The sequence below is a fragment of the Gulosibacter sp. GYB002 genome, from assembly GCF_036577665.1.
Classification (GTDB): Bacteria; Actinomycetota; Actinomycetes; order Actinomycetales; family Microbacteriaceae; genus Gulosibacter; species Gulosibacter hominis.
Window position 1 is genome coordinate 57,672 of record NZ_JARBDD010000013.1, and the last position, 57,365, is coordinate 115,036.

Annotated in this window: 56 protein-coding genes and 1 pseudogene (1 of these 57 only partly in view); 14 read left to right on the top strand and 43 right to left on the bottom strand. The window is 61.3% G+C overall.

What is annotated here, in order from left to right; all coding sequences use genetic code 11:
- Positions 1-218: 218 nt before the first annotated feature.
- Both PV375_RS07370 and PV375_RS07375 read right to left on the bottom strand, forming a co-directional pair.
- Complete coding sequence (locus PV375_RS07370; RefSeq protein ID WP_332106764.1) at positions 219-632, bottom strand: hypothetical protein; 414 nt, start codon at positions 630-632, stop codon at positions 219-221.
- Positions 632-1,846 carry a YcaO-like family protein gene (locus tag PV375_RS07375; protein ID WP_332106765.1) on the bottom strand — a complete coding sequence of 405 codons (1,215 nt, stop codon included), beginning with the start codon at positions 1,844-1,846 and terminating at the stop codon, positions 632-634. Before PV375_RS07375 ends, PV375_RS07370 begins: the two co-directional genes overlap by 1 nt.
- Positions 1,847-2,130: 284 nt before the next feature.
- On the opposite strand from PV375_RS07375, the gene PV375_RS07380 reads away from it, so the two are divergent.
- Complete coding sequence (locus tag PV375_RS07380) at positions 2,131-3,411, top strand: MFS transporter (RefSeq protein WP_332106766.1); 1,281 nt, start codon at positions 2,131-2,133, stop codon at positions 3,409-3,411.
- A 47-nt stretch (positions 3,412-3,458) separates the two neighbouring features.
- Here the strand turns inward: PV375_RS07380 and PV375_RS07385 are convergent, their stop codons facing one another.
- A complete protein-coding gene (locus PV375_RS07385; RefSeq protein ID WP_230972840.1) occupies positions 3,459-3,857 on the bottom strand; it encodes a hypothetical protein in 399 nt (132 codons plus the stop codon).
- Between the two features lie 125 nt (positions 3,858-3,982).
- Between PV375_RS07385 and PV375_RS07390 the strand changes: the two genes are divergently transcribed.
- Complete coding sequence (locus PV375_RS07390) at positions 3,983-4,645, top strand: SatD family protein (protein ID WP_332106767.1); 663 nt, start codon at positions 3,983-3,985, stop codon at positions 4,643-4,645.
- A 5-nt stretch (positions 4,646-4,650) separates the two neighbouring features.
- On the opposite strand, the gene PV375_RS07395 is transcribed toward PV375_RS07390, so the two are convergent.
- The 4 genes from PV375_RS07395 to PV375_RS07410 form a co-directional block, all read right to left on the bottom strand.
- Positions 4,651-5,940, bottom strand: coding sequence for a dihydrolipoamide acetyltransferase family protein (locus tag PV375_RS07395; protein ID WP_332106768.1), 1,290 nt, complete (start codon positions 5,938-5,940; stop codon positions 4,651-4,653).
- Between the two features lie 16 nt (positions 5,941-5,956).
- Positions 5,957-6,940: an alpha-ketoacid dehydrogenase subunit beta gene (locus tag PV375_RS07400; protein ID WP_332106769.1), complete on the bottom strand. Its 984-nt coding sequence runs from the start codon at positions 6,938-6,940 to the stop codon at positions 5,957-5,959.
- Positions 6,937-8,070, bottom strand: a complete 1,134-nt coding sequence (locus PV375_RS07405) for a thiamine pyrophosphate-dependent dehydrogenase E1 component subunit alpha (RefSeq protein ID WP_230972841.1) — start codon at positions 8,068-8,070, stop codon at positions 6,937-6,939. Before PV375_RS07405 ends, PV375_RS07400 begins: the two co-directional genes overlap by 4 nt.
- Before the next feature lie 130 nt (positions 8,071-8,200).
- A complete protein-coding gene (locus tag PV375_RS07410; RefSeq protein ID WP_332106770.1) occupies positions 8,201-9,304 on the bottom strand; it encodes a histidinol-phosphate transaminase in 1,104 nt (367 codons plus the stop codon).
- A gap of 65 nt (positions 9,305-9,369) precedes the next feature.
- On the opposite strand from PV375_RS07410, the gene PV375_RS07415 reads away from it, so the two are divergent.
- A complete protein-coding gene (locus tag PV375_RS07415; RefSeq protein ID WP_332106771.1) occupies positions 9,370-9,765 on the top strand; it encodes a phage holin family protein in 396 nt (131 codons plus the stop codon).
- A 1-nt stretch (position 9,766) separates the two neighbouring features.
- Here PV375_RS07415 and PV375_RS07420 read toward each other — a convergent pair whose 3' ends face one another.
- Together PV375_RS07420 and PV375_RS07425 are read right to left on the bottom strand one after the other, a co-directional pair.
- On the bottom strand, positions 9,767-11,224 hold the full coding sequence (locus PV375_RS07420; RefSeq protein ID WP_332106772.1) for a hypothetical protein: 1,458 nt from the start codon (positions 11,222-11,224) through the stop codon (positions 9,767-9,769).
- Complete coding sequence (locus tag PV375_RS07425; protein WP_201613732.1) at positions 11,221-11,526, bottom strand: hypothetical protein; 306 nt, start codon at positions 11,524-11,526, stop codon at positions 11,221-11,223. Before PV375_RS07425 ends, PV375_RS07420 begins: the two co-directional genes overlap by 4 nt.
- A 147-nt stretch (positions 11,527-11,673) precedes the next feature.
- Between PV375_RS07425 and PV375_RS07430 the strand changes: the two genes are divergently transcribed.
- Positions 11,674-12,201, top strand: a complete 528-nt coding sequence (locus PV375_RS07430; RefSeq protein WP_332106773.1) for a low molecular weight protein-tyrosine-phosphatase — start codon at positions 11,674-11,676, stop codon at positions 12,199-12,201.
- A gap of 10 nt (positions 12,202-12,211) precedes the next feature.
- Positions 12,212-13,594: an adenylosuccinate lyase gene (gene purB / locus PV375_RS07435; protein ID WP_332106774.1), complete on the top strand. Its 1,383-nt coding sequence runs from the start codon at positions 12,212-12,214 to the stop codon at positions 13,592-13,594.
- An 88-nt stretch (positions 13,595-13,682) separates the two neighbouring features.
- Here the strand turns inward: purB and PV375_RS07440 are convergent, their stop codons facing one another.
- The 6 genes from PV375_RS07440 to serA form a co-directional block, all read right to left on the bottom strand.
- Positions 13,683-14,045 carry a hypothetical protein gene (locus PV375_RS07440; protein ID WP_201521043.1) on the bottom strand — a complete coding sequence of 121 codons (363 nt, stop codon included), beginning with the start codon at positions 14,043-14,045 and terminating at the stop codon, positions 13,683-13,685.
- Complete coding sequence (locus PV375_RS07445; protein ID WP_201518074.1) at positions 14,042-14,722, bottom strand: HdeD family acid-resistance protein; 681 nt, start codon at positions 14,720-14,722, stop codon at positions 14,042-14,044. Before PV375_RS07445 ends, PV375_RS07440 begins: the two co-directional genes overlap by 4 nt.
- Positions 14,723-14,870: 148 nt before the next feature.
- Complete coding sequence (locus tag PV375_RS07450) at positions 14,871-15,941, bottom strand: hypothetical protein (RefSeq protein ID WP_332106775.1); 1,071 nt, start codon at positions 15,939-15,941, stop codon at positions 14,871-14,873.
- A 143-nt stretch (positions 15,942-16,084) separates the two neighbouring features.
- A complete protein-coding gene (locus PV375_RS07455; protein ID WP_442903940.1) occupies positions 16,085-17,353 on the bottom strand; it encodes a ferrochelatase in 1,269 nt (422 codons plus the stop codon).
- Positions 17,354-18,061: a hydrogen peroxide-dependent heme synthase gene (hemQ, locus tag PV375_RS07460; protein WP_332106776.1), complete on the bottom strand. Its 708-nt coding sequence runs from the start codon at positions 18,059-18,061 to the stop codon at positions 17,354-17,356.
- Between the two features lie 52 nt (positions 18,062-18,113).
- Positions 18,114-19,325 (bottom strand): phosphoglycerate dehydrogenase, encoded by a 1,212-nt coding sequence (gene serA / locus PV375_RS07465; RefSeq protein WP_332106777.1) that lies wholly within the window; start codon positions 19,323-19,325, stop codon positions 18,114-18,116.
- A 139-nt stretch (positions 19,326-19,464) separates the two neighbouring features.
- Between serA and PV375_RS07470 the strand changes: the two genes are divergently transcribed.
- Positions 19,465-20,457, top strand: a complete 993-nt coding sequence (locus PV375_RS07470; protein ID WP_332106778.1) for an acyltransferase family protein — start codon at positions 19,465-19,467, stop codon at positions 20,455-20,457.
- On the opposite strand, the gene PV375_RS07475 is transcribed toward PV375_RS07470, so the two are convergent.
- The 5 genes from PV375_RS07475 to nrdI all read right to left on the bottom strand — a co-directional run bounded on the left by PV375_RS07475 (position 20,432) and on the right by nrdI (position 24,146).
- Entirely contained in the window at positions 20,432-20,755 is a 324-nt protein-coding gene (locus PV375_RS07475; protein ID WP_332106779.1) for a branched-chain amino acid transporter permease, read from the bottom strand. The two genes, PV375_RS07470 and PV375_RS07475, sit on opposite strands and share 26 nt — an antisense overlap.
- Positions 20,752-21,450: an AzlC family ABC transporter permease gene (locus PV375_RS07480; protein WP_332106780.1), complete on the bottom strand. Its 699-nt coding sequence runs from the start codon at positions 21,448-21,450 to the stop codon at positions 20,752-20,754. The genes PV375_RS07475 and PV375_RS07480 overlap by 4 nt, the downstream gene beginning before the upstream one ends.
- Positions 21,451-21,590: 140 nt before the next feature.
- On the bottom strand, positions 21,591-22,163 hold the full coding sequence (locus tag PV375_RS07485) for an NADPH-dependent FMN reductase (protein ID WP_201521035.1): 573 nt from the start codon (positions 22,161-22,163) through the stop codon (positions 21,591-21,593).
- Between the two features lie 403 nt (positions 22,164-22,566).
- On the bottom strand, positions 22,567-23,595 hold the full coding sequence (gene nrdF / locus PV375_RS07490) for a class 1b ribonucleoside-diphosphate reductase subunit beta (RefSeq protein ID WP_201521034.1): 1,029 nt from the start codon (positions 23,593-23,595) through the stop codon (positions 22,567-22,569).
- Positions 23,592-24,146, bottom strand: coding sequence for a class Ib ribonucleoside-diphosphate reductase assembly flavoprotein NrdI (nrdI, locus tag PV375_RS07495; RefSeq protein ID WP_201518084.1), 555 nt, complete (start codon positions 24,144-24,146; stop codon positions 23,592-23,594). Before nrdI ends, nrdF begins: the two co-directional genes overlap by 4 nt.
- 229 nt (positions 24,147-24,375) lie before the next feature.
- On the opposite strand from nrdI, the gene PV375_RS07500 reads away from it, so the two are divergent.
- The 3 genes and pseudogenes from PV375_RS07500 to PV375_RS07510 all read left to right on the top strand — a co-directional run bounded on the left by PV375_RS07500 (position 24,376) and on the right by PV375_RS07510 (position 28,049).
- A complete protein-coding gene (locus PV375_RS07500) occupies positions 24,376-26,253 on the top strand; it encodes a phosphoenolpyruvate carboxykinase (GTP) (protein WP_332106781.1) in 1,878 nt (625 codons plus the stop codon).
- 260 nt (positions 26,254-26,513) lie between these two features.
- Positions 26,514-27,703, top strand: a pseudogene (locus PV375_RS07505) (IS3 family transposase); the annotation flags it as partial.
- 40 nt (positions 27,704-27,743) lie between these two features.
- Positions 27,744-28,049: a DUF4870 domain-containing protein gene (locus tag PV375_RS07510; protein ID WP_332106782.1), complete on the top strand. Its 306-nt coding sequence runs from the start codon at positions 27,744-27,746 to the stop codon at positions 28,047-28,049.
- Between the two features lie 27 nt (positions 28,050-28,076).
- On the opposite strand, the gene hemW is transcribed toward PV375_RS07510, so the two are convergent.
- The 6 genes from hemW to PV375_RS07540 all read right to left on the bottom strand — a co-directional run bounded on the left by hemW (position 28,077) and on the right by PV375_RS07540 (position 33,249).
- The gene (hemW, locus tag PV375_RS07515) at positions 28,077-29,285 is read right to left on the bottom strand and encodes a radical SAM family heme chaperone HemW (RefSeq protein WP_332106783.1); all 1,209 of its coding nucleotides are present in this window, start codon (positions 29,283-29,285) and stop codon (positions 28,077-28,079) included.
- Positions 29,275-30,012, bottom strand: coding sequence for an FAD-dependent thymidylate synthase (thyX, locus tag PV375_RS07520; protein ID WP_201517085.1), 738 nt, complete (start codon positions 30,010-30,012; stop codon positions 29,275-29,277). The genes hemW and thyX overlap by 11 nt, the downstream gene beginning before the upstream one ends.
- A gap of 9 nt (positions 30,013-30,021) precedes the next feature.
- Positions 30,022-30,489 carry a hypothetical protein gene (locus PV375_RS07525; RefSeq protein ID WP_332106784.1) on the bottom strand — a complete coding sequence of 156 codons (468 nt, stop codon included), beginning with the start codon at positions 30,487-30,489 and terminating at the stop codon, positions 30,022-30,024.
- Complete coding sequence (gene dapB / locus PV375_RS07530; RefSeq protein ID WP_332106785.1) at positions 30,486-31,235, bottom strand: 4-hydroxy-tetrahydrodipicolinate reductase; 750 nt, start codon at positions 31,233-31,235, stop codon at positions 30,486-30,488. The genes PV375_RS07525 and dapB overlap by 4 nt, the downstream gene beginning before the upstream one ends.
- 77 nt (positions 31,236-31,312) lie before the next feature.
- The gene (locus tag PV375_RS07535) at positions 31,313-31,912 is read right to left on the bottom strand and encodes a histidine phosphatase family protein (protein ID WP_332106786.1); all 600 of its coding nucleotides are present in this window, start codon (positions 31,910-31,912) and stop codon (positions 31,313-31,315) included.
- Positions 31,909-33,249, bottom strand: coding sequence for a M16 family metallopeptidase (locus tag PV375_RS07540; protein WP_332106787.1), 1,341 nt, complete (start codon positions 33,247-33,249; stop codon positions 31,909-31,911). The genes PV375_RS07535 and PV375_RS07540 overlap by 4 nt, the downstream gene beginning before the upstream one ends.
- Positions 33,250-33,375: 126 nt before the next feature.
- On the opposite strand from PV375_RS07540, the gene PV375_RS07545 reads away from it, so the two are divergent.
- A complete protein-coding gene (locus PV375_RS07545) occupies positions 33,376-33,906 on the top strand; it encodes a YbhB/YbcL family Raf kinase inhibitor-like protein (RefSeq protein WP_332106788.1) in 531 nt (176 codons plus the stop codon).
- A gap of 94 nt (positions 33,907-34,000) precedes the next feature.
- Here PV375_RS07545 and PV375_RS07550 read toward each other — a convergent pair whose 3' ends face one another.
- From PV375_RS07550 to PV375_RS07575, 6 genes are all read right to left on the bottom strand, one after another.
- Complete coding sequence (locus PV375_RS07550; RefSeq protein WP_201517089.1) at positions 34,001-36,262, bottom strand: polyribonucleotide nucleotidyltransferase; 2,262 nt, start codon at positions 36,260-36,262, stop codon at positions 34,001-34,003.
- A 236-nt stretch (positions 36,263-36,498) separates the two neighbouring features.
- On the bottom strand, positions 36,499-37,662 hold the full coding sequence (metB, locus tag PV375_RS07555) for a cystathionine gamma-synthase (protein WP_332106789.1): 1,164 nt from the start codon (positions 37,660-37,662) through the stop codon (positions 36,499-36,501).
- A 167-nt stretch (positions 37,663-37,829) separates the two neighbouring features.
- Positions 37,830-38,879, bottom strand: a complete 1,050-nt coding sequence (gene ppk2, locus PV375_RS07560; RefSeq protein ID WP_442903941.1) for a polyphosphate kinase 2 — start codon at positions 38,877-38,879, stop codon at positions 37,830-37,832.
- Positions 38,880-38,995: 116 nt separating this feature from the next.
- On the bottom strand, positions 38,996-39,265 hold the full coding sequence (rpsO, locus tag PV375_RS07565) for a 30S ribosomal protein S15 (RefSeq protein WP_332106790.1): 270 nt from the start codon (positions 39,263-39,265) through the stop codon (positions 38,996-38,998).
- A gap of 200 nt (positions 39,266-39,465) precedes the next feature.
- Positions 39,466-39,831, bottom strand: coding sequence for an FKBP-type peptidyl-prolyl cis-trans isomerase (locus PV375_RS07570; protein ID WP_201521983.1), 366 nt, complete (start codon positions 39,829-39,831; stop codon positions 39,466-39,468).
- The gene (locus PV375_RS07575) at positions 39,824-41,059 is read right to left on the bottom strand and encodes a PrsW family intramembrane metalloprotease (RefSeq protein ID WP_332106791.1); all 1,236 of its coding nucleotides are present in this window, start codon (positions 41,057-41,059) and stop codon (positions 39,824-39,826) included. The genes PV375_RS07570 and PV375_RS07575 overlap by 8 nt, the downstream gene beginning before the upstream one ends.
- 168 nt (positions 41,060-41,227) lie before the next feature.
- Between PV375_RS07575 and PV375_RS07580 the strand changes: the two genes are divergently transcribed.
- Complete coding sequence (locus tag PV375_RS07580; RefSeq protein WP_332106792.1) at positions 41,228-41,680, top strand: hypothetical protein; 453 nt, start codon at positions 41,228-41,230, stop codon at positions 41,678-41,680.
- Positions 41,681-41,782: 102 nt separating this feature from the next.
- Here PV375_RS07580 and PV375_RS07585 read toward each other — a convergent pair whose 3' ends face one another.
- Entirely contained in the window at positions 41,783-43,294 is a 1,512-nt protein-coding gene (locus PV375_RS07585) for an aspartate ammonia-lyase (protein WP_332106793.1), read from the bottom strand.
- 144 nt (positions 43,295-43,438) lie between these two features.
- Positions 43,439-45,589: a DEAD/DEAH box helicase gene (locus PV375_RS07590; protein WP_332106794.1), complete on the bottom strand. Its 2,151-nt coding sequence runs from the start codon at positions 45,587-45,589 to the stop codon at positions 43,439-43,441.
- A 185-nt stretch (positions 45,590-45,774) separates the two neighbouring features.
- Between PV375_RS07590 and PV375_RS07595 the strand changes: the two genes are divergently transcribed.
- Positions 45,775-46,449, top strand: coding sequence for a maleylpyruvate isomerase family mycothiol-dependent enzyme (locus PV375_RS07595; RefSeq protein WP_332106795.1), 675 nt, complete (start codon positions 45,775-45,777; stop codon positions 46,447-46,449).
- Between the two features lie 57 nt (positions 46,450-46,506).
- Here PV375_RS07595 and PV375_RS07600 read toward each other — a convergent pair whose 3' ends face one another.
- From PV375_RS07600 to truB, 4 genes are read right to left on the bottom strand one after another with little or no spacing between them, the layout of a single operon-like run.
- The gene (locus PV375_RS07600) at positions 46,507-47,484 is read right to left on the bottom strand and encodes a bifunctional riboflavin kinase/FAD synthetase (RefSeq protein ID WP_332106796.1); all 978 of its coding nucleotides are present in this window, start codon (positions 47,482-47,484) and stop codon (positions 46,507-46,509) included.
- Positions 47,481-47,939: a hypothetical protein gene (locus tag PV375_RS07605; protein ID WP_332106797.1), complete on the bottom strand. Its 459-nt coding sequence runs from the start codon at positions 47,937-47,939 to the stop codon at positions 47,481-47,483. The genes PV375_RS07600 and PV375_RS07605 overlap by 4 nt, the downstream gene beginning before the upstream one ends.
- Positions 47,940-47,951: 12 nt before the next feature.
- On the bottom strand, positions 47,952-48,329 hold the full coding sequence (locus tag PV375_RS07610; RefSeq protein WP_201517098.1) for a hypothetical protein: 378 nt from the start codon (positions 48,327-48,329) through the stop codon (positions 47,952-47,954).
- Positions 48,326-49,357: a tRNA pseudouridine(55) synthase TruB gene (gene truB / locus PV375_RS07615; protein ID WP_332106798.1), complete on the bottom strand. Its 1,032-nt coding sequence runs from the start codon at positions 49,355-49,357 to the stop codon at positions 48,326-48,328. Before truB ends, PV375_RS07610 begins: the two co-directional genes overlap by 4 nt.
- Before the next feature lie 78 nt (positions 49,358-49,435).
- Here truB and PV375_RS07620 point away from each other — a divergent pair, with 78 nt between their 5' ends.
- Positions 49,436-50,518 (top strand): ketopantoate reductase family protein, encoded by a 1,083-nt coding sequence (locus PV375_RS07620; protein ID WP_332106799.1) that lies wholly within the window; start codon positions 49,436-49,438, stop codon positions 50,516-50,518.
- Positions 50,515-51,462, top strand: coding sequence for an A/G-specific adenine glycosylase (locus tag PV375_RS07625; RefSeq protein ID WP_332106800.1), 948 nt, complete (start codon positions 50,515-50,517; stop codon positions 51,460-51,462). Before PV375_RS07620 ends, PV375_RS07625 begins: the two co-directional genes overlap by 4 nt.
- Positions 51,463-51,555: 93 nt before the next feature.
- Here PV375_RS07625 and rbfA read toward each other — a convergent pair whose 3' ends face one another.
- The 5 genes from rbfA to PV375_RS07650 all read right to left on the bottom strand — a co-directional run.
- Positions 51,556-51,987 (bottom strand): 30S ribosome-binding factor RbfA, encoded by a 432-nt coding sequence (gene rbfA, locus PV375_RS07630; RefSeq protein WP_332106801.1) that lies wholly within the window; start codon positions 51,985-51,987, stop codon positions 51,556-51,558.
- Entirely contained in the window at positions 51,980-54,877 is a 2,898-nt protein-coding gene (gene infB, locus PV375_RS07635) for a translation initiation factor IF-2 (protein ID WP_332106802.1), read from the bottom strand. Before infB ends, rbfA begins: the two co-directional genes overlap by 8 nt.
- 75 nt (positions 54,878-54,952) lie before the next feature.
- Positions 54,953-55,255, bottom strand: coding sequence for a YlxR family protein (locus tag PV375_RS07640; protein WP_332106803.1), 303 nt, complete (start codon positions 55,253-55,255; stop codon positions 54,953-54,955).
- A gap of 50 nt (positions 55,256-55,305) precedes the next feature.
- The gene (gene nusA / locus PV375_RS07645) at positions 55,306-56,310 is read right to left on the bottom strand and encodes a transcription termination factor NusA (protein WP_332106804.1); all 1,005 of its coding nucleotides are present in this window, start codon (positions 56,308-56,310) and stop codon (positions 55,306-55,308) included.
- A gap of 40 nt (positions 56,311-56,350) precedes the next feature.
- Positions 56,351-57,365 carry the 3' portion of a proline--tRNA ligase gene (locus tag PV375_RS07650; protein WP_332106805.1) on the bottom strand. The gene runs 770 nt beyond the window's last position, so only the last 1,015 of its 1,785 coding nucleotides appear in the window; its start codon lies off the right edge, out of view; its stop codon occupies positions 56,351-56,353.

A 57,365-nucleotide genomic window follows, 5' to 3' on the forward strand; every position in this document is an offset into this window, starting at 1 on the left:
CTCAGGTGACTCCGGGACACTAACTCGCTTAAAAGAGCGGAAGATTCGGAATGATTTACTGTGAGCGGCCTCGTGGAGAAGGCACTCCGCCAAGGCTATGACCTGCTTCCGTCGTTCTTTGTTGTGGGAAATCAATGACGAACTAAGTACTACTGCTCCGCCGATGTTATCGAAGGTGGCACTATTAACCATTTCGGTTTGCATGTCATAGACCCGGGTCACAAAAGGCTTTGTCGAGTCCCAAATATCAGGAATAGCCCGGACGAGAACCTGCCTGCATCGCGAATGAAGTCTTGAAACTGACGGGATGGCACTTGAACACCGACATTCTGATCGAGTTCTACGATTAGCGCGTCCTTGAGTTCCTCCTTCAAGAGCGAGTCGGCCGAGTGACTGCGATCAAACCACCTACAAGTTTCCCCTGGATGTCCTGGAACATGCGCAGTCAGCAGTCCTGGGGCCGGTTCGGGAATGATCCCTGTCCGGCACGCTTCCCAGACGTAGTTGTCGAGTAATGGGTGCACGGCGTAGCGCACCGCTTCCTCATTCGCCCCCGCCGCAATGAAAAGATGTGCCGCTTTGTCAGCAATCAGGTCTGCCTCACCAAAGGGACCGCTAGCAAGAATAGACATTACTCGATTTCCTTTGCAGTGAGTATTTTTACTAGGCCAGGATTCGCGAGCCTTCCAGTCGGAACTATTGGCCTACCGAATACCAGTTCAGCGAAGCGTTCTAGTTGAGGCGTTAATACCTGAATCACTACCACACTCGACGTTTCGAATATCACTCGGCGAAGGCAGTCAATTCCGTTCTCCTGAAGCTGTCTTGAAGGATCCTGAGGGCGGCCGGCTTCCTGTAATGCCAGATCCATTATGTGGACTCGCCCTGCGCCCTGAGGACGCATAGGTATCGCCAAACGGCGCAGCACTGGATATCTGTCCAGGTTGCTTAGAGATACTCCGCCTTCATCCAGGAAGGTGATGCCCTTCTGATCAGCGACAAGCTCTTGGTGTGATTCAGTTAATGCCCGCAAAAGCGCTACCATCGGGTTTGAGCTACAACCAATGCCAGTCAATATTGAGCCAGAGGGTGCGCGCAACCAGACATAGATTACAGTCGAAGCAATTGAAGGCAACTTAACAATCGCAATATCACTGGCGCCAGAATTCTTTAAAATCCGGATAACATTAGTTGCGGGAGCAAACCCTTCAACTGAAATATCAATTGGGGCGCATGAACTTATAACAGGTGAGAGCATGAACGCCGAGAGGGCATCATGCTCGATTAGCTCATTCAATGCATGAATTTGTGCGTCTGCAACCGTGTGCCCTGCTGCATACCCCTTGGTCGTGCAAGTGCGATCCAAGTACAACAAATCGAAATCCTGGTCTAAAATCTGATATCCAAAGTCCGCAGCCACCGCAGGATAAAGAACCCGCTCCCCCGTGGTCACGTTCTCAAATTCGACTGTTGGTTGAGGTCGAGTTCGTCGCTTTGACGCGGCAAATCTATAGCGAAGGTCACTCTCTTCAAGTTGAGAAGAGTTGAGGGTACGCGAGACAACAGGTGAGGTTTGATTGGGAAGAGAATATGTCGCCGCACCATGCTCAAACGCCTCGAACAACCCGCTTGCCCAAGCTTGAATCCCCAGTCCTTTACCCGTGGACTGTGATACCTTCGTTTCTTCAAACCACAGTGAGGTAGGGACCACGTGGCTCTTGAACAGTGCCTCGTTCGCCGGAGGTGGCGGCTGCACGACGCGTAGTCCAAGTCGGTTCGCTTCACGTCGCGCTGCATTCCAGGCGACATTTGCGCTGATGAATCGGTCGCCGTCGAGGAATTCCATGGAAACCAAGCGAGGCGCGGTAAGGTCCGCGCCTCGAGTTTGGTTCACTTGTCTGATGCCTCTGCCGCAAAAGCGAAGAACTCGTCCTCCGCGGTTTTTGCCTGTTCTGGCGCAGCTGAATTAAGTTTTCCGCTATTAGTCTTTCCTTTTCCTACTGGTCCGCCCCTCTTATCAGATGTTGTATTTAATGCCGACGGTCCTACCGTCGCAATGAGACTACGGTTTGGTCCTGTGCAGGCCCTAAGGGGAGCGCGCTTAGATCCTCCGTCCGTTAATGTGTCCCTGTGAGTTCTTCGTCCATTCCCGCACGCACGCTGACGCATGCTCGCCGCTGGATGACCGCAGGACTTGTTGTCTCCATCTTGGGTACACGACTGATCGAAGGCGGCTCAGATGGTCTCGTCGCTCTAGGCCTTCTTCCAGTCGTGTGGGTAGCTGTCTTGACCACCGCCGGTGAGTTGATCTCATTCGCGTCTCCTGTGATGGCCAGTTTCTTCGCCCGGTTCAGTCCCGCGGGTGTTCTCATCGCCTCCGACTTGCTAGAGGCCGTTGTCAGTGCAGTGGCGTTCATCATCATCCTGGTTGCCCCGTCGCTATTGGTCCCCGTGCTTATTGTTTATCTGCTCATCTCGGTAGTGTTCCCAGCGATTACCGATGTGGTCGAGGAGTTTTACGGCCAACAGCTCGCCCAGGCAGACCCTGATGAAGCCATGACCTTTAACGCGTCGATCTACTCGATCCTCGCGTTCATCGGAATCGTCTTCGCCATGCCGCTAGGTAGTGTCTTGGCTGGTGTATCAATTCACGTGCTGCTGGCCGCAAACATGACCTTGTCCGCAGCCGGCACACTGCTTCGCTTCGTAAGTTCACGAACAGTGGTTACGCTCCCGCCAGTAGAACAGGATGCTGAGGACTTCGCAGTCTTCGGAAAACGTATGGCATTCAAGCCGTTTATGAAAGATCTGGTTACGACTGGCGTAGCCTCGCCGCTGTTCAGCTTTCTCACTGCGACGGGAGCCACAGTGGGTGGAATCTATGTCTACTTGGCGGGGGCAGCCTCCTCAGACATGCCACCCACCGATGCACTCGGGCTCACCGTAGCTGCCTTTGGTGTTGGCGCAACCATCGGCCCCTGGATAGCAAAGGCACTCTCTAAACTCGGAGATCTCTCCCGTACTGTTTCCAGACTCCTTTGGATGACGGTTGTCTTTCTTCTCGCCTTGAGCATCGCTTTCGCGACCGCAAATGGCCAAATCTCATGGTGGATCGGTATTGTCTACGCACTTTTCATTGGTTTCCTCGCCCGGATGCGGGCAGTCCTCACAACGACGTTGCGTCAGCGTAGCTTTCGAGGCTCACGGTTTGGGCGCATCATGAGCTGGTCTTTCGCCGCGACTGCTCTCGGCACTAGCGTCGGAAGCTGGTTGGCAATCGTCGTGAATGCCACTGAATTCCCCCAAGTCGCAGTGTTCATTTACGCGCTCTTCCTTGTGGCCGCGGCACTCTTGGCTATGCAAACACACAAGAACACGGATTGTTACGCCGCAGCTGGGCGCAAGGTTTGATTTAACGCGATCAGCAATAAGTTACGGTGTCCATCAGCCAACCACCGCTACCAAAGCCGGATCAACCAGTAGGCCAGCCCCGCACATCCGGCAGCCCACAGCATGCTGAGCATCGTGCCAATGATGAACAGCTCACCGATGCGCGGGCTCGCCTGTGCGTGCAGTTCTGGGTAACGGCCGAGGCCCTTGACCGCGACGATCATCGCCAACCCGGCGGGGAACCCGGCCATGAGCGTGCTGTAGGTCGCCACGCGTTCAAGCATGCCAATCCAACGCCCGCCGGGAAGCACACGCTGCGGCTCAAGCAAGCGATCATCATCCTGTTTTGGTGTGGGCTGGTCAATCTTGGCAAGAAGCCAGCCGATGAGCGGATTGGCCGCCACTGCGATCACAGCGAATAGCGCCACGATAAGGGCTTTCAATACCTGACTGAGCAGTGGGTCCACACGCAAATGCTAACGAGCGATACCGACAACACTGGCCACCGCTCGGTGAACGAACATCGCCGCTTGCCCGAGGAGCTCGCTTCTCCACAGCAGTTCGGTGAAGCTATTATCTTCATATGGAGCAAATGAAGGTCAAGAACCCGGTCGACCTATCGCATCCAACCCCGTGCGTGGCGCTGCTCGCCGACCAGGTCGGCTCGCGGGATAGCAATCGAGCCCAAAGCCACACCGCAATTCTTAACACCCTCCCGCACATCAATCAGCAGGTACCGAGCCTCGATGCGCTCCGCGTCACCGTGGGCGATGAGCTTCAGGGCGTCTACCCCACCCTCGGCCAAGCACTCGAGGCGAGCTACCGACTCCGGCTCGAACTGGCCGGAACCGTCGACCTGCGCATCGGATTGGGCCGTGGCGAGGTGGTCGAAATTGACACCGAGCACGGCATCCAAGACGGCTCAGCCTGGTACGCCGCCCGCGATGCCATCGGCCAGGTCGCATCCATTGCCCAAACCCGCGGCTACCGAGCCGTGCGCACCGCACTGGTTAATGCCGACGCAGATGAACCCGAGTCCCCGCTCATCACCCCCGCGCTGCAGCTCATCGACTCTGCGCTCGGGCGACTGCGGACCGGAGCCGCGCAATCACTGCTCGCACTCATCGACGGCCACGACAACCAGTCGGCCGCCGAAGCCGCCGGCATCTCGCCATCCGCCAACTCGCAGCGCATCGACAATAACGACCTGCGCATCCTCGCCGACGCGATCCGCGCCGTCATCGCACTGCCATAACGCAGCTAATCGAGCAGCAGCGCCGGCTCTTCAACGATCTTCGCCACATCCGCCAAAAAGCGTGAGGCCACATCGCCGTCAACAAGCCGGTGATCGAAGGATGCGGTCAGCGTCGTCACCTGCCGCACCCGCACCTCATCATCCACCACCCAGGGCTTGGGCCGCACGGTACCGAATGCCAGGATGCCCACCTCACCGGGGTTAAGAATCGGGGTGCCCGAATCCATCCCAAACACCCCAATGTTGGTGATCGTGAACGTGCCGCCCTGCTGGTCGGCCGGTGTGGTCTTCCCCTCACGAGCCGTCATGGTGAGCTCCTGCAGCGACTGCGCCAGCTCACGCATCGACATCGACTGCGCCTCTTTAATATTCGGCACGATCAACCCGCGCGGGGTCGCCGCCGCAATCCCGAGGTTCACATAGTGCTTAATGGTGTATTCGCTGTCGGTCCAGGTCGCGTTCGTGGTGGGGTTGCGGCGAATCGCCCACATCACGGCCCTCGCAACGATCAGCAGCGGCGAAACCTTCACATCCGCATAGTCGGGTGAGGCTTTCAACCGCTTGACGAACTCCATCGTGCGCGTGGCGTCAACGTCCACAAAAAGCGTCACATGCGGGGCGGTGAACATCGACTTCACCATGTTTTGCGCGATCATCTTGCGCACGCCCTCAACCGGGTGGCGCTCCTCACGAACATCGCTCCACTCGGGAGTCTCAATATTCGCGAACATGCGCGCCTGCTCGGCGTGCCGAATCACATCTTCACGGGTCACCTCACCCGCGGCACCGGTTGGTTGCACTCGCTCGAGATCCACATCCAGATCGCGTGCCAGCTTCCGAATCGGCGGTTTGGCGATCACCGGGTAGGCGGATGCGGCCGGCACCCGGGCAGCTGCCGGTGCCGACGGTTCTGGTGCGGCAGCGGGTGCTTTCGGTGCGGCTGCGCGACGCTCGGCGGCGCTACCGCGGCGACGGCCACGCCGCGAGCGCGAACCGCCGCCGCTGCCATAGCCCACAAGATTGGCGCCCTCGCCGTCGCCTTTCGCTGCCTGGCCGGGTTCTTCACGCATCCGCAAAATGGCGGTGCCAACCTCAACCAGGTCGCCTTCGGCCACCAGCAGATCACCAATCACTCCGGCAAACGGGCTTGGCAGTTCAACGAGCGACTTGGCGGTTTCAATCTCAACGAGCACGTCATTCACCGCAACCGTGTCGCCCGCGGCCACCCGCCACGACACGATCGTGGCCTCGGTGAGTCCCTCACCGACATCCGGCAGTTCGTACAGCTGACTCATCCTGGGATCCTCCGGTTTAGTATTCGAGCGCTCGGTCGACGGCATCGAGGATGCGGTCGGGGTCGGGCAGATAGGCGTCACCCAGGCGGGCCGGCGGGAACGGCACATCGTAGGCGTTCACTCGCAGCACCGGCGCTTCGAGCGTGTAAAAGCAGTGTTCGGTGATGGTGGCCGCCACCTCGCTGGCGAACGACACGTGGCCGGGGGCCTCCTGCGCGATTACGGCGCGGCCGGTGCGGCGCACCGACTCAAAAATCGGTTCCCAATCCACCGCCGAGAGCCCGCGAATATCGAGCACCTCAATGTCGACGCCCTCTTCGGCTGCGAGCTGTGCGGCCTCGAGGTTCATGGCGGTCTGTGCGCCCCAGCCGATCAGGGTGATGGCGCTGCCATTTTTTGCCACCCGCGTCGCCTCCATGTCGCCGGCGGGGGCAGCGAAGTCGACCTCGCCCTTGTGCCAGTATCGGCCCTTGGGTTCGAGGAACACCACCGGGTCATCACACTCAATTGCCTGGCGCAGCAGCCAATAGCCGTCGTTGGGGTTTGACGGGGCAATCACGCGCAGGCCGCCGGTGTGCGCAAAGTAGGCTTCGGGGCTTTCTTGGTGGTGCTCGACCGCGCCGATGTGGCCGCCATAGGGCAGCCGAATCACCACGGGAAATTTCACCGCGCCCTCGGTGCGGGCATGGAATTTCGCCAGCTGCGAGGTGATCTGGTCAAAACCGGGGTAGACGAAACCATCGAACTGGATCTCACACACTGGTCGGTAGCCGCGCATCGCCAGGCCGATCGCCGTGCCGATAATTCCCGATTCGGCAAGCGGAGTGTCGAGCACGCGGTTCTCACCAAAGTCGCGCTGCAGGTTTTCGGTGACGCGGAACACGCCGCCGAGTTTGCCGATGTCTTCGCCCATCAGCATGACGCGCTCGTCGGCACTCATCGCGTCGCGCAGCGCACGGTTGAGGGCGCGTGCCATGGGCAGGGTCTCAACGGTCGTCATTCGGAATACTCCTCGCTCAGCGAGGCTTCGAAATCGAGGTAGTCGAGGCGTTGCTGTTCAATCGCCGAGTGCGGTTCGGCGTAGGCGTGGGCAAACATTTCGATGGGATCGGGATCGGGAAGTTCGAGGATGCGGCGGCGAATATCGCTCGCAAAATCGCTGGCGGCTTCGTCAACCTCGGTGATCTCGGTGGCGGCCACACCGGCCGCGCGCAAATACCGTTCGAGGCGGTCGATTGGGTCGAGCGCGCGCCAGTGCGATTCTTCATCGCCGCTGCGGTATTTAGTGGGGTCGTCGCTGGTGGTGTGGGCGCCCATGCGGTAGGTGAACGCTTCGATGAACGCTGGCCCCTCACCGGCGCGGGCGCGGTCGAGGTGGTGCTGGGTGACAGCCCAGCTGGCCATCACATCATTACCGTCAACCTGCACCCCGGGCATCCCGAACCCATCGGCACGGCGATACAGCGGGGTGCGTGATTGCACTCGCACCGGCACCGAAATTGCCCACTGGTTGTTTTGCAGGAAAAACACCTGCGGGGTCTGCTGGCTGCTCGCAAACACGAGCGCCTCATTGAGGTCACCCTGGCTGGTGGCGCCGTCGCCGAAGTAGACGATGGTTGCCTCATCGCGCTCGGGGTCGCCGGTGCCGCAGGCGCCGTCGAAGCGTTGCCCCATCGCGTAGCCGGTTGCGTGCAGCGCCTGCGAGGCGATCACCAGCACATAGTTGCGGAAGTTGTTTTGCTCGGCTGGATCCCAGCCCCCGTTGGTGACGCCGCGCAGCAGTCGCAGCACGTGAAAAAGATCGAGACCACGCACGTGCGCAACCGCATGTTCGCGATACGACGGGAAAATCGCATCCTGTGGCCGTGTTGCCAGCGCCGAACCCACCTGCGCGGCCTCCTGCCCCTCGCAGGGCACAAAAAGTGCGAGCTGGCTCTGCCGCTGCAGGTTCGTGGCCTCGCGGTCGAAAGCCCGCGCGAACTTCATGTGTCGCAGCGCGGTGAACCAAAAGGCATCGTCTACCGCACTCAAGCGTTCCGCATAGGGCTCGGCAGCGGCGCTCGGCTCCAGCTTCCCATCGGGCGAAAGGATGCGCACGGTCTGTGTCGCATCGAATTCAACTGGCTGCAATAGATTCACCCTCCTGGCCACTCGTCACGGGAAAGTCTATGAACGCGTGACACACAAATGCTAGCGCCGAACCACAAGTAAGCAGCGTGATTTATTCACGGAACCTACAAGATGGGCGCGGGCTACGGCGTTATTCGGCCTCGGCTTCTTCGCGACGCAGGTAGGGGTAGCGTTCGAGAGCGCGGGCACAGGCCGCCAGCAGTGGCGATGTCGACGCCTCTTCACCGATCGAAACTCGAATGCCGTCGCCGGGGAAGGTGCGCGCGACAATGCCGCCCTGACGCAGGATCTCATCGACCCGCTCGGCGAGCTCACCACACGGCAGCCACACAAAGTTGGCCTGTGATTCGGGAATTGGCCAGCCCTGGTCGATCAGCGCTCGCCGCACCTCGTCGCGTCGCATCGTGATCTCGTTAACGCGGGCGCGCACCGAATCGGCTTCTTGCATCACCGCGAGCGCCGCGGCCTGCGCCTGCGCCGAAACCAGGAACGGAATTGCCGTGGTGTTGAATGCGTTGAGCACGCGCGGGTTACCGAGCAGGTAGCCCACTCGCAGCCCGGCGAGTCCATAGGCTTTTGAGAGTGTGCGCGCAATCACCAGGTTCGGGTAGTCGGCGAGCAGGCGCGTGGCGTTGAGCGCCTCGGTGTCGGTGACGAACTCGATATAGGCCTCATCGGCGATTACCAGCAGGTCACTCGGCACCCGCTCGAGAAAACGCTCAAATTGTTCCTGCCGCGTGTAGGTTCCGGTGGGGTTATTGGGTGAGCACACGATGATGAGCCGGGTGCGGTCGGTGATGGCATCGAGCATGGCGTCGAGGTCGACGCGGCTGTCGCGGTCGAGCGGCACCTGCACCGAGGATGCGCCGGCAACGGTCACCATGCCCGGGTAGGCCTCGAATGAGCGCCAGGGATACATCACCTCATCGCCAGCGCCCGCTGCGGCGAGCACGGCCTGGTAGAGAAGCGATACCGAACCGGCGCCGACCAGCACCTGGTCAGCGGTGAGTCCGTAGTGCTCGGCCAGCGCTTGACGCAGCTTGGTTGCTGCCGCGTCGGGATACCGGTTGAACTCGGTGGCACCCGTTGCTGCGGCGACAACGCTGTCGAGCGGCGCAAAGGGCAGTTCATTGGATGAAAGTTTGAACGAGTTGGCGGGGGCGGGTTGGCCCTGCTTGTAGGCGCGCTGCGCGAGAATTTCGGGACGCAGCTTTACGGGTACGACATCGGACATGGCTTGAGTCTACGCAAGCCAGTCGTGTTCATCTTGTATCCAACTGGGCTTGCAACAATGGCCACATGCGTTTTCTGCTCACCACTGTCCTCAACGCCATCGCCGTGTGGCTCGTCTCGCTACTGCCGGGCATTCACGTAACGCCCTATAAGAGCGACAATGAGCAGTTGGCGCTCGTACTCACCTACATGCTCATCGCCGTGCTGTGGGGTCTGGTGAACTCGGTTATCGGTAGCGTCGTGAAGGTTATTTCGCTGCCGCTGTACTGCCTCACCCTGGGGCTATTCGCCCTGGTGGTGAACGGTCTGCTGTTCTGGATCGTTGCTTGGATTAGCGGTCTGCTCGGCTTCGGTCTTACCATTGATGGGTTCGGCTGGGCCGTGGGTGGCGCCATCCTGCTGTCGCTACTTTCGGCAGTGCTCAACGGCCTGTTCAACCACGAAAAAGACGACCGCCGCTAATTCACGGTTTACGCGTAATCGTGTAGTCGGTTGAACTCACCACCTCGGCACCCTGCAGCGCGGCGAGCGTACGTTCGCGGTGCGCGGCGTTGTATTCTCCCTCGAGCTGGTCGTACTGGTCGGCGGTGAGCTGATACTCGTCAAACATGTGCCCGGCCAGCGGGTTTGATCCGGGCGGGACCCCGCCGGGGTGGGTGTTGCGCACCACAAGTGCCACCTGATTTCGAGGCGGGTCGGGGATGCCCTGCAGCGCGGTGATCGGGTCGTTATTGTGCTCGAGCTGCACCACCGGAATATCTCCAGGAATTTCGTTGCCGTGAGCGGGCGATCCGGCGGTGACCACTGATTGCACCTGCCACTGCCCACTTTCAGCGAGCCGAGTCACCACCAGAGCGCCCTGCGAGTAGCCCGAAAACACCACCTCATCACCCGGCTCAATGCCGGCTTCGGCCATCGCCAGCTCAACCGCCGCAATCGACTGATCGTCATCACCGGCATAGGCCGCGAGATTGCTGAGATTATCAAAAACATTGTCGCCGCCGAGCTCACCCGACGAGGTGCCCGCAACCGACACCAGGTGCACCTCTTTGCCCTGCTGGTTTCGATAGGTGCTGATGCGCACCTGCGCTGATCCGTCTTGCGAGCGTGGAATGTGGTCCACCACCTGCCGCACTGAGCTGGGCGCGGCGCGCGGAGCAGTTCTTTGGGCTCTCACCTGCAGATTTGGCGACCGGTCACCCTGAATAGCTTGCCTTGAACGACCCGCAATATCGCGGGCGTCGCGCAACGGCCCTACCCCGAGAATTGTGAGCAGTGATCCCGCCCCGGCTGCTATCGGCGCGGGGATCACGGTGTCGTAGATGGCATTGTTGGCAATATCATCACTCGAACTCACCAATCCCCGTAAGAACATCACCGTGACGGGGTTCGACAGCAGCGGCCCAAGCTGATCGGTGGCGAGCTCGCCCAATTTGCCAAGCTGCGCTTTCACCTCATCTGGATCGACAACACCGGTGCTGACCAGCACACCGCCACCGGCAAGCACCCCCGCGAGCAATGCCTGCCCGCCAGGATTGGCAAGAAACATCACCAGTGCACCGGCACCAGCCCTCCCCACCCAGGTCAGCAGCTCGGCGCCGGCCACGTACGCGAACTCGGTGATGTTCTCCATCGCATCTACAACAAATTGATCGGCGCTCTCGTACCATTCCCGGGCCTGTACCAGGTGATCACCAACCAGGTCGGCTTTCGAACTAACCAGGTTCAGACCTTCAATCAGCAGCACGCTCTCGAGCGAAGCCAAATAGATCGTGGGTTTGGCCAACACGTGATCGGCAAGCGCCGGATACCAGGCGGCGCTCTCACAATCGCTTGCCAGCCTGCGGAACGATGCGGCCGCCTCATCGAGGCGATCGTTTGCCAGCGCGAATGAATCGCCGCTATACACCACCACTGTCACGGGAACTGCACTCCCTTTTCGAGTTCGAGCACCCAGTCGAGCCCGTCATAGCTGGCGGCAATCAGCGAGCATCCCTCAGCAAGACCCGTCGCCTCGGCGGTGATCACCCCGAGCGCTAGGTCGTAGGCGTATTTCGCAACGGATTGCCAATCGCTGATGTGTGCTCCCGAAACCAGGGGAATCTGCGTGTTGTACAGCTCAGCACGCACCTCGCGAGCCTTGGTCGCGAGCTCTTGCAGCTGCTTGCGCAGCAGCTCGAATTCGTCGAGATTGATATCGGTGATAAGGGCCTGCCTGCTCATATGCCTTCCTGTCCTGCCGTGAATGCGGATGCAGTGATTGTGGCGGCGTTGGCACGGGCACGCTGGTGCCGGTGTGGTCTCGGTGGATAACTGGATTTCCACAGCCACCCCGAACTATGCGACCGCCGAATGGGTAACAATAGAAATATGGCGCCCGTGGACCATTCACCGATCTTTCGGCTGACATTTGTGTGCACCGGCAATATCTGCCGCTCACCAATGGCCGAGGCAATCACCCGATCGCTCGCGCGCGAGCACGGTTTTGAACGTGACCTCGAAATCACTTCGGCTGGCACTGGCGAATGGCACGTTGGCGAGCAGGCCGATCCCCGCACCCGCGCGGCCCTCGCACGCGCCGGCTACGAGGTGCCCAACCACCGCGCCAAACAGTTCGACCCGGCCACCTTCGAAAACTACGACCTCATCGTCACCTTCGACCGCGGCCAGCGCCGCATCCTGCGCGCCTGGGCAGAAAATGAGGCGCAGCGGATGCTGATTCACCCGCTGTGTGAATTCGACCCGCTCAGCAACGCGGCGGGCGAGGTGCCCGATCCCTACTATGGGAATGACGAGCTATTCGACCGCGTTCTCGAGCAGATCGAGCGCGCCTGTAAGAATCTGCTCACCCAGATTGAACCCGCAGTTCGCGCCGCCCGCCGCGAAACGAACAGATGAATGGATGCGCATGAGCCCCCTGCCAGACCAGTACCTCAGCCCCCTCGACAATCGCTATTTTGCCGCGGTGGCACCGATCGGTGAGCACCTCAGCGAGGCCGCCCTCAACCGCGCCCGGGTGAAGGTCGAGATCGAGTGGCTCATCCAGCTCACCGACCTGCGCATGTTTGGTACCGAACCACTGTCGGCCGAACAGCAGCAGGCGTTGCGCCAGGTGGTTGCCGATTTTGATCAGCGAGCAATCGACGAGCTCGCCGAGATCGAAGCGGTCACAAAGCACGACGTGAAGGCCGTCGAATATTACGTTCGGGCGCGGCTCGACGAACTCGGCCTCAACTCGATTGCCGAACTGACCCACTTTGGCTGCACTTCAGAAGACATCAACAACACCGCCTACGCGATCACCATCCGGGATGCGATCGAACAGGTTTGGCTGCCCGCGGCCACCGCGCTCGTCGACCAGATCGGCGCGCTCGCCGTTGCCGAGCGTGCCCAGCCGATGCTTTCGCTCACGCACGGTCAGCCGGCAACCCCCACCACCCTCGGCAAAGAGCTGGCGGTGGTGGCCTATCGCCTGCGTCGCCAGCTGCGGCGCATTGAATCGCAAGAGTATCTGGGCAAGTGGGCCGGTGCCACCGGTAATTTTGCCGCGCATCTGGTTTCGAGCCCCGAAACCGATTGGGAGTCGGTGGCCGAGCAGTTCACCGGCCGCCTTGGCCTGGTGTGGAACCCGCTGACCACACAGATTGAGTCGCACGATTGGCAGGCTGAACTTTACGGTGCCATCAGCCATTTCAACCGCATCCTGCACAATTTTTGCTCGGATGTGTGGCTGTACATCATGCGCGGTGTGTTCAAACAGATTCCGGCTCCGGGCGCGACCGGTTCGTCGACTATGCCGCACAAAATCAATCCGATCCGCTTCGAAAACGCCGAATCGAACCTCGAAATGTCGTGTGCCGTGCTCGACTCGCTCGCACAGACTCTCGTCACTTCGCGGATGCAGCGTGACCTCACCGATTCGTCATCGCAGCGCAATATCGGCGTCGGTTTTGGTCACTCACTGCTGGCCATCTCGAACGTGGCCAAGGGCCTGGATGCACTGGCGGTGAACTCTGACCGTCTCGCCGAGGAGCTCGACGGTAATTGGGAGGTGCTGGCCGAGGCCATTCAGACCGTTATTCGTGCCGAGAAGGTGGCCGGCCGCTCCAGCATCGACGACCCGTACGCGGTGCTGAAAGAGCTCACCCGCGGTCACTCGGTTGGCCGTGACGAATTAATCGCGTTCGTTGATGGTCTCGATATTTCGGATGCGGCAAAGCAGCAGCTGCGTGAGCTCACTCCCGCAAGCTACACGGGTCGTTCGAACGAGCTCGTCGACCGGCTGCGCTAGCAGTGACGTTCGAATAATCCCACTGAATAAACCGGCCGGGTATCAGCGCTCAACGCTGGCACCCGGCCGGTTTTCGTTGGCAACTCGACTAGTCGTCGGTGTCTGGTTCTTCGCGCGGCAGCTTTTTGCCGAGCGCATCGGGGTCGACCTTGAGTGCGGCCTGCTGCGCACCGGGTTCGCCCGAGTCGTAAAGATCTCGGTCGAGATATACCGGCACATCCGGGTTTGGTTTGTAGCCGAGCAGCAGCAGCGCGATCACCACGAGAGCGAGCACCGCAACGCCGGCACCGAGCACGAGGGCGGCAACCACATTTTTGAGGGTAAAAATCACCAGCAGGGCCACGAACAGGCCCATGCCAATTGAGATCGCGAGCACCTCAAACGGTTTCATCAGCGCCTTACGCTGCGCCTTGTCTGTGTTATCGGCCTGACTCGAGTTGTTTTTGGTCACTCCGCTGCAACCTCCTGTTGCGTGGATTCTACCGCCGCCGCTTTCCGCTGCGCCTGGTAGAGGGTAATGGCTTCGATCACGAGGAGCACACCGAGCACCGCGAGGTAGGCACCAACGAGCCCCACGGCCTGCACGGATGCGGTCAGCGAACCTTCGATGTGTTCCAGGCCGCCGTAGGGTGCATCCAGTTCTGGTGGCACAAAGGCGACGATCACGCCCAGCAGCAGGGTCAGCGCACCCGAAATCACAATTTCGCCCGCATACATTGCCTGTTTGCGGGTGAACGGCACCCCGATCAATTCGACGATGCCGGTGACGATACCCCAGATGGCGATGGTCAGAATGAACGCGCGCACGGTGGCCCAGTCGTGTCCGCCGGTGGCCATGAACAGTGAGAATCCGCCGGTAAGTGCGGTGATGATCGAGCGAGTGAAGACCAGCGGCCGCAGTGGGTGGCCCTTGATACCGATCGCTTCAAACCCAACAATCACGCCCGACCACAGCGCCACCGCGCCAAAGACAGAAAACCCGAAACGCGGCGAGTGATCTGGCGTAAAGGCGATCACGAGGGCACCGACGATCGCGGGCAGGGCTCGCAACAGCATCGACAGCCAGAGCTTGTCGGGTAGGTTGCGAATTCGATGGTCGCGGCTCACTGCCTCTTTAAACCCACTCATGAGCACTTCCTCCGATCTACGGCTAAGTCTATCGTCCACCCGATGCCACAGTCGTCTCGGCCGGTAAGCAGGATGCACACGGCTAGGTTGCGGGAAAAGCGTGGCACCGACGCCCCTAAGGCGTCGGTGCCACTTCAAATACTGTGCCCTACGGCTTCAGTGTGAACTCAATCTTTTCGGCCGCACTCTGGAAATCTGACTGCGACATCGTTCCGCTGCTGCACATACCCGCGAACATCATCATGTGATCACTTTCGGGGAAGGTGTGGACGGCCGCATAGGCTTCGGAGATGCCACTGAAATTACCCGAGAACTTCACCAGCAGGAATTCGACCTGCTCGCCGTTCGAGTCGGTGTAGGTGGCAGTGCCGAGGTCGTCGGCCTTACCGTTTGGGTCACCCATGGCGCTCAGGGCCGCGCCCATCTGGCCACGCATTTGGTCGGTGCTGACGCCACTGGCGCTGTCGGGCATAACCTGCGCCATGATCAGGCACGAGCCGTCGCTCGACATGGCGCTCATCATGTGCGGGTCACTACCCGCGTCGTACGGGGTGAAGTCACTACCGCCATAGCCTTCGATGCTGATGTCGCTGACGCCGGCGCGCGAGCTCAGGCTGTAGTCGCCACCGCCGCCGTTATCGTCGTCACCGTTATCGGTGTCGTCACCATTATCGCCGCCGCCATTATCGGTGTCGTCACCATTATCACCGCCGCCATTATCGGTGCCGCCGTTCCCACCGCCACCGGTGTCACTCGCCGGCTCCTCGGCGGTGTTCGACCCGTTGTCGCCGTTGTTCATCAGCGCCATAACACCAAAAACACCACCGACAACGAGCGCCACAGCGGCTACCGCGGCAACAATCCACACCCAGGGCGCGACACCCTTTTTCTCGGGTTCGGGCTGCCCGCCACCGTAGCCGTTTCCGGCACCTGCCGGCGGGTACTGGTCGCCATAACCGCCGCCATACTGGTCGCCGTAGCCGTCGCCGTACTGACCGCCGTCGTAACCATAGTTGTCGTAACCGGCCTGTTCGCCGCCATAGACCTGCTGGGCATCCTGGCCACCGTACTGGCCGTATCCCTGCTGGTCACCGCCCTGCGAATAGGAGGCGTAGTCATTACCGCCGGCCTGCTGACCATACTGACCATGCTGGTCACCGCCCGGGTAGTTCGGGTCGTAGTTACCCTGCCCTCCGGCAGGCGGATACTGATTCGACATGCTTCCCTCCGCGTTGATGATGTTGCGGCTATCTTCGCACGCCTCGAGACTGCAGTCATTTTTTAGCGGGTAATTTCACGCCAGAGGATGACCAACAGTCCCGAAGCAGTGCAATGACCTCGGGATGATTCGAGGTGCGCTCGCTAGGGCTGCAGACCGGCGATCGCGGGACGGAAACCCAACCTGGTGTTTTCACAGCAGCCGGCCCGGCACACGTCATACCACGGACCAATGCCGGTACAGGCGGGACGATCTGCCTTCGGAGTACCGTCCAGCCGTTCTTCAACCAGATCGGCCAGGCCACTCACGAAAGCTGGATGTACGCCGGGGGTCGGGGTGCGTCGGAACGCCAGCTGCGCATCCGCCGCGCTCTGACGCGCCTCATTATCGAGATCCCAAAGCACTTCCATGTGGTCGCTCACAAAGCCGATCGGCACCACGATCACGGCGCGCTTCCCCGCAGCCGGCAGGCCCTCGATCACATCGTTAATGTCGGGCTCGAGCCAGGGCTGGCTCGGCGGACCCGAACGCGATTGGTACACCAGCTGCCAGCTCAGCGGGGTGCCTCGCAGGCCCTCCTCGACGCTTGTCACAACAGCGCGCGATACCTCGAGGTGCTGCGCGGCGTAGGCACCACCAGCACCAAAGTCGCGGCTGTCGGGACCCGATTGCTCCGCATCCGCTGTCGGGATCGAGTGGGTCGTAAACAGCACCTCAATATCGTCTGGTTGCAGCTCGGGAAGTTCGGCCAGGATGCTGTCGATCGCCTCGCGCAAGCCCAACTCGAAAGGCTTCACAAAACCCGGGTGGTCAAAAAATTGGCGCACCTTATCGATTTCGACCTCGCCATTCAGCTGCAACGCCTCGAGAGCGTCGGCGTAGTCTTCGCGGTACTGCCGGCATGACGAATACGATGCGTATGCGCTGGTGGCGATGGCCAGCAGTCGCTTCGCACCCGCTTCGTGCGCGTCGTTCAGCGCATCAACAATGTAGGGATGCCAGTTGCGGTTTCCCCAGTACACGGGCAGCTGGTGACCGCGCCGCTCAAGCTCGGCCGCGAGCGCATCGCGCAGCTGCCGGTTCTGGTCGTTGATGGGGCTCACCCCGCCGTGCGTGCGATAGTGCACTGCGACCTCTTCGAGCCGCTCATCCGGAATGCCGCGACCCGCGGTCACATTGCGCAGGAACGGAATAACATCCTCCTGCGCCTCGGGCCCACCGAACGAGGTGAGCAGGATGCCGTCGTAGTCAACTCCCGTTTTCACCCAGGCACTACCGTCGCGAGCAGGCTCGGTGGCTGCCGAAACCACCGCCCCCGGGCACAGCGGCGCATCCGTTGCCGGTGCTGGCTTACGTCCGAGCGGTGACTGCGATGAATCCGAGTTGTTGCGTCCGAGATTTTGGGCTGCCAACTAGGCACCCGCCCCGTGTCGAAGCACCGCACCGAGCTCGTTCGCTGCAATACGGCGACCCGCATAGAAGGGCGTCTCGTGACGCACGTGGCGACGCGCCTCGGTGTAGCGCAGATCACGCATCATATCGACGATCTCGTACAACTCATCCGATTCAAATGCGAGCATCCACTCGTAGTCGCTGATCGCAAACGCCGCCACAGTGTTGGCGAGCACCGATTTGAACTTGCTGCCGCGCATCCCGTGATCGCGCAGCATCTCGCTACGGTCGGCCTCGTCGAGCAGGTACCAGTCATACGAGCGCACGAACGGGTAGATGCTGATCCACTTTTTCGGCTCTTTGCCGTACATGAACGCCGGCATGTGTCGCTCATTGAACTCGGCGGCACGGTGGACACCGAATACGTTCCAGGTGGTTTCGAGCTGTGCGAACAGCGCGGTCATCCGGATGCGACGAATCGCGGCCTGCAGCGCCTCGGGGTCATCGCCGTGCAGCCACAGCAGCACATCGCCGTCATGCCGGAATCCCGACACATCGTAAAGACCACGAACCGTAACACCATTCGCAGTCACCTCGGCCACCGCAGCCTCGACGGCGGCGGTTGCGCCCGCCAGATCGTCAATATCCGGCGCCGATACCGGCCGACGGAAAACGGTGTAACTGGTGTACTGCGTGAGATTGCCAGAAGGCTGCATCGTTTCTGCCATGCCTCCAGCTTAGTCGGCAGTACCTCAAACCGGCCCGAGGTACGATGCGAATCTAGCGGCGGTCGGCACCACCGAGCACCGTCAGGCGCATCGTGGCCTCGAGATCGCGAAGCTGGTCGATCACTTCGCTGGGCACACCATTCGAGCACTCGGTAACGGCGTAACCGATGCTGCCGCTGGTGGCCAGCTGCTGACTGTCAATATTTGTCCCGGCGGCACCCAGCAGCGTGTTCACGCGAGCGAGCACATTCGGTTCGTTACGGTGCAGGTGCAACAAACGCACACCGTCGCTGACCGGAGCCAGTTGAATCTCGGGGAGATTCACCGACATATAAGTCGAACCCGAGCTGAGGTAGTCGCGGAATTTACCGGCAACAAAACGACCGATACCCTCCTGCGCCTCGGCGGTAGAACCACCGATATGCGGGGTCAGGATCACATTGTCGAGCCCGCGCAGCACCGACTCAAACGGGTCGCCCATCTTCTTCGGTTCGTTCGGGAACACATCAACCGCAGCACCGGCAATGTGGCCCGATTCGATCGCCTCGCGCAGCGCCTCGTGGTCGACCACATGACCACGCGACAGGTTGATGAGCAGCGAGCGCGGACGCATCATGGCGATAGTTTCGCGATCGAAAAGGTTGGCGTTTTCGGGGCGCCCGTCCACGTGAATCGAGACGGTTTCGACGGTCTCCAAAAGCTCTTCGAGGGTGCGGCAGCGCACGGCATTACCGATGGCCATCCGGTCGACCACATCGTAGAAGTACACGTGCATCCCCAGCGCTTCGGCGAGCACCGACAGCTGCGACCCAACATTGCCGTAACCCACAATGCCCAGCGTGCGGCCGCGAACCTCATGCGACCCCTTCGCGGTTTTGTTCCACACACCGTCGTGCATCATGCGGTTGTGGTCGCCGAGGTGACGGGCCATCGCGATGATCTCACCAATGGCGAGCTCAACCACCGAGCGCGTGTTCGAGTAGGGAGCGTTAAACACCACCACCGAGTGTTCGGCAGCGGCTTCGAGGTCGATCTGGTTGGTGCCGATCGAGAAGGCACCTGCGGCAATCAGCTGCGGATGAGCTTCAAGCACTCGCCGCGTGAGCCGGGTCTTTGAACGAATACCGAGCAGCTGCACACCGTCGAGGGCGGCAATGAGCTCGTCCTCGTCGAGGGCGCCCTTACGGGTTTCAACCTCGATTCCTTCGCCTTCAAGAATTCGGGTCGCGTCGGGGTGAATGTTCTCGAGAAGCAGTGCCTTCATGCTCCTTATCTTACGACCCTGATGAATACCGTTCACGGCACCCCGCATCTCACCACCCGGGCGCACGAGTAACTGCGATACGGTGTGTTTTCAAAACTCACGCAGCAGACCCGGTCGATGAACGTGCTCAGGAGGTGCGATGGCACAATCCAAACCTGCCCGCACCCGACTGTATTGGATGGATGCGCTGCGAGGACTGGCCGTCATCCTGATTGCGTTCAATCACTCGTTCGATTTCCCCCGCCAGTTCGGATTCGATTTCCGATTCGAGGGGCGCCAAATCCTTTTTGGCTCGCTGGAGCCGTACCGGGTGCCGCTATTGATGGTGCTCTCGGGGTTGCTCCTGCTGCCCTCGCTAAAAAAACCGCTCGATACCTATCTATGGGGCAAAGTTTCACGCATCCTGTGGCCCTACCTCGTCTGGGGTGCGCTCACCGCCGTGACAGTGGTCGACCAGGTCGATCTGTTCAATATCAACTACTGGCGTTCGGGACCGCTGCACCTGTGGTATTTGACCGTGCTGCTCGGGGTGTACCTGGTCGCACCACTGGTGCGGTTCATTCCCGCCGCAGTGCTCGCACTCATCGGACCGATCACGCTGCTACTGATTGGCGAAACCGACCAGGACATCCGCTTTTTTCTGTTCTGGAGCTTTTTCTTCTTCACCGGAGTAGCCCTCGCTCCCCATCTGACTCGCCTACAGCAGCTGGGGGTCTGGTTCCCGATCGTGATGGGAACCGCCGCAATCGTCATTGCCTACGCATCCGTGACCCGATTCATCCTGGTGCTCCCCGACTATCCGCTCGGGGTGTTCGCTTCGCTTCCGGGGCTGGCATTTTTGCTGTGGCTGGCACCGCGGCTACCGCGATTGCCCTTCCTCGAACTGGTTGGCCGCCACTCGATCGTGATGTTCTGCGCGCATCCGGTCTCGATGCTGCTTGCGGCACGGGCACTCGCCGTCTGGGAGGTCGCGCTCCCACCAGTTATTACCTGGCTGATCATCGCCCTGTTCACTTTCGGCTTCCCGCTGCTGCTGACCTACGCCTATTGCTATATGTACTGGTTATTCGAACTGCCCGTTCGCATCGACCAGCTGCGCCGGCTATTCACCCGGCCAAAATCAGCAGCGTGACACCATAGGCTCCGATGCCACCAATCAGGCTCAACAGGATATTCCAGCGCCACAGATGCAGCCCGGCGGTGACCACAACCCCAACGGTGGGCGCCACCCAGTCGATGCCGACAAAACTCGTGTCGCGCAGCGAATAAACCACCAGCACCGTCATCACACCGATTGGCAGCAGCAGGCTGAGCTCGCGCACCACGGGCTGTTCGCGCAGCCACTTACCAAACGCGAACGGCAGTGCGCGCAGCGCGAAAGTGATCACTGCCATCACCGCGATAATGGCGATCGAATGCGTCAGGTTCACGAAAGCGACCGCCTCCGCACCAGCACCACCGCGAGCGCAATCACAAGATAAATGAGCATTGAGGCCACCAGCATCCCCTCCCTGGCCACCATCGCGACAATCACTGCGACAACCAGGGCTGCCGCAGCCAAACCAAACTCACGACTGCGTTTGAGTGCCTCGAGGGCCAGCACCACGAACAGCGCCGTCATCGCAAAACCCATAAAGCTGAGATCAAACGGAATCGCGGTGGCCGCGAGCGCGCCAACCATGACGCTGGCAGTCCAATAAAAGTGGGTGGAGATCTGCACCGTCAACATGCGAGTGGGAGTGAGCTCGTCGCGGTTTTTTGAGCCGAGCACCGCATACGACTCATCGGTGAGCGCGTGAATGGAGTAGAGCCGCAGAGGTAGCGGCCGGATGCGTTCGAGCGGCACCGAGAGACCATAAAAGACGTGGCGTGCGTTCACGAAAAACGTGGTCGTGGCAACAGCCGGTAGCGGCGCTCCGGTGAGCAGCATCGACACCGCGAGAAACTCGAGCGAACCGGCGAAGACAAACAGCGCGGTGATCGGCGCCCAATACCAGTCGAGCCCCAGTGCAACGGCGTACATCCCAAACGACAGCCCGAGCGGAAGGAACGCAAACAGCACCGGGAAGCTGTCGACCAGCCCCTGGCGCACGTCTTGCCCCAGGGCCGCGGTCGCTCGTTTCATACCCGCCATTCTCACGCCAATTCGCACCGGGGCCAAACCGGTGGCGGCACCGCGACTGATTGCCGTGGACCACGCAATCCCGCTAGTGATGGGGTCGACGGTTACTCGACCGCAGTTGCCGTTACGGCCAGCGAGCGGGCTTAGCTGCGGCTGTGGTCGGCTACCAAGCTGCTGAAGCGATCAATGTAGTCCTGCAGGAACGCCACAGTCGATTCGCGCACGATCGTGTCACCGCCTTCGAACAGCTCCGGTGATTGTGACAGGAACACCTCTGGCTGCCCCACTGTCGGCATATCGAAGTAGGAGAGCGCTAGGCGCAGATTCTTTTGCGACGAGTAGCCACCCATTCGGCCCACCGAGTGGCTGATGATGCCCACCGGCAATCCCTTCCAGGCCACATCACTATTGGGCTTGGAACCAACATCGACTGCGTTCTTCACACACGCCGGAATCGTGCGGTTGTTCTCGGGTGTCACAAACAGGATGCCGTCAGAGGATTTGATCGTGTTTCGGAAGGCGGTGTATTCGGTGGGGACTGGCTTGTCGGTGACCTCCGGGTCGTCGTAGTCGAAGTCGTAGAGCGGAAGATCTCGAATCTCGACGATGCTGGCCCGGTAGCCCTCGGGGAACAGCGGGATGACGTTCTGCGCAATCTTTCGCGCGAACGAGCCGCGGCGCAGACTGCCGACAATTACGCTGATGTGCTTGGTCATTGAGTTGATTCACTTTCGTAGGTGGTGGGTTCAGTGGCATTGCAGTGGTCATGACACCTGGCCACAGCAGCATCTGTTCGCTGCCGGTTGCCGGACGACTCAGTTGGTGAGGCGGGCTCAGCTTTGAGGCGGTATAAATGGTCGCGCCCCAAACGCTGGCGGCGGACCTGAACGGTGGGACACCTCAATGAAGCGATCGAGTTTGGCTCTGTCCATGGCATCTTCCGCGCGCAACAAGACCCCGAGCAGCGACAAGAGACCGCCAAGCACCGCATCTCGTTTAGCGCTGGTGCACAACAATCGATGGGCCGCAGGCTGGTTACCTTCGCGGATCGCTTCGAACAACGCGATGGTTTCGAGCCACGAGCCACTGTCGGGACGCGGCATAGGTTCGGGAGATGGCTTAGAAGTTCCAGTCGTCATCCGTGGTGTCCTCTCCCTTGCCAATGACGTAGCTCGATCCCGAACCACTGAAGAAGTCGTGATTCTCGTCGCTGCCGGGTGAGAGCGCAGCCAGGATCTCGGGTTTTACCTGCGTTTCTTCGGCGGTGAATCGCTGCGGATAGCCGAGGTTCATGAGGGCTTTGTTGGCGTTGTAGCGCACAAATACCGCGACATCATCCATGAGTCCGAGCGGCTCGTAGAGTTCTCCCGAGTACTGCAGTTCGAGTTCATAGAGCTCTTCGAGCAGTGCAAAGGTGAAGTCGTGCATTTCTGCCTGTTTGGCTTCGCCATAGGTTTCGAGTCCGCGCTGGTATTTGTAGCCCGAGTAATACCCGTGCACTGCTTTGTCGCGCAGGATCAGCCGGATCATATCGGCGGTGTTGGTGAGGGTTGCGTGCACCGAGAAGTGCAGCGGCAAATAGAACCCGGCGTACAGCAGCAGTGATGAGAGCAGCGTCGATGACACCTTCCGCTTCAGCGGATCCGACCCGTAGTAGTGCTGCAGCACCTTTTTGCACCGTTCCTGCAGCAGATCGTTGCCGATTGCCCAGCGATAGGCCGAGTCGATTTCGGGGGTTGAGGTGAGCGTCGAGAACACCGACGAGTACGAGCGGGCATGCACCGACTGCATGAACGCGATGTTGGTGTAGACGGCCTCTTCGTGCTCGGTGCGCGCATCCTGAATCTGGCAGATCTCACCGACGGTGGCCTGCACGGTGTCGAGCATGGTCAGACCCGTAAACACCCGCATGGTGAGGGTGCGTTCCACTTCGCTCATTTGCTGCCAGGCCGGCAGGTCGTTTGAAAGCGGCACCTTCTCGGGGAGCCAGAAGTTGGCGGTGAGCCGATTCCACACTTCGAGATCTTTGTTGTCGGCGATGCGGTTCCAGTTGATGGGGCGCAGCCGCGCGGTGGGGTCATGCCGATAACTCGGCGGAGTGACCGAGAGTTCGGTGACGAGTCGAGGGGATGCAGATGAGTCGGTCATACAGGTTGTCCTTCGGTGATCAATGGTTGGCTGCGTTCGGAAGCTGACGGATCGCGCAAATCGATGGGCTTCGGCTGGATGCGCGCCCAAAACTCGGTGAGTCCCTCGTTGACCCGCTCCACATCCCGGTCGGTGCCGAGCAGTTCGAAGCGATAGAGCTCGGGCACCCGACACTTGGCCGAGATAATGGGGCCAGCGAGGCAGTAGTACTCACCGAAGTTGGTGTTTCCGGCGGTGATGACGCCGCGAATGAGGGCGCGATTGGCGGGGTCGTTGAGAAACTGGATCACCTGCTTGGGCACGGCGCCGCTACGTTCTCCCCCGCCATATGTGGGAACGACCAGTACAAACGGCCGGGTGACCCGAATCATCCCCTCAACTCGGGGGCGCAGCGGAATGCGAACCGCATCTCGATCAAGCCGGTCGACGAACCGCCGGGTGTTTTCGGAAACGCTCGAGAAGTACACCAGGTCGGGTGAGTCGGCTCCTTCCAAGACCCGCACGTCCTGGGTGGTACAAACTGATCGGCGCACACTTGCACCTGTGCTCATTTCACTCCCCCCTCCAACTCGCCACAACATCTAGTGGGCATTCAGGCAATCAGCACAACATCTAGTGTCTGATTGAACAGTACACCCTCAAGTACGACACGCCCATGCTTGAGAGTTCGTGTTGCCGAACATTAGAGTTGGCGCAAATATCAGGGTGGCTGCGAACCGTCCGATTCGCGGTTCCACACGGGCTGTGCGCGGCCCGAAAGTCAACGAGTGAGGTTGTGCGATGAGCGAACCGAACAGGATTCCAATTCCTGACGAAATTTCCAACGAGAGCATCCGAACGTTCGTATCCGAATGGGCCAAGATCACCGAACCCGAGCGCATCGAGCTAGTTTCGGCGGCCGACGATGCCAGGCTCATCAATGAGGCGCTCGCTGCCGGTGAGCTCTTTCCCGCCGGTGACAACCGCTACTATTCGCGGTCACACCCGGGCGACACCGCCCGCTCTGAAGAGCGCACGCTTGTGGCCACCTCCAACCCCGCCGATCGCGGTCGCTACAACAACTGGCAGCCAACAGCGGAAGTGAAGCCGCAGCTCATCGAACGGATGCGCGGCGCATCCCGAGGCAAGACAATGTATGTCGTCCCCTACCTCATGGCACCCACCGGTAGCCCGCTTGCTCCCTATGCCGCCGGTGTCGAACTCACCGACAATCGCGGCGTCGTGCTGCAGATGATCCGCATGGCTCGCGTGGGAATCGACCACTTCGCCACGCTTACCGACCCCGACTTCTTTGTGCGCGGCGTGCAGGTCACCGGCAATCCGGATGCACTCGGCCACGGCACTGCCAATGACCAACGACTGTTCGCCACCATTGCCGACGAGCGCACCATTCTCCACTTTGGCTCGGCTTACGGCGGCAATGCCCTCCTCGGCAAAATCGCGCACGCCCTACGTCAAGCCTCCTACGACGGCCGCAGTTCAGGTCGATTCCTCGCAGAACAGTTCCTGCTGCTCGGCGTTCGCGACCTCGAAACCGGCAAGACCGCACATATCTGCGGCGGGTTCCCCAGCGCCTCCGGCAAAACGAACCTGGCCATGACGCTACCGCCCCAAGCACTCGGAGAGCGATACCGGGTTGACTTCTATGGCGACGATATTGCCTGGATGTGGGTGGATGACGACGGCTGCCTACGCGCAATCAACCCCGAAAACGGCGCCTTTGGCGTGGCCAAGAACACGAACGAAGTCACGAATCCGACCGCAATGGAAGCAATCGCACCGGGTTCGGGAGCCATCTTCACCAACACCGCCTACAACGAACGCACCGGCGAGGTGTGGTGGGAGGGACTCACCCCGCAGCCACCAGCCAACCTCGATGGCTGGCTCGACTGGACCGGCGCATCGATTGCCGAGCGTCAACCAGCAGAGCAATCCGCACCGTGGGCGCATCCGAACAGCCGATTCACGGTGGCACTCGACCGCATCCCCAACCTCGCTGCTGATGCCGCCGACCCCGCCGGTGTGGTGGTGGACGCCATTATCTTCGGTGGCCGCACCCGCGACCGCGAACCACTCATTCGCGCGATCGAAACGGTTGCTGACGGTGTCTACGACGGGCTCACGCTGGGCGCCGAGGCAACATTTGCCGCCGAGGGCCTCGACGGCCAGCTGCGATACGACCCCATGTCGATGCGTCCATTCTTCTCGTACTCCGAAGGCCGCTACGCCCAGCACTGGCTCGACGTGTTGAGTCAGGTGCGACAGCTGCCCGTTTTCGCGCACGTCAACTGGTTCCAGCGCGCCCCTGAAGATGGGCACTACCTGTGGCCCGGCTACCGCGAAAACTTGCGCGCACTCAACTGGCTGATGCAGTACCGAGCGGGAGATGTACACGGACAGCAGACCCCGGTGGGCGTTATCCCAACGGCAGCCGAGCTCGACCTCAGCGGACTCGAGATTCCCGCGGCCGATCTCGAACAGCTGCTGCAGATCGACACCGACCGCTGGATGGAAGAGTGCCAGTACCGGCAAGAACACCTGGCAGAACTGCCCGACCTTCCCGCCGAGATTTGGGATGCGCATCGCAAGCTGCGCGCGGCGCTCGCCGAGCAAGCGTCTGTGGCTGAACCTTCTGCATCTGCCATCACTGGGGAGTGAGCGAGCATAATCGTGGAAACAAAATGACCCCCAGCCGAGGATTACTGTACTGCTCCCCATTAGTTGGACTGAGAAATCAGTTACCGACTAGTGGGGAGTAGTTTTCATTGAGAGCACGAAGTTCGCTGAGTGAATATCAGCGCGAGCAGTTGGTGGAGTGTTTCGAGCAGGGCATGGGGAGCCAAGCTGCTGCGAAGGTGGTTGGGGTTTCGAGAGATGTGACGCGCAAACTCTATCGGCGGTTTCAGCTGCGTGGCAGGCTATGTCTTGTGGAGAAGCCGGCAAAGCAGCAGTACTCGTTCGAGATCAAAAAGGAAGTTGTCCAACGCCACCTGGCCGGCGAGACAAAGATGGATCTTGCGCGTGAGTTTGGCCTGTCGTCAGACCAGCTCGTCGCTAGTTGGTCCTGTAAATGGCGCAAAGGTGGCGATGAGGCATTAAAACCGAAGCCGAAGGGCAGACCCAAAGGCTCGGCCGCCCCGAAGCGGCTTACAGAAGAAGAGAAGCTGCGCCGCCAGATCGCGCGGTTGGAAGCAGAAAACGCTTATTTAAAAAAATTGCGGGACTTGAGGAATCAGGGACGCGCCTAAAAGTCCAGGCGATTGTCATCCTCAAGTCGCACCACCGCTTGGAGTACCTCTTAGCGGCAGCGGGTATCCCACGGTCGACGTTCTTCTACCACCAGAAACGCCTCGGCCAGCCAGATAAGCACGCCGAGCTCAAAGACGCGATCCGGGCAAGTTTTGAACGTAACAAGCATCGCTACGGCTACCGACGAGTGCTACTTGACCTGCGTAACCAGGGGTGGGTGGTCAACCACAAACTCGTCTACAAACTCATGCGTGAGATGGGCCTTCGAGCCAAGATCCGCCAACGTAGACCTTATGTTTCCTACACCGGGACGATCAGCCACATCGCTGACAACAAGCTTGACCGCAAGTTCACCCCGGATCAGCCAAACACCGTCTTTGTCAGCGACGTCACCGAGTTCAGGGTCGCAGGCCGCAAGGTCTATCTGTCACCGGTGATGGACTTGTTTGACCGCTCAATCGTCGCTCACACCGTGGCCACATCACCGTCGACAGCGTTTACCGCTGCCTCTTTGTCCAAGGCAATCGCGGCGTGTGCTCCTGAACCCGGGTGGATGGTGCATACCGACCAAGGAGTTCAGTACCAACATTCCTCGTGGCGCAACCTGATCGGCGACAACGGCGGTGTTCAGTCGATGTCGCGTAAAGCCAACTGCTACGACAACGCGGTCATGGAGAACTTCTTCGGGCATGTGAAGGCCGAGATGTACCACGGTGAAGTCTTCGACACCGTCGCAGAGTTCAACAAAGCGATCGCCGAGTACATCGGGTGGTACAACACCGAACGCATCCAACAACGACTCAAGGGCCTGACTCCGATGCAATATCGGAATCAGACCCTTGAAGCCCTAACCGCCTAGAGTTAAACCAGTCCAACTTTCGGGGGCCAGTTCATCGCTCATGTGGGGCCACCTGCTGAATATCGTCTCGGTTATTGGCCCACTCGTGTACTGGCTCGCAACGCGTGAAAACAGCGAAGCGCACGATCGCGAAGGTAAAGAGGCGCTCAACTGGGGCATCACCGTGGCAATCGCATCAATCGCCTGCAGCGTGCTTTACATCATCCCCTTTATTGGCGGGGTAATCGGCGGCACTCTCTTGGGTGCTGTTGGGCTTGTGAACATTATTTTTGCGATTTACGCAGCCGTCGAGACCAGCAACAAGGGCGGCTACCGCTACCCGTTCACTCTCAACCTCGTGAAATAAGCTCTCGGGTAGGCCGGGCCGTTTCGCCTAGGTGAGCACTCGCGCCACCACATCGGCAAGCAGCCGGCCACGCAGCGTCAGCACGATCCACCCCCGCATCGCCGCTGTCGCATCCACCAGCTCACCAGCGATGAGTTCGGCCACCCGTGAGCGGTCGGGCAGCTCGGCAATCGGCAGCCCCTCGGCCAGTCGCGTGCGCAGCAGCACCCGCTCAAGTTGGCGCGCATCGGCATCGAGCACCTCACGGCCGTGCGCGGGTGAAACACCGGTAGCGAGCCGGTCACCATAGGCGGCGGGATGCTTCACATTCCAAAAGCGCACGCCGGCGACATGGCTGTGGGCACCGGGGCCGAACCCCCACCAGTCGGTGTCGTGCCAGTAGGCCAGATTGTGACGCGAGGGGTGCTCACCGGCAAGCGACCAATTGGAAATCTCGTACCAGCTAAACCCTGCCGCCTGCAGCCGGGTGTCTGCGAGCTCATACATTTCGGCCTGCAGATCGTCATCAACCGGTGGCAGCTCTCCCCTGCGGATTCGCCGCTCGAGCGCCGTACCGGGCTCAACAATCAGCGCATAGGCAGAAATATGGGTCGGCTCCAGGGCGATTGCGGCCTCGAGCGAACGTTCCCAATCGGCAAGCGTTTCGCCTGGAGCGCCATAAATCAGGTCGACCGAGGTTTCGAGCCCAGCAGCTTTTGCGGCGGCAACCACCTCGGGTACCCGCTCGGGTGTGTGGGTGCGATCAAGCGTCGCGAGCACACTCGGAACTGCCGACTGCATCCCAAAACTCACCCGGGTAATACCACCGGCGCGCAGCGCGGCAAGTTTTTCTGCATCCACGGTGTCGGGGTTCGCCTCGACTGTTATTTCCGCATCCGCAACAATGCCGAAGGTGTCGCGCAGCGCGGCCAGCACCGTGACAAGATCATCGGCCGCTAGAAGCGTCGGCGTGCCGCCGCCAAAAAACACCGTTGATAGTGGCTCGCGATGCCCCACGCGGTCGAGCACCGACCGCGCCAGGGCGATTTCACGCAGCACCGAGTCGGCGTAGTTACTGCGACTCACCGAACCGAGTTCATCAGCGGTGTAGGTGTTGAAATCGCAATAGCCGCAGCGCACCCGACAAAACGGAATGTGCAGATACGCGCCAAACTGCCGCCCCGGCGCCACCTCATCAAGCGGTAGCGCACCGTCAGCGGGTACCGGTTCGCCAAGCGGCAGCGCGCTAGGGGGCAACTCGACCGTTCTTATCGAAAGCAGCGGCCGTTGCCGGCATCAGCTCACGCCAGAACGCCTCCATCTTTTCGGCCACCATTTCGATCTCACGCTGCGGGAACGACGGAAACGCTGAGTCTTCACGCTTGGTACGCAGCGAGAGAAAATTCATCAGCGAACGCGCGTTCATCGTGACGTACATGCTCGAATAAATATTCACCGGCAGCACCGAGCGGGCAACCTCGCGAGCAACCCCCGCTGCGAGCATCCGCTGGTACGACTCATAGGCGCGAGTCGACGAGTCGCGAATCTCGTTTTCGACCAGCTCGTGCTGTTCAGGAGTGCCCGGGAAAAACTCATACTTACCGGGACGGCCCTCCTGCACGAGCATGCGTTCGCGGTTCGGTACATAAAACACCGGACGCAGCTGCCGGTAGCGGCCCGATTCTTCGTTATAGCTGGCCATCCGGTGCCGCTGAAATTCGCGGAACACAAAAATCGGCGCCGATACGTAAAACGTCATTGAGTTGTGTTCAAACGGAGTGCCGTGACGGTCGCGCATCAAAAAATTGATGAGCCCCAGGTCACGCTTGGCGAGTTCTGTCGATTCGGATGCCGCAGCATCGGTCTCGAGGGTCTGCTCACCAACCGTCGAAACACGCGCCGAATAGAGCACATCGGTGTCACTCGCCTGGGCACGCACCAGTTCGACAGTTACATCATCACGGAATTCAATCGCGTCACTCACGCCGACAGCCTACCCTGCCTGGTTGCGCTCGGCACGCTCGAGACCGATCGCCTGCCGCATCGCGGCGCGGGCACGGTTCGTGTCGCCGGCGGCACGGTAGGCGAGCGAAAGACGCGCCCAGGCGGCCCACGATTCGGGGGCAGCCTCTACCTCGGTTTTCCAGCGCTCAAAATCGACATCGGCGGCTTCGCGAACCACGCGTCCACTGGGGCGCTTCGGGAGGTTATCTTCGGGCAGCGCATCCGCTTCGGCCAGCTGCTGCAACAGGTGATTTCCCTGCATCGCAAAGATCAGGTCACGCACCACGAGCACCGCACCGAACAGCGGAAAAACGATCAGCGCCGCACCCATGAGGATCGCGATGAGATCGCCCGATGTCATCAGGCCCCAAGCAATTCCGACAACAACGACCAGATAGATGACCGTGAGTAGCGTGACAAATAGCACGCCCCACATCGCAGGTGGCCACCGCTTCATCGGGCGCCACTCCCCCGTGCATCGCTGTCATCCAGCCCCAGCAGCTGCTCAAGCCCGACGGTAACGCCTCGAGCCGTCACCGCGGCCCGCAATGCCAGCAGGATGCCGTGGGCATACGCCTTGGACGAAAGGGTTTCGTGGCGAATTTCGAGAGTCTCGCCCACGCCGCCAAAAATCACGCGCTGATCGGCGACCACACCCTGCAGCCGCAGCGAGTGAATCGGCACTCCGGCAACCGCTTCACCGCGGGCCCGCTGCTCAGCAAACGGCGGCTCTAGCGGTGCCTGCCGCGCAGCCGCAATGGCCTCGGCGGTGCGCACCGCGGTGCCCGAGGGAGAATCAATTTTGCCGTCGTGATGCGACTCAATAATTTCCACCGACTCGAATAGCTTCGCCGCCATGGTCGCGAGCTTGGTGCCGAGCACCGACCCAATCGAAAAGTTCGGGACGACGATAACGCCGCGATCTTCGGGAAGCGTCGATTCGAGTTCGGCAATGCGGCCGCTATTCCAGCCGCTTGTGCCGATAACGACATTGCGGCCGTGTTGCACGGCAAAATCAACCACTCGGCGAGAGACCTCGTAGTTTGTGACATCGATCACCACATCGGCACCGAGCATCTCATCGAGTTCACTCGAGCTGTCGAGCTGCGAGTGCAGCGTAAACTCATCCGACTGTGCAACAAGGTCGCTGATCAGTCGCCCCATTCGCCCAGTGGCACCGGTAATGGCAATTGAAATCGTCATGGCTCCAGCCTAGGTCGTCACCGCTCACTGTACGCTGCGGTAAAAAATCATCCACTGCGCGCGACAACCAGCAAAACCTAAATCGCCGGGAACCACGACCGCCCGGTTCGTTCCGCCGGCGCCAGATGCGACACATCCCCAAACAACACGAGCTCGCTCGGCTTACCGGTGCGCAACCGGATCACGGTCAGGGCGCAGTTGCCGGTACCCAGCGCGAGCCAGCGCCAGCGCGGAAGTTCGAGAGTGCGCCGCACAAACTCTCCGATCACGAAGTTGTGGGTAACGAGCAGTGTGTGCCGGTCTTCCCCCGAGCGGGTCAACCAGGTTTCGGCAGCATCGTGCATCTGCGCCTCACCGGCCTCAATAGCTTCTTCGCTCACCCCTGAAAAAAACGTCGCGTAGGCCTCGGGAGCGTCCTCACCCGATGAGGGGATGCAATCAAACAGCAGGTTTGACGGCTCGATAGCCGGCCCCTGCGTGTAATTGTCGAGAATTGCCGCGGTCTCGACTGCACGCTCCAGCGGCGAGGTAAATGCCGCGTCAAACGGCACCTGCCGCAGCCGTGCGCCGAGAGCGTGTGCCTGGCTCTGGCCCCGCGGTGAGAGCGGCCCCTCGTCAATACCGAACTCAGCGTTTTCTTGTTCGCCATGCCGAACGAGATACAGGTAGTGGCTCATAGTGCCTGCTCCAGACGCGTTCCCGCCGCTGCTGTCAGCGGACCGATTACCGATACCGTGCACAGGTTCGCCACCAGGTCTTGCGCGAGCACCTGCACCTCATCGCGCGTCACCGCCTCTAGTCTCGCCACGGCAACATCAAGGTCGGCAAATTCGCCCAGCACCGTTTCGGCACGACCGAGCCGATGCATCCTGGTGACATTCGATTCGAGTGCGAGTGCGCCGGCACCAGCTCCCGACGACACCGCGTCGGCGAGTTCGGCTTCGGTCACGCCCTCATCGGCAATGCGTTGCAGTTCGGCAACGGCCACGTCCACCGCTTCGGCGGCACGATCGGGGCGGCAGCCCACATAGACACCGCCAATACCGGCATCGGTGTGACCGGCGCTGAACGAGTGCACCGAATAAGCGAGCCCGCGCTTTTCCCGGACCTCTTGGAACAGCCGTGAAGCCATCCCGCCACCGAGTATGTGATGCAGCATTGCGTTTGCATTGCGGCGCTCATCGGTTGCGTGGATGCTCGGCCCGGCGATCACAATATTGGTCTGTTCGAGTGCGCGATCGATATGTGTAAAACCACCGGCGGGCTGCACGAGTGCCCCGTTGCGTCGATCCACGGGCGGCTTTCCGGTGGCAGCGGGCCAGCCGCCCGATTCGAGCCCGGCGCTGAGAATTGCGAGTGCCTCATCGTGATCGACGCGCCCGGCGATCGCCACGACGATTCGGTGCGGCTCGTAGTTGCGGCGGTAGAAGTCATAGACCTCGTCGCGTTTCACCGCCGAAATCGAGTCGACGGTGCCGGCAATCGGGCGGCCGAGAGGATGCTCACCAAAGTGGGTTGCCCACGCCGCATTCCACAGCACATCAATTGGATCATCATCGCTCATCGCGATCTCTTCGAGAATTACCCCGCGCTCGGTGGCAAATTCGGTCGGGTCGAGCAGTGACGAAGTGATCATGTCGGCGAGCACGGTGAGTGCCATTGGCAAATCGTGGTCACGCACCCGGGCGTGATAGTAGGTCTGTTCGCGCGAGGTGGCCGCGTTGAAGTCGCCACCTACGCGCTCAAACTCGGTGGCCACGTCGCGCGCGCTACGGCTGGGAGTGCCTTTAAACAGCAGATGCTCGAGAAAATGACTCGAACCGTACTCGGCAGTCGATTCATCTCGAGAACCGAGCGGAACAAAAAAGCCGACCGTTGCCGAGGCGGCGCCGGGCACATCCTCGGTGATGAGCCGCAGTCCGTTCGGCAGCACGGTTCGTCGCAACCGTGCGCCACCGGCAACTTCGGCATCAATTTCGGGCAGCGTGAGTGAAAGTTCAATGGGCGTAGTCATGTTGATCGGCGAACAGCCTACCCGCCGCCTGTGACGTCAGCCCCGAACTCCTCCAGGATTCGCAGATTCCCCCATGGCAACGTAAGTCTCAGGTATTACCGACCGATCGTGACTGCGAGGTATGACGTGACTCTTCCCACCAATAACCCCTACGAACAGCTCCCCGAGGTCGCCGCACTGCAGGTATCAGCCGAGTTTTCGGATGGTGACACGCTTCCAATGGCGCATGTGGGCGCATCCCACGGCGGTGCCGAACGCTCACCCGCACTGCGCTGGGAGGCCGTGCCGGGCGCCAAAAGCTACACCGTCACCTGCTACGACCCCGACGCTCCCACTATGTCGGGTTTTTGGCACTGGGTGGTGTACAACCTGCCCGCCGATTGCCTCGAGCTGCCCGAGAACGCCGGCGGTGGTGATCTGGCCGACCTTCCCGAGGGCACGAGCCTCGGTTTCAACGAGGCGCTCGGCCGCGAATACATCGGCGCCGCTCCCCCGGCGGGCCACGGACCACACCGCTATTTTTTTACGGTTCAGGCGCTCGACTCGCGACTCGATCTGCCCGATGAGCTGACCGCCGCTCGCGTACACTTCATGCTGCGTGAGCACGTCATTGCTCGCGGTCATGTGATGGCAGTATTCGAGCAGCCCGCCGAATAGTTGCCGACCGCAAACGACTGCTCCCCACCGATCAGCTTGATCAGTGGGGAGCAGTTCAGTTAGGGGCGGCTAGTTTCGAACGAGCCGCGCCTGGCTACTCGTCAGCCGACTCTTCCGTTTCGGCCTTGTCGCCGGCCTCATCTTCGTCGAGCACCGGCTCGAGCGAAAGCTTGCCGCGGCTGTCAATCTTGGTGACGCGCACGAGCAGCTTCTGCCCCACCGAGAGCACCGACTCAACATCATCGATGCGCTTACCGCCGGCAAGCTTGCGCACCTCGGAGATGTGCAGCAGGCCATCTTTACCGGGCAGCAGCGAGATGAAGGCACCAAACGAAGCGATCTTCACGACCGTACCGAGGTACTGTTCGCCAACCTCGGGGGTCTGCGGGTTGGCGATCTGGTTCACCGCGTCGCGAGCAGCCTCGGCCGAAGGACCGTCGGTTGCGCCAATAAACACGGTGCCGTCGTCTTCGATCGAAATCTCCGCGCCGGTGTCTTCCTGAATCTGGTTGATGACCTTACCCTTGGGGCCGATCACCTCACCGATCTTGTCAACCGGGATCTTCACCGAAATGATGCGCGGTGCGGTGGGTGCCATCTCGTCCGGCTCATCGATCACAGCATTAATGGCCTGGTCGAGAATCTGGATGCGGGCATCGTGCGCCTGCTGCAGCGCCGCATCGAGCACCTCGCTGGGGATGCCATCGAGCTTGGTGTCAAGCTGCAGCGCGGTGATGAACTCAGCGGTACCGGCGACCTTAAAGTCCATATCGCCCAGCGCATCCTCGGCACCGAGAATATCGGTGAGCGCCTGGTACTTCATCTGGCCGTCGATCTCGGCCGAAACGAGGCCCATGGCAATACCGGCAACCGAGGCGCGCAGCGGCACACCGGCGTTGAGCAGCGAAAGCGTCGACGCACAGACCGACCCCATCGAGGTCGAGCCGTTCGAGCCGAGGGCTTCTGACACCTGTCGAATCGCGTAGGGGAACTCTTCGCGAGTGGGCAGCACCGCGATCAGCGCCTTCTCGGCGAGGTTACCGTGACCGATTTCGCGACGCTTCGGCGAACCCACTCGGCCGGTCTCACCGGTTGAGTAGGGCGGGAAGTTGTAGTGGTGCATGTAGCGCTTGCTCTCAACCGGTGAGAGCGAGTCGATCTGCTGCTCCATCTTGAGCATGTTGAGCGTGGTGACACCGAGAATCTGGGTTTCACCGCGCTGGAAGATAGCCGATCCGTGCACGCGGGGAACCACGTCGAGTTCAGCATCAAGCTGGCGAATATCGGCAACGCCACGGCCATCCATGCGCACGCCCTCGGTGAGGATGCGGCCGCGAACAACGTCCTTGGTGACGCTCTTGTACGCTGCCGACACCTGCTCGAGCGAGCCCTCGGGCAGTTCCTCGGCCTCAACCTTCGCCGCGATGGCTTCCTTCACGCGCTCCTTGAGTGCGTCGTCGGCATCCTGACGCGCGATCTTCTCGGCGATCTGGTAGACATTGCCGAGCTCAGCCTCAGCGAGCTCACGCACAGCGTCGAGCACCTCAGGCGTGTAGGCCGGGAAGGTCGGGTATTCGGCAACCTGCTTGTTGACCTGGTCAGCAACCTGCTGCTGGGCGCGAATAAGCTGGGCGATGAACGGCTTCGATGCCTCCAAGCCCTGCGCGACCACGCGCTCGTCAGGCTTCTGTGCGCCGGCCTTGATGAGATCCCAGGCGTTGTCGGTGGCCTGTGCCTCAACGGTCATGATGGCGATGTCTTCGCTACCGTCCTTGCGGGTGATCAGACGGCCCGCGACGGTCAGCTCGAACACCGCTTCGCTCAGCTGCGAGTGCTTCGGGAATGCCACCCACTGGCCGTCAATCAGCGCGATTCGCACCGCACCAATCGGACCCGAGAACGGCACACCAGAAATTTGCGACGACATCGATGCCGCGTTCACCGCGAGCACGTCATAGGTCTCATCGGGTGCGATCGAAAGCACGGTAACCACGATCTGCACCTCGTTGCGCAGGCCGTCGATAAACGACGGGCGCATCGGGCGGTCGATCAGGCGGCATGCCAGAATCGCCTCGGTCGAGGGACGACCCTCGCGGCGGAAAAACGAGCCGGGAATCGCGCCCTTCGCATAGGCGCGCTCTTCAACGTCAACCGTCAGCGGGAAAAAGTCGAAGTGATCTTTCGGCTGCTTCGAGACGCTGGTGGCCGACAGCAGCATGGTTTCGCCGTCGAGGTAGGCCACGGCCGAGCCCTGCGCCTGCTGGGCGAGACGGCCGGTTTCGAAACGGATTGTGCGAGTGCCGAATTTACCGTTATCGATGACGGTCTCGGCGAACTTGATTTCGGGACCCTCCAAGGTCTCCTCCTTCTGTCGCCCGCACAGTGCTGGCGTGGCTCAACACCGAGCGGTGCCAAGCATCTCGCGCTGACCATCAGTAACCAAGTTCTGGAATTGCTCCAGCCCTCCGCCACCGACAATCAGTCGCGTAAGCGCTATGCGGATGGATACGAACTAGCCCAGTGTATCCCGAGACACTGCAAAACCGCCGGTGTGCCTGCAAAACGCCAGCCGCGGCACACCGGCGGCGATGCCTAGTTGCGTGCCGCATCCAGGGCGCGCTGCAAATCGGCGATCAGATCGGCAACCGGTTCAATGCCAACCGAGATCCGCACCAGTCCCGCACTAATTCCGGCTGCTTCTTGAGCTTCCGGAGTCATCGAAGCGTGCGTCATCGTGGCCGGATGCGCAACGAGCGATTCGGTGCCGCCGAGCGACTCAGCCAGGCTGAACAATTGCAGCGAATCGACAAATTTGCGAACCGCATCCAGGCCGCCAGCAAGTTCAATCGACAGCATCGCGCCAAAGCCTCGCTGCTGCTGCGCAGCCAACTCGTGCTGCGGATGCGCTGCCAGTCCCGGATAGTTGATGCGAGTAATTGCCGGATGCTCCGCGATTGCCGCGACGATGTCTTGGGCGTTGCGCTGGTGCCGCTCAACACGCACTTCGAGTGTTCGCAGCCCGCGCAGCACCTGGTGTGAGTCGATAGGAGAAGCGGTCAGCCCGAGCACGTTGCCCCACCAGTCAAATAGTTCGGCGTGCTCGGCGGTCTTGGCTACCACCGCGCCCTGCACCACATCCGAGTGGCCATTGAGGTACTTGGTTACCGAGTGCACGACCACATCGACACCGAACTCGAAAGGCTGTTGCAGCAGCGGCGTCAGGAAGGTGTTGTCGGCAACAACCAGCGCACCGATCTCGTGGGCGGCAGCCGTTACGGCTCGCAAGTCGGTTATCCGCAGCAGCGGGTTCGAAGGGGTCTCAAGCCACACGAGTGCCGGTTTCAGCTGCTGCAAGCGCGCTCGAGCGGCTTCAGCGTCAGAGAAATCTACGGGCTCAAATTGGTAAAGCCCCTTGCTTGCCAACTGCTCAAACTGCCGCCACGAGCCGCCATAACAGTCGTGCGGATATGCGACCGTGTCGCCGGCGCGCAGCAGCGCCACGATCGGCAGCAGCACTGCCGCCATACCGGTGGCGACGACGGTAGCGCCGACACCGCCCTCGAGTTTTGCGATCGCCTCGCCGAGCAGTGCCCGGGTTGGGTTGCCCGATCGGGTGTAGTCAAACTCGCGCGGTTCGCCGAGCGCTGCAAATGTGTAGTTGGTCGAGCTGTACACCGGTGGCACGACAGCTCCGTGGTTGCGGTCGGTTTCGATTCCAGCCCGGATGGCCTGGGTGAGTGCGGTTGGCTCGGTCACTATTCGCCTCTTTCGCGTCTTCTGAATCCGGTCTTGCCGGTGTCGACAGGTTGAGGCGAACCTAGTTGAGGATGCGCGACAGGCGCCAATGCGGCGCAGTAGTGCGTCACACGGCGCCATATCACGTCATATTTATCTCCGCGCCGGCCAGCTGCGGCCGGACTCAGCTAGGGATGCACGTTCGGGAATTCGCCGGTGGGCTGTTCACCCTGGTCATAAATTTCGCGGGGCGAGCCGACGATCTTTGAGTCGGGAGTACCGACAGCCCGGTGGTCTTTACCCGGGTAGTCGAACAGCGATAGCACGTGGCGCATCGCTTCGAGTCGGGCACGCTTTTTGTCGTTCGACTTCACTACCGTCCAGGGTGATTCGGCAGTGTCGGTGTAGAAGAACATTGCTTCTTTAGCGTCCGAGTAGTCGTCCCACTTGTCGAGCGAAGCGAGGTCGGTCGGCGATAGCTTCCACTGACGCACGGGGTCGTCACGACGCGAGGCAAAACGTGAGAGCTGCTCGGCACGACCCACCGAGAACCAAAATTTGATGATGTGAATACCCGAGTTCACGAGCATCCGCTCAAATTCGGGTGCCGAACGGGTGAACTCGAGGTATTCGGTGGGCGTGCAATAGCCCATGACCCGCTCAACACCGGCGCGGTTATACCAAGACCGGTCAAACAGCACGATCTCGCCGCCAGAGGGAAGATGCTCGACATAGCGCTGGAAGTACCACTGCGTCGCTTCTTTTTCGGTGGGCTTTTCGAGCGCCACAGTACGCGCGCCGCGCGGGTTCAGGTGCTCCATAAAGCGTTTAATCGCGCCACCCTTACCCGCTGCGTCGCGGCCCTCAAAAATGATGATGATTTTTTGACCGGTTTCTTTCACCCAGGTCTGGAGCTTGAGCAGCTCAATTTGCAGCAGCCGCTTCTGACGCTCGTAGACACGACGGGTCAGTTTTTTATCGTAGGGATATCCCTGGCGCCACGCATCCGGGTCGGCACTGCTGTGACCGCGCAATTCGCGCAGTTCGTCGACTTCATCGGCCATATCGGGCAGGCCCGCTTTGTCGAGTCGATAGGTGGATGCATCATCAGCGCGCAGCGAATCGAGCGTGGTGAAGGTGGTTGCCCGCTTTGCGGCGGCACCCGCGGCAGCCTTGCTTTCTTGGTTCGGTTTCTTGTTTGCGGTTGCCTTGATGCTGGGCTCTTGATCCTGACTCATGCCTTAATTTTATGCCGTTCATAACGGGCCTCGAAAACGCTGTACGTCGAGCAAAAAAAACTGTGTCCCCACCGGCAGATCGGTGGGGACACAGTCAAACCAATGTGAACTTGTAACTAGCGGCGCAGGCCGAGACGTTCGATGAGCGAACGGTAGCGCTCAATGTCGACGTCAGCGAGGTAGCTGAGCAGACGACGGCGCTGACCAACCATCAGCAGCAGTCCGCGGCGCGAGTGGTGGTCGTGCTTGTGGAACTTGAGGTGCTCGGTGAGCTCTTTGATGCGAGCGGTCAGCAGTGCAACCTGCACCTCGGGGCTGCCCGTGTCACCCTCGTGGGTGGCGTACTCGGCAATGATTTCGTTCTTCTGCTGTGCGTCCAGTGCCATGGGCATTCCCTTCGTTCGCTGCGCGGCGCGCCTCACCCATTGTGAGAGCTCTCTCTATCCGCGGCCGATTACACGGCAACCTGGCCACTATACCCGGCAATCGCAGTGGTTTGCAAATGCTGATGACATGCGGGCATTGGGGAAAGCGCGTGCCGGCCCGCAATTACGGACCGGCACGGCATTCGAGCGAATAAAAACGCCTACTTCACGCCCAACAGGTCAATTACAAAAATCAGTGTGCGCCCCGAGAGCGGGTGTCCCCCCGCATTGCCGTAAGCAAGCTGCGGCGGGCAAATAAGCTTACGGCGGCCACCCACACGCATACCGGGAATGCCCTCCTGCCAACCCTTCACTAGCATCGCGAGAGGAAACTCGATCGGCTCGCCGCGCGACCAGGATGAGTCAAATTCGGCGCCCGATTCGTAGTCGACACCGAGGTAGTGCACATTTACGATGCCGCCGGCCTGCGCCTCATCACCGTCACCAACGGTGATGTCTTCAATAACGAGTTCGGTCGGTGCCGGGCCCTCGGGCATATCAAGTTCTGGCTTCTGCAGTTCAGTCATGCTTCGATGCAACCACATTTGTTTGCGCTGTGCCTGCGTGCCGCTGCTGTTGCGCGCTATTGAGCACCTCGCGGTGCTGGCGGGTCGCCTCGAGAAGTGCCCGTTCAAGCGGCCTGCGAAGTGGATCACGCTTATCGACCGCGGCGTGTTCGCGTGCGAAGGCCAGCCGCGTGGCGCTGCGGATGAACCCGCGCATTGCCTCAGCAACATGTGGCGGCTGCTTTCTCGCCCAGTGCAACGCCGCTCGACGCGTCTTCCAATCGGTAATCATCCGCACCTCTTCGCGAGTAAACCAACCCGCGCGGCGGTACTCGTCGAGCCGGCGGCGCAGCACCGCCACGTCTTGGTCTTGCAGGCGCATCAGCATCCAGACGACCACACCAAAAAGCGGCACCTGCACGAGTAGGTAGTAGATCACCCACGAAAGCGGGTTTGCCGGCTCGATACCAAGCAGCGGTAGCACCAGCACCGCACCACCGTTCCACAGTGCGTGCAGCCCGATTGCCAAGAACAGTCCGCCAGCACCGGCCACAACAAAACGCCACACGTCGTGATGCCGCGCGGCCCACCCGATCGCCAGGCCAAACACCCCCGTGAACAACACGTGAGCAAAAGGCGAGAGGATGCAGCGCACCACGAGCATCCACATAAACTCGGTGCCGAACGACTCACTCGAGGCGAAATAAATAATATTTTCAGTAAAGGCGAACCCGGCGCCAATCATGGCCGCATAGATGAAACCATCGAGTGGGCCGCCCAGTTCGCGACGAGCGATAAGCACTATCAGCAGCAGCCCGAGTGATTTCATCGCTTCTTCGAGCACCGGAGCCTGCACCAGCAGCGAGAATACCGCCTTCGACAATTGTTCGGTGACATAGTGCTCGGCCACGTCCACCAGGAAGTTTCCGGTCAAGAGTGTCCCGGCCACTGCCGCCCCCGCGCCATAAATGGCCATCAACGCAAGCAGAAGGGGTGGTTCGGGCTCCCAGCGATCGAGATAGGCGACAGCGGCCAGCACCAGCGAGAGCGGGATGAGCGCCGGCAGCACCATGATGAGCGCGTTCACCCGCCAGGTCGAGAGCATCCACCCCAGCGTAATGAGCGCGATCAGCAACAGGAGTGCCAGCGCAATGAGCCAAGCCAGCGGCACCAAGCGCGCACGGTTCCGAACACGCCGAAGCCGCTCATCAAGCTGCATCGATCGATCGGTCAGCCGCGGCGCGTGCATATCTGGGGCATTCTCCTCATCACAACGGTCGGTTTTTCCCACTGCGGCTCAAAACCATGTGCCACAAGCGCGAACAAACGAATGCGTCTAGAGTAAACCGCGCCTACGACATCTGGCCGGATGACGCGCACTCAGCCGAAACGAGCATTCCCAAGCTAGATTTACTGCATGGGCAACAAACGAATTGTGACCGTCAAAAGAGTCTTGTTCGTAACAGGGCTGGGTGTTGGCTACGTGCTCGGCGCCCGCGCCGGACGAGAACGCTACGAACAGATCGTCCGTCTAACGCGCCGAGCAGCCGCATCTGCGCCGGCACAGCGCGCGGGTGAATTTGCCCGTGAACAGCTCGATAGCGCCTCAGAAAGCATCGCCCGCCTCACCGGCGAACTCGAAGAAAAATCGCGTGAGTTCCCCGGAAAGCTGGTTCACACTGCCGAATCGCTGCGCGCTGATCTCAAACGCCGTGCCGTCGACTTCAGCGACAGTTTTGATGATGCGCAGGCGCAGCGACTGCTCGGCGCTGCCGAGCGCCACGCGGATGCGATTGACGAGCTCGAAAGTGACGATGATTCGATGATCGATTCTGCAAACGCCGACGAGCGCAATCTCAATCAGCCCTAAGAACTCGGCTCCGCTCCGTCTCACGGCGCGAAGCGAATAAAAACGGGCGGGCCTTCCGAAACTTGTTCGGGAGGCCCGCCCGTATGAGCAGGTCACTACCTGCTAGGCAACTTCGATGCGGTCGAGGTCAACCAGGTCGAGCGAGTCGATCTGACGCTCGAACTCGGCAACCTCTTCGTCGGTGAGCAGCTTCCGGTCGCCGAGGGTTGGGATGCTACCGGCCAGCTGTTCAGCCTGCAGCAGCTCTTCAACCTGCTCGCGAGTGAGCAGACCCTCTTCAACCGCGATATCAGCAACCGACTCGCCGGTACGCTGAGCGCGCTTGGCGATCTTCGAGGCGGCGGAGTAGCCAATCACCGGGTTGAGGGCGGTGACCAGACCGATGTTGGCACGCACCTGGGCCTCGGTGCGCTCGCTGTTGGCGGTGATGCCGTTCACGCAGTTGACGCGCAGCGTGCGCAGTGCGCGGCGCAGCCAGGTCGAGTTCTGCATCAGCGTGTGCAGCATGACCGGCTCGAATGCGTTCAGCTGCAGCTGACCGGCCTCGACCGCCATCGACACGGTGACGTCGTTACCGGCGACCACATAGGCAACCTGGCTGACCGCTTCGGGGATAACCGGGTTGACCTTACCGGGCATAATCGATGAACCGGCCTGGCGCGCGGGCAGGTTGATCTCGTTGAAACCAGCCTGCGGGCCCGACGAGAGCAGGCGCAGGTCGTTACAAATCTTCGAGAGCTTCATAGCGGCGCGCTTCATCACGCTCGAAACCGACATGAACACACCCGTGTCGCTGGTGGCCTCGATGAGGTCGCTCGCGCCGACAATGTCATTACGCCCGGTGATCTTACGCAGGTGCGGAACCACCGCGGCAGCGTAGTCGGGGTGTGCGTTAATACCAGTACCGATTGCGGTACCACCGAGGTTGAGCTCGAGAACGAGCTTCTGCACCTCGATGAGGCGGTCGATATCTTCGCTAATGGTGGTGGCCCAGCCGTGGAATTCCTGACCGAGAGTCATCGGCACAGCATCCTGCATCTGGGTGCGGCCAACCTTGAGAACGTGGCTGAACTCGACGCTCTTCTTGAGGAATGCATCCTGCAGCAGGCGGTATTCGGCAACGAGGTTTTGCATCGAGTGCACGATGCCGATCTTCACCGACGACGGGTAGGCATCGTTGGTCGACTGCGCCATGTTGACGTGGTCGTTGGGCGAGATGTACTGGTATTCGCCCTTCTTGTGACCGGCCAGTTCGAGGGCTCGGTTGGCGATCACCTCGTTGGCGTTCATGTTCGAGCTGGTGCCCGCGCCACCCTGGATAACGCCCACCACGAATTGATCGTGCAGCTTGCCATCAATGATCTCCTGGCAGGCGGCGTCAATGTACTTACCGATTTCGGGATCGAGCTGACCGATTTCAACGTTTGCCCGGCAAGCGGCCTGCTTCACCTGTGCCAGTGCCACGATGAAGTCGGGATATACGCCAATCTTGCGTCGAGCGATATCGAAGTTTTCGACCGCACGAGCGGTGTTAACACCGTAGTACGCGTCAGCCGGGATCTTCATTTCGCCGATCGAATCCTGTTCGATGCGGTAGTCCTGACCGTCAACCATGAACCGCGACCTTCCTCTGTCGAAGCTACGACCGCACCGATGCGGTCATCTTTAATTCTCACCCTATCGCAAGATGAACCGCATTCGTTTTACGTTCGCACAGAGTTTGCTGCAAGTCGTGGTGCAGATTGCCAGCCATCCCAGCTAGCGACCCCGCAGCGCGTCAAGCATGAGCCCGACCAATGCGTCCACCTGCAGATCGTCTGAATGCACCAGATCCTCGTCGCTGCCGTCAAGGGCACGCGCGGCAAGCCCCTGCTTCGAATCAATGAGATCGGCCACATGTGCGTCAATCGTCTGCGAGGCAATGATGCGCCAGGCGGTAACCGGCGTTTCCTGCCCGATGCGGTGCACCCGGTCGATCGCCTGGGTCTGTTCGGCAGCGGTCCAGCTCAGCTCGGCCAGCACCACATCACTGGCCACCTGCAGGTTAATTCCCACACCGGCCGCAAGCAGCGAACACACCACGACCTTCACCTCGGGATCGGTCTGGAATGCTTTCACGGCACGGTCACGCGCCAGCTGCGACTGCTCGCCGCGGATCGATACGGTGCGGATGCCCTCGGCAGCAAAGGCGGCTTCGGCGCGGTCGAGCGCCTCAACATGTTTCGCGAAATAGACAACCTTGCCCACCGAGTGCGCCAGCTGGGCGGTGTACTGGGCTGCCAGCTCGGATTTCGCCACACCGATGCGGTGGAGCATGGCAAAAATCGAGTCGCCGGCGCTGGATGCTTTTGACTCTTGCACTTCGTGGTGCGCCACCATTTGCAGCCGCTTGAGGTCGATCGTGTGCGGCGGCAGATCGCTCGCCGCGAGGATGCGCGCGTAGCGTGCCAGCAATCGTTCCACCAGAGCCACCTCGGCCTGACGAATCGACGATCCCTCGTCGCTATCGAGTTCGATCGGCATATCGACAATGCGTTTCGATGGCAGCGATTTGGCCACATCAACTTTGCGACGGCGAACAATGCCAAGATCGATTACCTCGCGTCGTGCCGCGGCCATGAAGCCCGGGTCAGAAGGCACCAGGCCAGTTGCATCCAAGCGGTCAAGTAGCTGCTGCGAGGGGCGGTACTCCCCCACCTGGCCTGGAATTTCTTCGATCCATCCCAAAAAATGCCAGATTGACTTGAAGTCTTCCACAGAGTTAATCAGTGGCGTACCGGTGAGTGCCATGAGCAGCGGCCGATCACCGGGAATCTGGCCCCGCAGCGTATTCGCCAGCTGCGTCACCAGGCGAGAACGCTGCGAAGTGGGGTTTTTAATGAAGTGCGCCTCATCAACCACCATGCCCCGCAACCCGAGCCGCTGCAGCCAGCCCACGTGCCGATCAAGAATCTCGTAGTTGATGATGAACACGTCAGCGAACGCATCCACATTTTCACCATCACCAGAGATGACCGTGGCGCGGCGTCCGGGCGTCCAACGCGCAACCTCCTGTGCCCAGTTGGTTTTCACCACGTTCGGCACCACGCACAGCAGCGGATAGGCGTCGGCAACCGATGCCGCCAAAACTGATTGCGCGGTCTTACCTAGGCCCGGTTCATCAGCCAGCAAAAACTCTCGGTGACCGTAACGCACCGCCTCAACCAGCTGCGCCTGGTGCGGCATCAGCGCGCGTCCGGCGGGCGCTACCCGGTCGAACCGCGGTGGATCGGGCAATTCCATCGAGGCAGCCCCGCCACCGGCACCGGTTTCAAATGCTTTCAGGATGGGGTCTATCACTTCCCAATCGCGCAGCTGCGAATAGTGAGTTGCTGGTGGAGTGAGTTTTTCGAGTTTGGGTTCGAGGAAGGGCTGCGAGCGAACGCGCGCCTTCACGCCCACCGGCATAACCTGCCGTTCGCGCAGTTTTTCAGGCACAACGGCGCCGGTTACTGGCACATCCGGTTCGTCATCGACGACCATGTCGATGCCACCGGCAAAGAGCATCTGCTTGCGCATCGCGCGCGCCTGGGGCGTGGTGGCTGTTTCGGCCTGCAAGAGGCGAATAAGCGAGGTGTCTCGCGCAGCCGTCTTCGCCATGATCGCGGCCAAACCGTCAAGCCGCTTCATCGCGTCGTTACGCTCAGCATCGCTAATCGTGTCATCAGTTTTTAGGCGCGCCCGCTCCTCGCGCATCAGCAGCGCGACCACCTGGAATTTAGTGCGGTTAGTGGCCGAGACATGCCCGCGCATCACCGCAGCTTCAACCTCGCGAACCGCTTTTGCAAGCTGCGGGATCACACCGGTGTTGTCAGTTGCGGCACGCTTTCGCCGGGCACCGTACTGCCCGCGGCGGGAATTCGACACCATGACTCCTTCATTGGCCGGCGGCGCTCGCCGCTGGAGACTCCGATCACAACTGCTGATCAGACGAATAAAGCAACGAATCGAACGGTCAACTCTCTCGATTCGAGCGCGGACGGCGAGGGTGCAGATACTCAACCATCGCAGGCGCACCGCTCATTCTAGCCACAGCATGGTGGTCGGATGCAATAATGAACCGCGTGACCGCCAATACCGCCGATCCCGCCCAGCCATCGAGCTCGCAGCCGTTCTCGCGTCCGCCCGCAAAACTCAGCGGCGACTGGAGCGCGCATATTGCCACCACGCTCGATCGGCTCGCCTTTGCGCTTGCGGGGCTTGATAAGCGGGCGTGGGATGCACCCAGCCGATGCGAACAGTGGCGAGTGCGGGATGTTGTTGGCCACCTTCTCTGGCGCTTGGGTTCAACCAACCGCGAACTGTTCACCAGCGGCCTGGGGGCCACCCTCACGAGCGCCCTCAACCCGAACGCGGCGATCGCCAAGATCGCTATCAAGCTCGGTGATGCTTCCGAGGCCGAGTTGCTTTCAGGGCTCGAAGAACTCTCTGCCGACAAGATCGCCGGTATTGGCCGCAGCACCGTCGTTGAGCTCACCGAGGCGGTGGTGCACGCCTATGACATCACCGATGCACTGGAGCTGCCGCTGCGCTTGAGCCCGCGCTCAACCAGCGCCGTCGCGCTGTCGCGGCTGCGGGTCGGTGGCCGCAACGCAAAGATCGCCAAGAGGCGTTCGCTGCGAGCAATTGACGTCGGCTGGCAGATCGGTAACGGCCCGGCACTCGACGCCACCGCAGCCGAAATCATCATGCACCTGTTCGACCGCACCCGACTCAACCCCGATCAATAGCTGGGCGCGCCCATATCAATACTGGCCGACAGGCACTCGTGTGCTCCAAGCGCCGGCTCAGCAGCCGGCCATAAAACGCCGAGTCTCGAGCGTTTCAGCGCGCATCCGCAGCCGGGTGCGAGTCTCGTCGACATCGTGCCCCATCCGCTCGATGAGCGCCTCGAGGCTGGCGAATTTTTCCATCCCTCGAATCCGCTGCACGAACGCAATATCCACCGATTCGCCGTAAAGATCGAGGTTTACATCCAGTAGATGCGCCTCAACCTGACGTTGCGGCACACCCTCAAATGTTGGATTGTTCCCCACCGAAACTGCGGTGGGATACACCCGGCCGCCGGAACGGAACCAACCCGCGTACACACCGTCGGCCGGAATCAGACCCTCGACCGTGGCCGGGTCGAGATTTGCGGTTGGAAAACCGAGCTCGCGACCGCGCTTTGCCCCGTGCACCACCGTGCCCGACACCACGTGATAGCGGCCAAGCATCTGTGTGGCGAGCTCAACGTCACCGGCGCTCAGTGCTTCGCGCAGCCAGGTTGACGATGCGCGCCGACCTGTTGGGCCGGGAATATCCTCAGGAACGATCACCTCGAAGCCGCGTTCGCGCCCCACGCGCCGCAGGAGCTCGACATCACCCGCTCCCCCGCGGCCAAACCGAAAATCACTCCCCACTATGAGCAGCTCGGTGCCGAGCTGCTCAACAAGCACGCGCTCGATGAACTCTTCTGGCGATAGATTCGCCAGCTCACGGGTAAACGGCAGCACGACCGTTGCATCCACACCAAAAGTGGCTATCTGCTCGAGCTGCTGCCGCGGCGACAGGATCGGTACCGGGCAGCGGTCTGGCGCAAAAAGGGCCAGCGGATGTCGATCAAATGTCACCACCACCGCGTGCAGCCCACGCCGGTCTGATTCGGCCCGCACCAGTTCAAGCAGGGTTTGGTGGCCACAGTGCACACCATCAAACTTGCCAATTGTCACCGCAGCGGGATGCAGCGCGGCCGGGAATTCATCGGGTTGGTAAATCGTGATCATATCGTCGACGGCTTCATTCGGGTTGCTGGACGAGATTCAAGGTAGGCGGCTCCAATGAGCGGCAAGACGAGCGGAATGTACAGGTATCCGCGACCAAAGCCGCTCCACACGGTGTCTGCCGGGAAATATTCGGGGTGTACGGCCGAAAGCATACCCACGGTCAGCACCCCGGCGAGCTCAAACCCCACCGCGGCGGCGGCAATACTCTGCCACGATCGGCTGCGGTGTGCCAGCGCTAAGGCGACTCCAGCGAGCAAATACACCGCCGCTGCAACGGCGCTGAGCGTATAGGCAACCGGTGCGGCATCAAAATCGCGCACAATCTGTACGACGCTGCGTCCGGTGGCCCCCACAAAAAGCACGATGTACACCGCAACCAGCACCGGCGACGCCTGTTCCGGGCGGCGCGGTTTACGCGCTGCCGCGGTTTCGGTAGTTTTCGCAAATACGCCCAAACTACTGCCCCGCTATCCCAATAGTGGCGCGTTGCCGAGCCAGATCTGCTGCATCCGAAACACCATCACCGAGGCCGAAAGCGCCGCGATGCCCAGCACCGCATTTGCCCAGCGGCCACGATCGATAAGCGCCCACAGGATGCCCCCGAGCGGGAAGATCACCAGCGCCACCTGGTACATCCAAAACTCCAGGCCATCGCCGAGACAGACATTGCCCCACAGCGGCGCCACAATCGCGAGCACCAGCTGTACGAGTGCGAGCAGCGCCACCACCGCCACCGAACCGGCGGTGAAATCGCCCGGAGGTCGATTGCGGAACGCCTGCACCAGGCAAATGATGCCGGCGAGGGCCCCAATCCCAAACTGGAGCCACGTGTACCACTCGATCATGCGCTGCCTCCGTCACGCTGCGGAAAATTCATCAGTGTTTTTGTACGTCCGGCCCGGATTTCTACCAGCCCGATTGGTTCCCCTGCATCCGTGAGCGCGGCCACGGGCGTACCGGCTGGCAGATCGGCGATTGTCAGCGTTGATAGCGGCTGCTCGGCGGCGGTTTGCGGCGCGATGACCGCGGCCGGTGCGGGGATGCGCTGGCCGTTACGCAGCGCTCTGGCTCGGTCGGCATCGCAGCGCATTTGCGGAAACCTACGAACCAGCAGTTCGGTGGGTGATAGCAGTGCGGCAGCCAACCGTCGTGCCTCATCGGTGCTCGCTTCGCTATCGGGCGCGGGACGCTCAGCGGCAAGCGCGGCCGCATCCGCAATGTGGAAGCTGCCTACGCTGGCACGCCGCAGCAGACACACGTGTGCGGGAACACCGAGTGCCCGACCAAGGTCACGACCGAGCGCCCGAATATAGGTGCCCGAAGAGCACGACACGCGCACATCCACATCCACAATCGCTTGACCGTCGGCCTCGCCATGGGTGACGCGGCGCACTTCCAGCTCGTGAATCGTCACCCGCCGCGATATCAATTCGACCTGTTCACCCTCGCGAACGCGCTGATAGGCGGGTTTACCATCAATTTTGATGGCCGATACGGCACTGGGCACCTGATCAATTTCACCAATAAACTGCGGCACCACACCCTGCACCTCGGCGGGCGTGATTGCCACAATGTCTTCCCGGTCGGCAACTTCGGTAATTTCACCGTCAGCGTCCTCGGTGTCGGTGGCGATGCCGAGCCGAATGGTTGCCTCATACTCTTTGTCGTCGCCAATGAGATACGTGAGCAGGCGGGTCGCATCCCCCACCCCAACCAACAACAGGCCGGTTGCTGCGGGGTCGAGCGTGCCGGCATGACCGACCTTGCGGGTACCCAGGGCTCGGCGAACTCGAGCCACGACATCATGGCTGGTAATACCGGCCGGTTTGTCGATGAGGAGCAGGCCGTGCGGGCCGGTTGGTGACGAAGACATACTGTTCCCGAGTCTACCGTCAGGGCGGCCGTAGCGGGTGCGGCAGCAGCTATCCGGGCGGCCCGATAGGCTGACCGGATGCGAACGAGCATTATCGGAGTTGGCGCGGTGGGCGGGGCCCTGGCCGCACTATTCGATCGTGCCGGGCATGAAATCACCGCCATTGTTCGACCCGAAAGCGCCAGTGCCGCAATAATCCAGCGCGATGGCCTGCGCCTAAGTGGCGCGCGCGGAACGCATCTTGCGCGGATACGAGTTGTCCACGAGCTGCCCAAAAACACCGAGCTAGTCATCGTGGCCACCCGCACCTTTCAAACCGATGCGGCACTCCAGGCCCATGCCGCACGGCTCGGCCCAGCCGGATTGCTTGCGAATGTGCCGGTCGTAATCGCACAAAACGGCTTGGATGGCCCACAGCGAGCTGTCACCGCACTGCACCGTGACGATAGCGGCGGTGTTTTTGGTGCGCTGGCACTGTTTCCGGCCACCCAGCGAGCCCCCGGCGACACAGTATTGACCGGCGACGGCCGAGTCTGTCTGGCGCCAGCTCGACCCCAGGATTTTGCCACCGCCAAGCAGCTCGCCTCGTTTTTTGACGATGCTTTCCCCACGCTCGCGCTGCCGCGACTATATCCGGCTCTGTGGAGCAAGCTACTCGTCAACCAGGTCAACGCCCTACCGGCCATTACCGGCAAGAGCGTGCAATTTACCTGCCGCCATCCGCTTACTTCCGCGATTCTGGCCCGCTCGCTCACCGAGGCGGTCGCGGTGGCGGATGCGCACGGCATCCGCTGCATTAATATCGGCGTGTTGACGCCCGCCCACACGAGCATGATTCGCGCGGGTGAGGCGCTCACCGTGGTGCGCTCGCGATTGGCGACAGCCTTTGGGGTGCGCCCCAACCCGGCGTCGACGCTGCAGGCAATCCGCCGCGGTCAGCCCACCGAGATCGACGATCTTAATGGTGCGGTTGCGCGGGCCGCGGCCCAGGCGCGGCTTCCGGCGCCGGTGAACGCGGCGCTCACCGCACTCGTGCACGAGGTGAGCCGCAGCGGGCGGCATCTAAGCCTCGCCGAGCTACGGCGTCGGATGGCGAAGCTCGGCGGCGCTGACCGTGCAGGGGCTGTTGCTGAGTGTGGAGGGGCTACGCTGCCACAATGACCGATAACCCACTGGTGACCGCGGTGATCGACTGGTATCGCTTCGACCACCGCGATTTTCCCTGGCGCGATCCTGATGTGACGCCCTGGGGCATTTTGGTGAGCGAGGTCATGTCGCATCAGACGCAGATGTCGCGGGTCACGTCCCGCTGGCTAGAGTTCATGCGGCGCTGGCCCACCCCGGCAGCGGCTGCCCAAGCATCGGATGCCGAGATCCTGCGGGTGTGGGACCGGCTCGGCTACCCGCGTCGAGCGCTGGCGCTGCGCCAGTGCGCGGTAGCCATTGTTGAACGGCACGATGGCGAGATACCGGCCGATCGCGAAGCGCTGCAGGCGCTCCCCGGTATCGGCCCCTACACCTCTGCCGCGGTGTGTTCTTTTGCATTCGGGATGCGCGTGCCGGTGGTCGACACAAATGTGCGCCGAGTAATTGCCCGGGCGGTTCACGGCGATGAGGTTGCATGGCGGCCGAATGCGCGCCGTGATGAGGCCGAGATGCTGGCACTACTGCCCCGCGTGGATGCAGACGTGCAGCCCTGGAATGCCGGGGCCATGGAGCTGGGCGCTACCGTGTGTACACAGCGATCCCCTGATTGTGTCCGCTGCCCCATCGCCGAGATATGCGAGTGGCGCGGTGCCGGGTTCCCGTCGCTTCCCGATGCCGAACGCGAGCGGCGGAAGCTTCGGCAACCAAAATTTGCCGGCAGCAATCGTCAGCGTCGCGGCCGCGTGATGGCGATCGCGCGCGGTTCGCACGGTGGTTTTGCCATCGATCAGCTCTGGAATCGCATCCTGCTGGAAACAGATTTTTGTGCCCCGGAAGATTCGGTGCAGCTTGCTCGAGAACGCGAACAGCATCTGGCAGCTGCCACCACGCTAATTGCCGAGGGGATGCTGCAGCAGCGCGGCGATTGGATCTCGCTGCCGGGTGAGCCGGCATCATGAGTGGCCAGGGCGCACAAAAGACGGCGCTCCATAAACGGCCAGTGCCCCGCTCACTCAACTGAGTGACGGGGCACTGCCGTGGGTTCAGCCCCGCTATTCGGCTGCTGATTCGCTATCGCGGTAGGGTTCGGCCTCACCGGCAAACGACTTCCCCTCGCGTTCGCGGGCAACCCGTTCGTCGGCCTCACGTGCCTGCGCGAGCAGGTCATCAATGCGGCCAGCGTTTTCGGGAAGCGCGTCGAGGACAAATTCGATGCTGGGAGTGAGTCGGGTGTTGAGCTGCCGGCCGATTTCCGACCGGATCATGCCCGTTGCCGACTTGAGCGCCGCAGCGGTGCCCTTTCGTTCTTCTTCGGTGCCATAGACCGTGTAGAAGATTGTGGCGTGCTGCAGATCACCGGTGACTCGCACATCCGTGACGGTGACAAAGCCCAGGCGCGGGTCTTTTACTCCCCGCTCAAGGGTTTTTGCCACCAGCACGTGGATGCGTTCAGCGAGTCGAGCTGCGCGTGGATTTTCAGTCACGGGGCTTCTCTACCATCTCAATCGTTTCGATCTCGTCGCCGATCTGGATATCGTCGAACTTGCCGAGGCCGATACCGCACTCAAAGCCCTCCCGGACCTCGGTGACATCGTCCTTGAAGCGGCGCAGTGATTCGATGGCCAGGCCATCTGCCACCACGACGCCCTCGCGAATGATGCGAGCCTTCGCGTTGCGGGTGATCGTTCCCGACTGCACCATACAGCCGGCGATATTGCCCCACTTCGACGAGCGGAAAATCTCGCGGATCTCGGCAACACCCGACTGGACTTCCTCGTACTCCGGTTCGAGCATGCCGCGCAGCGACTTCTCAATGTCTTCGATCGCCTGGTAGATGACCGAGTAGAACCGGATGTCGACGCCCTCGCGGGCTGCACGCTCGCGAGCCTTGGCGTCGGGGCGCACGTTGAAGCCGATGATCACGGCGTTGTCGACAGTGGCGAGCGACACATCCGACTCGGAGATCGCACCCACCGCGCGGTGAATGATGCGCAGCTGTACCGACTCGTCGATTTCGATCTTGAGCAGTGAGTCTTCGAGCGCTTCGACAGCACCAGAAACATCGCCCTTGAGGATGAGGTTGAGCGACTGCACCTTGCCCTCTTCGAGCGCGCGGGTGAAGTCTTCCAGCGACATCCGCTTGCGGGCCTTCGCCAGCTGGGCGTTGCGCTCGGCCGCCTCACGTTTTTCGGCGATCTGGCGAGCGGTACGGTCGTCTTCGGTCACAATGAATGTGTCACCGGCGCGCGGCACCGAGCTGAGCCCCTGCACCTGCACCGGACGCGACGGACCTGCTTCGGTAACGTCGTTGCCATTTTCGTCGAGCATGGCACGTACGCGCCCGTAGGCAGTGCCGGCCACGATCGAGTCGCCGACGCGCAGCGTACCCGACTGGATGAGCACGGTTGCCACCGAGCCGCGACCGCGGTCGAGTTTCGCTTCGATAGCGGTACCGCGAGCGTCACGGTTGGGGTTGGCTTCCAGCTCGAGCGCAGCATCAGCGGTGAGGAGTACGGCGTCGATCAGCTCAGAGATGTTTTCGCCCTTCTTGGCCGAAACATCCACGAACATGGTGTCGCCACCGTAGTCTTCGGCCACCAGGCCATACTCGGTCAGCTGTGAGCGCACCTTCTGCGGGTTGGCGCCGTCAACATCGATCTTGTTGACCGCAACCACGATCGGCACGCCGGCCGCCTGGGCGTGGTTCAACGCCTCAATGGTCTGCGGCATGATGCCGTCGTCGGCGGCGACCACGAGGATCGCGATGTCGGTGACATTGGCACCGCGAGCACGCATGGCGGTGAACGCCTCGTGACCGGGGGTGTCGATGAAGGTGATCGCGCGGCGGACACCCTCGTGCATCCCGGTGACCTGGTAGGCACCGATGTGCTGGGTAATACCGCCAGCTTCACTGGCACCAACATCAGCGCGACGGATTGCATCCAGCAGCGCGGTCTTACCGTGGTCGACGTGACCCATCACGGTTACCACCGGCGGACGCGGCTCCATGTCTTCTTCGTCTTCGACTTCTTCGGCTTCGAGGTCGATGTCGAACTGTTCGAGCAGCTCGCGGTCTTCGTCCTCGGGCGAAACGATCTCGATGCGGTAGCCGAGCTCTTCACCCAGCACCTCAAAAGTTGCTTCGTCGAGCGATTCGGTAGCCGTTGCCATCTCACCGAGGTGGAAAAGCACCGTCACGAGGTCGCCGGGCGAGGCATCAATTTTGTCGGCAAAGTCGGCGATCGATGCGCCGCGGCGCAGCCGGATGCGCGTCTCACCATCACCGTGTGGAACTTTCACACCGCCGATGGTCGGCGCTTCCCGCATCTCATACTCGGCGCGTTTCGCCCGCTTCGACTTGCGCGACTTCGACTTACCGCCGCCGCGACCGAAGGCACCCGCGGTGCCGCCGCGACGTCCGCCGCCACCACCGGGACGACCGCCCGGACGGCCACCGAAGCCACCGGGACCGCCGGGGCCACCTCCGCGGCCACGACCGCCGCCACCTGGGCGACCGGCGTGCTGCGGCTTTTCACCGGGCAGCACTCGCGGCTGACCCGGACGCGGAGCCTGCAACCCGGCTGTGTGCATCCCGGGGCGGGGGCGATTGCCGCCGCGGTTACCACCGGGCTTGGCGCTGAACGGGTTATTGCCCGGACGCGGCGCTGCCTGCTTGCTCGAGAAGGGGTTATTACCCGGACGCGGGCCGCGCGGACGGGGCATATTGTTGGGTCCGGGCTTGGGTGCGCCACCGGCGCCGGGCTTGGGCGCACCGGGCTTCGGAGCTGCACCCGGTTTCGGCGCGTCGGCCTTGGGCGCTGCTGCCGGCTTCGGTGCAGCATCCGGCTTCGGTGCTGCGGCCGCAGGCTTAGCGGCGCGCTTCGACGCCGGTTTCGGTTCTGCCGGGGTGGGCGTGGGGGTTACTCCCGAACGAGTGGGTCGGGGTGCAGCACCGCGTCCCGGCTTCGGGCCGGGGGTCGGGGTGGGCTTCACACCCGAGCGCTGCGGCCGAGCACCGGGGGTCGGGGTGGGTTTCACGCCCGAGCGCGGAGCCGGTTTCGGGGCCGCAGGCTTTGTGGTCTTGCCCGCTGCGGGCTTTTTCGCTGCTCCGGCAGCGCCGGGCTTAGCGGCCGGTTTAGCTGCGGGGGTCGCCGATTTGGCGGCGGGCTTGGCAGCGGTCTTCTCGCCCGCTGCATCGCCGTCTGCCTGTGCCGCACGCTTCGCGAGCTCGTCGCGCAGTCGACGCGCGACGGGCGGCTCAACGCTGGAAGATGCGGTTTTTACAAACTCGCCCATCTCCTGCAGCGTTTGCAGGGCGACTTTCGATTCGACGCCCATCTCGGCGGCGATCTCATGTACGCGTGGTTTTGCCACTGTTCTCCTTCACCGGGTCTGATCCCCGGTGGGGAGCAGACCGTTTAACGTCGGTTGTGTCTCATCGTGAGCCACTCATGACTTGTCCATGGTCCGTTCAACCTTTGCTGTCGCGTCGTCGGCTGATTCCGACGACAGTTGACTGATGTACGCACGCAGTTCGTGATCGTCGAGAGTATTCACTCGCAAAGCACGCCGCCAGGCACGCTTCTCAAGTGCGGCTCTCACGCAATCCGCGGACGGATGCAACCAAGCGCCTCTTCCCGGAGCCGAGGCCGATGTGTCTATCACCAGCCGATTTTCGGCCACCACCACTCGTGTGAGTGCAGATCTTGGGGCGCACGATCGGCATCCAATACACGTTCGCACCTGACCCATACTACCCCTCGGTGCTGGATATTTCCGGACACCGAGCGGTAGCGGTCGAGTTATTCGTCGTCTTCGAGGATGCTGTCGGGCTGAATATCGATGCGCGCACCGGTCAGTTTGGCGGCCAGGCGGGCGTTCTGCCCCTCCTTGCCGATCGCCAGCGAGAGCTGAAAATCGGGAACGAGCGCGCGAACCGCCTTCGCCTTTTCATCGAGCACGAACGCACTCGACACCTTTGCGGGGCTGAGCGCGCTGGCCACAAATGTGGCCAGATCGGGGCTGTAGTCAACAATGTCGATTTTTTCACCCGCGAGTTCGTTCGTCACCGCGCGCACTCGAGCGCCGAGCTCGCCAATGCAGGCACCCTTGGCGTTAATACCCGGCTGGTTGGCGCGCACCGCAATTTTGCTGCGGTGCCCGGCTTCGCGGGCTACCGACACGATTTCGACCAGCCCGCTTGAGATTTCTGGCACCTCCAGCTCGAAAAGTTTGCGCACCAGCGCCGGGTGCGTGCGCGACACGGTGATCTGCGGACCGCGCTTACCGGTACCACGCTCGACCTTGGTGATAAAAACCCGCATCCGGTGCCCGTGCGGATAGGCCTCGCCCGGCACCTGCTCTTCGGGCGGCAAAATACCCTCGACGGTACCGAAATCAACGTGAATCATGTTCGGGTTCGGCCCCTGCTGAACAACACCTGCAACGATGTCGCCCTCCCGAGCCCGAAACTCACCGAACACCCGGTCGTCGCCGATATCGCGCATCCGCTGAGTGATGACTTGTTTGGCTGCCGTCGCAGCGATGCGGCCGAAGTCTTCGGGATGCTCGATCGCCTCACCGATGACGTTGCCCTCATCGTCGAGTTCAGGAACGAGCACATTGATCTCACCGGTCTGCCGGTCGAGCTGGACGCGCGCACCCTTTGGCGGCTCAATGCCGAGTTCCTGGGTGGCGTGCTTCTGGTAGGCCGTCAGGATGGCCTGTTCAATAATGCCGGCCAGCTCGGCCTGGGGGATTTCCCGCTCTGCCTCAAGCAGCCGCAGCACTGCGAGATCGATCTTCATGTGTTCGCTCCCCTATTCAAATATGTTTGTTGTGAACCGCCTATGCTACCTGACGTCGCTCGAGCAGTGCCGCGATTGCCTCATCAGCGGGCATTTCGGTGCGCTCGTTAGTGCGCCGGTTCCAAAGCTCGACGATTCCATCGCCGGCTTTTTTACCGGCGATGATGATCCACGGCATGCCCAGCAGCTCGGCATCGCCGAACTTCACGCCGGGTGAGGTTTTGACCCGATCGTCTACGAGCACCTCGAGCCCGGCTGCATCCGCTTCAGCAGCCAGTTTTTCAGCGAGCTCGATCGGCTCATCACCCTTACCGGTGGCAACAATTTGCACGTCGAACGGCGCCACCGACTCGGGCCAGATAAGGCCGCGGTCGTCGTGGTTCTGTTCGGCGATCAGTGCCAGGTTGCGGGTAACACCAATGCCGTACGAACCCATCGTCACCGTGACGAGTTTGCCGTTGGGGTCGAGCACCTTCAGCCCGAGTGCCTCGGCATACTTGCGCCCCAGCTGGAACACGTGACCGATTTCAGTGCCGCGCTGCGTGGTGATCGCCCCTGCCCCGCCTGGAGCAGGGTCGCCATCACGCACTTCGGCGGCTTCAATACGGCCATCGCAGCTGAAATCGCGGCCAAGCACCAGCGAGGCAACGTGGTGATCGACGCGGTTGGCGCCGACGATCCAGTTTGATCCCTCACCGATGCGCGAATCAACAAAATACGGGATGCCGGTGATCGATTCGGCGCCAAAAAACTGCTCCCCGTCACGCCACGGTCCGATAAATCCCTTCACAATTTCGGGATGCGCGGCAAAGTCGGCCTCGCTAGCCGGCTCAACCTCGCGCGGCTGGAAAGCGACCTCGAGGCGCTTCATATCGACCTCGCGGTCACCCTCGAGGGCGATCACGGCGAGCTCACGGTTGCCATCGTGATCCACGAGCGCCACCACAATGTGCTTCAGCATGTCGGCAGCAACCCAGTCGCGTCCCTCGGGGTGCGGGTGGTTAGCGTTCGCCCAGTCAACGAGCGAGTCGATCGTGCCCGCACCCGGGGTCGCC

Coding starts and splice junctions, on each gene's coding strand:
- PV375_RS07370 (WP_332106764.1), bottom strand. CDS start 632: ATGTCTATTCTTGCTAGCGGTCCCTTTGGTGAGGCAGACCTGATTGCT.
- PV375_RS07375 (WP_332106765.1), bottom strand. CDS start 1,846: ATGGAATTCCTCGACGGCGACCGATTCATCAGCGCAAATGTCGCCTGG.
- PV375_RS07390 (WP_332106767.1), top strand. CDS start 3,983: ATGAAGGTCAAGAACCCGGTCGACCTATCGCATCCAACCCCGTGCGTG.
- PV375_RS07395 (WP_332106768.1), bottom strand. CDS start 5,940: ATGAGTCAGCTGTACGAACTGCCGGATGTCGGTGAGGGACTCACCGAG.
- PV375_RS07400 (WP_332106769.1), bottom strand. CDS start 6,940: ATGACGACCGTTGAGACCCTGCCCATGGCACGCGCCCTCAACCGTGCG.
- PV375_RS07410 (WP_332106770.1), bottom strand. CDS start 9,304: ATGTCCGATGTCGTACCCGTAAAGCTGCGTCCCGAAATTCTCGCGCAG.
- PV375_RS07415 (WP_332106771.1), top strand. CDS start 9,370: ATGCGTTTTCTGCTCACCACTGTCCTCAACGCCATCGCCGTGTGGCTC.
- PV375_RS07425 (WP_201613732.1), bottom strand. CDS start 11,526: ATGAGCAGGCAGGCCCTTATCACCGATATCAATCTCGACGAATTCGAG.
- PV375_RS07430 (WP_332106773.1), top strand. CDS start 11,674: ATGGCGCCCGTGGACCATTCACCGATCTTTCGGCTGACATTTGTGTGC.
- purB (WP_332106774.1), top strand. CDS start 12,212: ATGAGCCCCCTGCCAGACCAGTACCTCAGCCCCCTCGACAATCGCTAT.
- PV375_RS07445 (WP_201518074.1), bottom strand. CDS start 14,722: ATGAGTGGGTTTAAAGAGGCAGTGAGCCGCGACCATCGAATTCGCAAC.
- PV375_RS07450 (WP_332106775.1), bottom strand. CDS start 15,941: ATGTCGAATCAGTATCCGCCTGCCGGAGGGCAGGGTAACTACGACCCG.
- hemQ (WP_332106776.1), bottom strand. CDS start 18,061: ATGGCAGAAACGATGCAGCCTTCTGGCAATCTCACGCAGTACACCAGT.
- serA (WP_332106777.1), bottom strand. CDS start 19,325: ATGAAGGCACTGCTTCTCGAGAACATTCACCCCGACGCGACCCGAATT.
- PV375_RS07470 (WP_332106778.1), top strand. CDS start 19,465: ATGGCACAATCCAAACCTGCCCGCACCCGACTGTATTGGATGGATGCG.
- PV375_RS07480 (WP_332106780.1), bottom strand. CDS start 21,450: ATGAAACGAGCGACCGCGGCCCTGGGGCAAGACGTGCGCCAGGGGCTG.
- PV375_RS07485 (WP_201521035.1), bottom strand. CDS start 22,163: ATGACCAAGCACATCAGCGTAATTGTCGGCAGTCTGCGCCGCGGCTCG.
- nrdF (WP_201521034.1), bottom strand. CDS start 23,595: ATGACCGACTCATCTGCATCCCCTCGACTCGTCACCGAACTCTCGGTC.
- nrdI (WP_201518084.1), bottom strand. CDS start 24,146: ATGAGCACAGGTGCAAGTGTGCGCCGATCAGTTTGTACCACCCAGGAC.
- PV375_RS07500 (WP_332106781.1), top strand. CDS start 24,376: ATGAGCGAACCGAACAGGATTCCAATTCCTGACGAAATTTCCAACGAG.
- PV375_RS07510 (WP_332106782.1), top strand. CDS start 27,744: ATGTGGGGCCACCTGCTGAATATCGTCTCGGTTATTGGCCCACTCGTG.
- PV375_RS07525 (WP_332106784.1), bottom strand. CDS start 30,489: ATGAAGCGGTGGCCACCTGCGATGTGGGGCGTGCTATTTGTCACGCTA.
- dapB (WP_332106785.1), bottom strand. CDS start 31,235: ATGACGATTTCAATTGCCATTACCGGTGCCACTGGGCGAATGGGGCGA.
- PV375_RS07535 (WP_332106786.1), bottom strand. CDS start 31,912: ATGAGCCACTACCTGTATCTCGTTCGGCATGGCGAACAAGAAAACGCT.
- PV375_RS07540 (WP_332106787.1), bottom strand. CDS start 33,249: ATGACTACGCCCATTGAACTTTCACTCACGCTGCCCGAAATTGATGCC.
- ppk2 (WP_442903941.1), bottom strand. CDS start 38,879: ATGAGTCAGGATCAAGAGCCCAGCATCAAGGCAACCGCAAACAAGAAA.
- rpsO (WP_332106790.1), bottom strand. CDS start 39,265: ATGGCACTGGACGCACAGCAGAAGAACGAAATCATTGCCGAGTACGCC.
- PV375_RS07570 (WP_201521983.1), bottom strand. CDS start 39,831: ATGACTGAACTGCAGAAGCCAGAACTTGATATGCCCGAGGGCCCGGCA.
- PV375_RS07575 (WP_332106791.1), bottom strand. CDS start 41,059: ATGCACGCGCCGCGGCTGACCGATCGATCGATGCAGCTTGATGAGCGG.
- PV375_RS07580 (WP_332106792.1), top strand. CDS start 41,228: ATGGGCAACAAACGAATTGTGACCGTCAAAAGAGTCTTGTTCGTAACA.
- PV375_RS07585 (WP_332106793.1), bottom strand. CDS start 43,294: ATGGTTGACGGTCAGGACTACCGCATCGAACAGGATTCGATCGGCGAA.
- PV375_RS07590 (WP_332106794.1), bottom strand. CDS start 45,589: ATGGTGTCGAATTCCCGCCGCGGGCAGTACGGTGCCCGGCGAAAGCGT.
- PV375_RS07595 (WP_332106795.1), top strand. CDS start 45,775: ATGAACCGCGTGACCGCCAATACCGCCGATCCCGCCCAGCCATCGAGC.
- PV375_RS07600 (WP_332106796.1), bottom strand. CDS start 47,484: ATGATCACGATTTACCAACCCGATGAATTCCCGGCCGCGCTGCATCCC.
- PV375_RS07610 (WP_201517098.1), bottom strand. CDS start 48,329: ATGATCGAGTGGTACACGTGGCTCCAGTTTGGGATTGGGGCCCTCGCC.
- truB (WP_332106798.1), bottom strand. CDS start 49,357: ATGTCTTCGTCACCAACCGGCCCGCACGGCCTGCTCCTCATCGACAAA.
- PV375_RS07620 (WP_332106799.1), top strand. CDS start 49,436: ATGCGAACGAGCATTATCGGAGTTGGCGCGGTGGGCGGGGCCCTGGCC.
- PV375_RS07625 (WP_332106800.1), top strand. CDS start 50,515: ATGACCGATAACCCACTGGTGACCGCGGTGATCGACTGGTATCGCTTC.
- PV375_RS07640 (WP_332106803.1), bottom strand. CDS start 55,255: ATGGGTCAGGTGCGAACGTGTATTGGATGCCGATCGTGCGCCCCAAGA.
- nusA (WP_332106804.1), bottom strand. CDS start 56,310: ATGAAGATCGATCTCGCAGTGCTGCGGCTGCTTGAGGCAGAGCGGGAA.